This window comes from Marinobacter sp. (assembly GCF_052094685.1).
In the GTDB taxonomy this organism is placed as follows: domain Bacteria; phylum Pseudomonadota; class Gammaproteobacteria; order Pseudomonadales; family Oleiphilaceae; genus Marinobacter.
This window is the reverse complement of sequence record NZ_JBQDKB010000019.1, coordinates 1-44,947: the sequence shown is the minus strand read 5'-3', so window position 1 is coordinate 44,947 and position 44,947 is coordinate 1. Positions and strand designations below refer to the sequence as shown.

The following is a 44,947-nucleotide window of genomic DNA, read 5'->3' as shown; positions in this document are numbered from 1 at the left end:
ACAAGATCACTTTAAACGCTGTCTGTCAGGTGCAAGTCCGACAGGCTGCTAGATGGGCTCAATGAATGTTATCGGTGGCAACAATGTTAACCATGATAACATCACGAAACTGCGAGGCAGTCAATCAGATTCTCGAAGGCTTAAAAAAAACCCAAAAAAAGCCCCGGGCTCAGCTAATGAGTGCCGGGGTCGCAGGTGCTCAGGCTTTTACTTCAACCCCATTTCCTCAATGGAAATTTCACGCATCTTGAATTTCTGGATCTTGCCGGTAACGGTCATCGGGAACTCGTCCACGAATTTGTAGTTCCGGGGAATCTTGAAGTGGGCAATTTTGCCCTTGCAAAAGGCCATCAAGCCGTCTGCATCAACAGGGTCAGCATCTGGGCGTAGCTTCACCCAGGCAACCAGTTCTTCGCCGTATTTGTCATCGGGAACGCCGGTCACTTGAACCTCTTCGATGGAGGGGTGGGTGTAAAGGAACTCTTCGATTTCTTTCGGGTAAATGTTCTCGCCGCCGCGGATCACCATATCCTTGATGCGGCCAACTATTTGCACATAGCCTTCGTCGTCCATGGTGGCCAGATCACCTGTGTGCATCCAGCCGGCAGCGTCGATGGCCTCCCGAGTCTTTTCTTCGTTGTTCCAGTACTTCAGCATCACGCTGTAGCCACGGGTACACAGCTCACCAATTTCGCCACGAGGCAGCACGTTGCCGGTGCCCGGGTCGACAATTTTGGTTTCCAGATGCGGTTGGGTGCGCCCCACGGTGGTTACTTGCTTCTCGAACGGGTCGAGAGAGCTGGTTTGGGTAGACACTGGGCTGGTTTCGGTCATGCCGTAGGCAATTTGAACCTCTTTCATGTTCATCTTGCCATTGACCTGTTTCATCACCTCCGCCGGGCAAATCGAGCCCGCCATAATGCCGGTGCGCAAAGTGGAGAGGTCGTAGGATTCGAACTCCGGCTCGGCCAACTCTGCGATGAACATGGTGGGCACGCCATACAGCGCCGTCGCTTTTTCCTGGTGAACCGCCTGCAAAACGGCCTTGGGTTCAAACCCCTCCCCAGGGTAGATCATGGTAGAACCGTGGGTAATGCAGCCCAAGTTGCCCATTACCATGCCGAAGCAGTGATACAGCGGCACCGGGATAACCAGGCGGTCTTTTTCAGTCAGTACCTGGCTTTCACCTACAAAAAAACCGTTGTTCAGCAGGTTGTGGTGGGTGAGGGTGGCGCCTTTGGGGCTGCCCGTTGTGCCGGAGGTGAATTGAATATTAATGGGGTCGTCGAACTGAAGCTGGCTCTGAATTTTGTCTACTTCGTCCTGACTGACGTCACTCGCAAAACCGGTGAACTCATCCCAGCTCCACATGCCGGCATGTTTTTCAGTATCCAGGTTGATCACCGCACGCAGTTCAGAAAGTCGTTGGGCTTTGAGTTTTCCGGCTGTGCCCGTTTTTATCTCAGGTGCCAAGTCATAGAGAGCTTGACGGTAATTGGATGCCTTAAAACTGTCCGCTGTAACCAACACGCTGATGCCCGACAGGTTCATGGCGTATTCCAGCTCATGCATGCCGTAAGCCGGGTTGATATTGACCAGAATGGCGCCCACTTTAGCAGTGGCAAACTGGGTAACCGTCCACTCATAGCGATTGGGGGCCCATATACCCACCCGGTCACCGCGTTTAACGCCAGTGGCCAGGAAGGCGCGAGCAGCTTCGTTCACCTTGGCGACGAACTCTTTGTACGTCCAGCGAATGTCCTGGTGCAAACACACCAAGGCTTCGGTGTCGGGATACTTACCAGCAGTGTGGTCAAGCATCTCGCCGATGGTCATGCCCAGCAGTGGTACTTTGGAGGTACCGCTGGTGTAGCTTGGCATGGTCTGATTTAAGGCCTGATTCATTGTTTGCCTCCATTTGTTTTTGTGGTCGAGGTCCAACAGGATTAATAATAGTGTTGCAGAGCCTGTTAGCGACTCTGGCTGTGGTACTCAGGATTTGGCCGCATGTCGCTGGCAATCGCCACGCGGTTAGTCATGTTGTAGAAACCGATTACGTTGCTCAGGTCCCAAATGGCGGTATCGCTGAAACCAGCATCTCTAAGCGCCTGAACCTCGTCTTCAGCAACCGTTTGGGGTGAGCGGGTTAGAAGGGAGGCGAAGTCCATCATGGCGCGCTGGCGCTTATCCAGCTTGGCTGTTCGGTAGTTCATCACCAGGTGCTCACCCAACGCTGGATCGCCACTCATTACTCGTACGGCTGCGCCGTGCGCTACCAGGCAGTAAAAGCATTTGTTTTCTGAAGAAACGACCACGGCAATCATTTCACGCTCAAGCTTGCTGAGCTCGCTCTCACCCATCATCAGTTCGTTATAGAAACGGGTAAAGCCGTCCAACTGCTTCAGGTTCTGGCTGAACACAGTGAGCACATTCGGAACCATACCCAGCTTTTCGATACAGATATCAAAGTACTTTTTGACATCCGCAGGCAGGTCTTCCAAATCGGGGATAGGGAGATCCAGAGCGACCACATCTTTGTTGTTCGTCATGTCTGATCCTTAGGAGCGTGTTGTTGGTGTTAGGTGTTTAGTGTCCACCAAGAGCCTGACCCACTTTAGAGCCGTTGTGTCGTTTAAGCTGTCCACTGATCCACCCGCCGGTAGCGACCAATTTGTTTAGATCTACACCTGAGCTGATGCCCAAGCCATTCAATAAATAAAGTACGTCTTCCGTGGCCACGTTGCCAGAGGCACCTTTGGCATATGGGCACCCACCCAGGCCTGCAACCGACGCATCAATAACACCGACGCCTTCTTCCAATACGGCGTAGAGGTTAGCCAGGGCTTGGCCGTAAGTATCGTGAAAGTGTGCGGCCAGGCGCTCCACAGGTACGTGTTTCGCCACGGCTTCCAGCATCCGCTTGGCCTTCAGTGGCGTGCCTACGCCAATGGTGTCGCCCAGTGAGATTTCATAGCAGCCCATATCAGCCAGGTCTTTGGCAACCTTCGCCACTTGTTCGGGGGCAATGTCGCCTTCATAGGGGCAGCCCAGCACGGTCGAAACATAACCGCGCACGGGTATGTTGTGCTTTTTGGCGGCTTCCATCACTGGCAAAAAGCGCTCCAGGCTTTGGGCAATGGAGCAGTTGATGTTCTTTTGGCTGAAAGATTCAGAGGCCGCGCCGAACACCGCTACTTCGTCTACACCCGCGGCCAAGGCGTTTTCGAAGCCTCTTAGATTGGGGGTCAGAACGGAATAGCGCACGCCGGCCTTGCGGCTGATGCCCGCCATCACTTCAGCGGCATCGCCCATTTGCGGCACCCATTTGGGTGACACAAAGCTGGCGGATTCAATGTGGCTGAGGCCGCAATCGGCCAGGCGGTCGATTAGCCTGGTTTTGATGCGCGTGGCAATCACCGGGCCGGCTTCGTTTTGCAGGCCGTCCCGGGGGCTCATTTCAACCAGCCGAGCCTGTTTTGGAAAGGCCATTAGCCTGCCTCCTCGGAGCTGCTTGCTTCCTCAACCTCAATAGCGATCAGTTCTGCGCCATCGGAAACCTGTTCGCCTTCATTGAAGAATATCTCGCTAACCACACCGTCTGCCGGGGCTTTGATGGCGTGTTCCATTTTCATGGCTTCCATGATGACCAGGGTTTGGCCGGCCGTCACGGCATCACCTACCTTGGCTTGTACCGCTACAATCGCACCATTCATTGGCGCGCATAAGCTACCTTGAGGCTCCATGTCTTCAGACACGTAGTTTTCCCGGTACAAGGTGCACTGGAAGGTGTCGCCGTGGTAAAACAGCACCAGGTGGTCGTCGTGCAGGTTGCCGTGAATACTCAACCGGTGGCCATTGATTACGGCCTGCATGTAATCGTCATCCAGCTTTGCCGCGAGGTTGTAAACGCTGCCGTTCACAAACACTTGATAACGGTCATCCTGCTCCAGCACTTTCAATTCGTGAATCTCGTCGCCCACTTGCAGCTGTAATGGTTGAGCGTATTCAGAGTTCAGGCGCCAGCTGTTGCTGCGGCCGAACGGCGACCAAGGGTCTGTGCTTACGGACTCACGGGATTTTCGCTGTTCCAACACAAAGCCAGCGGCCAGTACCAGCGCCTTGTGGGTGTCCAGCTTCGATTTGGTGAACAGCAAATCCCGGTGATCTTCGATAAAGCCGGTTGTGAGATCGGCTTCCCGGAAGGGCTGTGCATCGGCCAGAGCATGGAGGAAACGGATGTTGGTTTTTACACCCGCAATCCGGTAATGCTCCAAGGCCTGAACCATGCGGTTGATGGCCTGATCGCGGGTTTCGTCCCAGACAATCAGTTTGGCAATCATCGGGTCGTAGTGAATACTGATGTCGTCGCCTTCAACAACGCCGGTATCCACTCGCACGTGGGCGCTTTCATCGGGTGTACTCAGGTAACGCAGGTTGCCGGTGGCGGGCAGGAAATCCTGATCCGGGTCTTCGGCGTAAATGCGGGCTTCCAGGGCATGGCCGCGGGTTTTTACCTGAGACTGCTCCAGTGGTAGCGGCTCGCCCCAGGCGACTTTTAATTGCCACTCCACCAAATCCTGGCCAGTTACCATTTCGGTTACCGGGTGCTCTACCTGCAGGCGGGTGTTCATTTCCATAAAGAAGAATGAACCGTCTACATCGTAGAGAAACTCTACGGTGCCGGCGCCCACATAGTTAATGGCTTGGGCTGCTTTAACTGCGGTTTCACCCATGGCTTTGCGGGTTTCTTCGCTTAGGCCCGGTGCAGGGGCTTCTTCCAAAACTTTTTGGTGACGACGCTGAACCGAGCAATCACGTTCAGCCAAGTACACACCATGACCGCTTTGGTCGCAGAACACCTGAATTTCAACGTGGCGCGGTTGGGTCAGGTAGCGTTCAATCAGCATGTCCGGGTTGCCGAACGAATTCTTGGCTTCGCGTTTGGCTGCTGCGAGGGCTTCATCAAATTCGCCGATGTTCTCCACCACGCGCATGCCTTTGCCACCACCACCGGCCACGGCTTTCAGTAGCAATGGGAAACCGCACTTTTCAGCTTCGGTGCGCAGGGTTTCTGGTGACTGGTCGTCGCCGTGGTAACCGGGCACCAAGGGTACGCCGGCCTTTTCCATAATAATTTTGGCGGCAGACTTCGAGCCCATGGCGGCAATGGCAGAGGAGGGCGGCCCGATGAATACCAGGTTGTTGGCTTCGCACGCCTCGGCAAAATCGGTGTTTTCAGAAAGAAAACCATAGCCTGGGTGAATGGCCTGGGCACCGCTCTGCTTGGCGATTTCGATGATTTTTTCGCTGCGCAGGTAGCTTTCGGAGCTGGGCGCAGGGCCAATGCGAAAGGCTTCGTCGGCCAAGGCCACGTGGTGGGCGTTGGCGTCGGCATCGGAATACACAGCCACACAGCGAATGCCCATGCGTTGTGCAGTCTGGATAATGCGGCAGGCGATTTCGCCCCGGTTTGCAATCAGGATTTTATTGAACATATTATTTGCTCTCCGGAATCCAGTTGGCGCTGCGTTTGTTAAGGAAGGCGCTTAGGCCTTCCTGACCTTCTTCGCCTACGCGGATGTCAGCGATGCGGTGGGCGGTGTCGTCAATCACAACGCTATCAATCGGCTTGTGGCTGACCGCAAATACCAGGTTTTTGGCGGCTTCCATAGCTTCAGGGCCGTTCTGGGCAAGCTGTTTCAGCATCTCGTCGCAGCGCGTGTTCATGGCTTCTACATCGTCGCAGACGATATGCACAAGGCCGAAGCGTTCGGCATCCCGAGCACCGAATACTTCTGCAGACAGGAAGTAGCGACGGGCCTGGCGTTCGCCAATGGCGCGCACCACGTAGGGGCTGATGACCGCCGGAATCAGCCCAAGCTTTACTTCACTCAAGCAGAAACTGGTTTTTTCTGTGGCTATCACTATGTCGCAGCATGCGGCCAAGCCAACGGCGCCGCCGAAGGCTGCGCCCTGAACAAGACCAATGACGGGCTTTTTGAGCTCGTTCAAGCATTCCATCATGCGGGCAAGCTGGCGGGAGTCATCCAGGTTTTCCTGGCGGCTGTTGTCTGCCATACGGCGCATCCAGCCAAGATCTGCCCCGGCAGAGAAGTGTTTGCCTTCGGAGCGCAGAATGACCACTTTGGTGTCATTATCGTTGTGCGCATCTGTGAAGGCGCTGATCAATTGTTGGATGATCACGTCGTCAAATGCGTTGCGCTTTTCTGGGCGGTTCAGCACGATCTCGGTCACGCCGTTAGCAAGGCGTTTAGTCAGAACCGCAGATTCCTGATCTGACGCTGTGTTGGTATCTGTCATGGTCATTCTCCCCTATTACATCCGGAACACGCCGAAGCGCGTAGGCTTCGCCGGCCGGTTGAGGGTGGCGGAGAGGCTGAGGGCAACCACTTCCCGGGTTTGGGCCGGGTCAATGACGCCGTCGTCCCACAACCGCGCGCTGGCGTAGTAGGGGTGGCCCTGTTCCTCGTAGGTGTCGGTAATGGGCTTTTTGAAGGCGGCTTCTTCTTCCTCGCTCCATTCCTGACCTTTGCGCTCCATGCCTTCACGGCGAACTTGCGCCAATACGCCGGCCGCCTGTTCGCCACCCATGACGGAGATGCGGGCATTTGGCCACATCCAAAGGAAATCGGGGCTGTAGGCGCGGCCGCACATGCCGTAGTTGCCGGCGCCATAGCTGCCACCAATCAATACGGTAATCTTGGGTACGTTGGCGCAGGCAACAGCCATCACCATTTTGGCGCCGTGCTTGGCGATGCCTTCGGCTTCGTATTTCTGGCCAACCATAAAGCCGGTGATGTTCTGCAGGAATAGCAGCGGGATATTGCGCTGGCAGCACAGCTCAACAAAGTGCGCGCCTTTCTGGGCCGACTCGCTGAACAGTATGCCGTTGTTGGCAATGATGCCCACCGGGTAGCCGTGTATGTGGGCAAAGCCGGTAACCAGGGTTTGGCCGTAGAAGCGTTTGAATTCGTCGAATTCTGAGCCGTCTACCGTGCGGGCGATCACGTCGCGCACGTCGAATTGTTTGCGCAGATCGGTGCCAACGATGCCGTAGATTTCGCTTGGGTCGTACAGGGGCGCTTTGGGTTTGCGAATCTCTACGTCGACCGGTTTGCGGCGATTGAGGTGGGAAATGCAGCGCCGGGCTATGTCCAGGGCGTGGGCGTCGTTTTCGGCGTAATGGTCGGCAACACCAGAGGTTTTGCAGTGTACGTCTGCACCGCCCAGGTCTTCGGCTGTGACGACTTCGCCGGTGGCGGCTTTAACCAGCGGCGGGCCGGCCAGGAAGATGGTGCCCTGGTTGCGCACGATGATGGACTCGTCGGCCATGGCGGGTACGTAAGCTCCGCCGGCGGTGCACAGGCCCATTACGACGGCGATCTGGGGAATGTCGTCGGCGGACATACGGGCCTGGTTGTAGAAGATGCGGCCAAAGTGGTCACGGTCTGGGAAGACTTCGTCTTGCCTTGGCAGGTTGGCGCCGCCGGAATCGACCAGGTAGATGCAGGGCAGGCGGTTTTCCAGGGCGATTTCCTGGGCGCGTAGGTGTTTTTTGACGGACAGTGGGTAGTAGCTGCCGCCTTTTACGGTGGCGTCGTTGGCGATGATCATACATTCGGTGCCAGAGACGCGGCCTACGCCTGCAATTACGCCGGCTGCGGGTACGTTTTCGCCGTAGACATTGTAGGCCGCAAACTGGCCGATTTCCAGGAAGGCTGAGCCGTCATCCAGGAGGCGGTTGATGCGTTCTCTGGGCAGGAGTTTGCCGCGGGCGATATGGCGCTCCTGGTAAGAGGGGCCGCCACCTTGCTGAATGGTGGATACTTTGTCCCGCAGGTCTGCAACGGCTTCTGCCATGGAGGCCTGGTTGGCCTGAAACTCTTCAGACCTTGGGTTTATTTTGCTTTGGAGTATCGTCATTTTCCTAGCCTCGAGTGTCGGGGCGGCGGGGCTGGCGAGGTGTCTTTCCGGGAACCGCTACGAGCACATCCATGTGCGCTTGGCTGTGGCCATCCTTGGCCACAGACATTCCCGGAAAGACACCCCACCAGCCCCTCGTCATACTTTGGGTGCCGGCCTATTAAAGCCGATGATTTGAAACTACGGCTTAGTTGTTCAGGAACAGTTCCCGACCGATCAGCATGCGGCGGATTTCAGATGTGCCCGCACCGATTTCATACAGCTTGGCATCGCGCAGCAGGCGGCCAGTGGCGTATTCGTTGATGTAACCGTTACCGCCAAGAAGCTGAATGGAGTCCAGGGCCAGTTTGGTGGCCATTTCGGCGGAGTATAGGATCGCGCCAGCAGAGTCTTTGCGGGTGGTTTCACCGCGATCGGCGGATTGGGCCACCATGTAAACGTAGGATTTGGCAGTGTTCATAAAGGTGTACATGTCGGCAACCTTGCCCTGCACCAATTGAAATTCGCCAATCGCTTGTTCAAATTGTTTCCGTTCGCGAATGTAGGGAACCACAATGTCCATGGCTGCCTGCATGATGCCCAGCGGGCCACCGGACAGTACCAGGCGTTCGTAATCGAGGCCGCTCATGAGTACTTTTGCGCCTTTGCCTACATCACCTAGTACGTTTTCTTTGGGTACTTTGCAGTCTTGGAAGACCAGTTCGCAGGTGTTGGAGCCGCGCATGCCGAGTTTGTCGAGTTTCTGGTGTCGGCTAAAGCCTTCGGAGTCGCGGTCTACGATGAAGGCGGTGATGCCTTTGGAGCCGGCTTTTACGTCGGTTTTGGCGTAGATCACGTATACGTTGGCGTCTGGGCCGTTGGTGATCCACATCTTGTTGCCGTTCAGCACGTAGTGGTCGCCGGCGTCTTTGGCGCTCAGTTTCATGGAGATAACGTCGGAGCCGGCGTTGGGCTCAGACATGGCCAAGGCGCCGATATGGTCGCCGCTGACGAGTTTGGGCAGGTATTTCTGCTTTTGTTCTTCGGTGCCGTTGCGGTGAATCTGGTTTACACACAGGTTGGAGTGGGCGCCGTAAGACAGCCCAACAGAGGCGGAGGCGCGGCTGATTTCTTCCATGGCAATTACGTGGGCTATGTAGCCCATGCCTGAACCGCCATAGGCTTCGTCTACGGTAATGCCCAGCAGACCCATATCGCCGAACTTTTTCCACAGGTCGTTGGGGAATTCGTTGTTGCGGTCGATCTCCTCGGCACGGGGTGCGATCTCAGTGGCTGCGAAATTGTTGACCTGCTCGCGCAACATATCGAGGGTTTCGCCAAGGCCGAAATTGAGTTCTGAGTATTGTGATTTCATGCTAATTTGCCTTTTGTTCTGCCAGAGATATGTTTTGAAACCGAGATCGGGCTGCTCGTTGTGTGCTGTTAGTGTTGTTCCGTGACGCTTTCGGTTTCGTCGTTGGCCGGGGACTGTTGTTTTTTCCGTTTCTGCAACTCAGTCAGTGCTTCCCTACACCGGGACTCTGCCGTGTCGATTTCCATTTCTGCCATGGCTATGTCATTTTTTTGCTGTTCCATGTGGGCTCGTTTGTTGCCTAAAATAGTCAGCATCTTCAATAGTTGTTTTTCGTTACCGGTCAGGGTCTCATCCCACAGATCGAAAAGTTCTTTCGTCTCAGCAAGTGAAAAACCCATGCGCTTGCCACGTAGGATCAGCTTCAGGCGCACTTTGTCTTTGGTGCTGAAGATTCGTGTTTGCCCGCGCCGTGCCGGCTTCAGCAGACCTTGGTCTTCGTAAAAGCGGATGCTACGGGTGGTAACATCGAACTCGTTGGAGAGCTCGCTGATACTGAACGTTCTCTTTTCGATCATGGCGATATCCTTTTTGAGTAAGGTTAGATGAAGCTTACGTAAACGTAAAGCTGTTTCCGACGTTAAATCGCTGGTGTTCAGTACCAGAAAATAATTAAGTCAGTCTGTTCGTTAGGTTACGATGGATTGTAGCAGAAGGTGTTTAGAGACTGGATAGCGCCAGGGCGTTGGGGTGGTGACGCCCAGTTGCCCGGCTTGTCCGCAAAATAGCGGGAATGAGCCGGGCAATAAGCAGGATTTTAAGCCAGGTTTTCTCTGAGCTTGCGCTTCAGAAGTTTGCCTGCAGTGTTTTTGGGCAGTTGTTGTTCAAAGAGAATCTGCTTGGGCACCTTGAAACTGGCCAGTCTGGCTCGGGCGTGGCCCATCAGCACTTCTGCATCCTCCGGGTAGCCTTCTTTAACGACCACGACGGCGCAAATTGCCTCGATCCATTTTTCATCCGGTACTCCAATAACCGCAACTTCAGCAACGGATTCGTGTTCGTAAAGTGCTTCTTCCACGTCGCGGCTGGCCACTAGCACGCCGCCGGTGTTCACTACATCTTTGATGCGGTCGACGATGAATATATAACCCTCTTCGTCTTGGTAGCCCAGATCGCCGGAGTGAAACCAGCCATGTTTAAAGGCTTCTTCGGTTGCCTCCGGTTTGGCCCAGTAGCCCACCATCAGCTGCGGCGATTGGTGCACCAGTTCGCCCTGTTCTCCCGGTTTGCAATCTTTGCCGGTAATCGGATCCACAATGCGGGTTCTAACGGTTTGCATGGGGCGGCCAGCCGAAGACGGTCGGTCGGCGTGTTCTTCTGGCAACAGAACGGTTGCCAGCGGTGCGATTTCGCTTTGGCCGTAACAGTTGTATAAGCCAGCGCCCGGTAGTTTCTCTCCAAGCTCTTTCACTACTTGGACGGGCATGATGGATGCGCCGTAGTAGAGTTTATCCATGTGCTGCAGCTTATCTGGATTGAACTCAGGGTGGCGCAATAGCGAGATCCAGACGGTAGGTGGTGCAAAAAAAGCGTTAAGCTGCTCGCTCGCTAGCAGCCCAAGGATAGCGTCTGGTGTTGGTGTGTTGATCATTCGGCTGTAACCGCCGCTCAGTAGCATGGGCATGGTGAACACATGCATTTGTGCCGAGTGATACAACGGCAACGCAGCCAGGGATCGGTCGGCGGGCCGGATCTCCAGATGATATTGGCAGGCGCCATAGTGCGTCATGAGCGAGCGGTGCGTATGCATGGCACCTTTGGGGTCGGAGGTGGTGCCAGAGGTGTAGAGAATCTGTACCACGTCGGTGTCGGCGAGCACCAGCTCGGGTACTGTGTCTTTGCCAGCCTCAAGCGCTAATTGCAGTGCGTCCAGTTTGCTACCGCCGTGAAAACTGCCGTTAATGCCCACCTCGGTTTTGTCTGCAACAGCGTTGATCTGGGGCTGTAGGTCCAGGTCGGCAAATAAAGCTTTGCAGCCAGACTGGTTGAGTACGTAGGTAAGCTCATTTTCAACCAGAGCATAGTTGATGGGCACGTGAATCAGGCCAGCTTTTGCGCAAGCCAGCCAGAGCAGAACGTAGGCATCTGAGTTTTTACCATAGGCACCCACACGGTCGCCTTGTTCCAGCCCCAATTCGATTAATCGATGGGCGAGCCGGTTTGAGGCTGCGTGAATCTCTGAGAACGTCCAGATACGGTCGTCGAACGCCAGCGCAGTGCGGTTTCCGTGGGTGCTCGCGGAACGGGCAATGGCGTCTCCGATGGTGTTGCGCAGAGCCCGATGGATATCCGCCGATACGGAGGAAGAAGCGGATGTACGGGAATTTTTCATGCAGTTACCCCTTAGCTGTTGTTATTTATTGCGTGTCGGCATTAACTCAGAGGAATGGAGTCTCCGTGAATGACCCGTTAGGTCGAAAAAATTGACCCAATTAGACGCCTTTGAGTATTTTACCTGCCAACTACCCTGGCCACTGAGAGGGGGATTTGCCAGTCCAGCGTTTGAATGCCCTGCAAAACGATGCGGTTTCTGAAAAGCCCACCCGCTCACTGATGTCGGCAACGCTGAGATTTTCGGTACTCATCAGCTTGGTTGCATACTCCCGCCGCAAAGACGTTTTGATAGTGCGCAGGGAGGTGCCTTCTTCTTGCAGTTTTCGCCCGATACTTCTGGGTGTCATGTGCAGGTGTTGGGCAATCTGATCCAGGCTTGGCATGTCTTTGAGGCTTTGTTGGGCCAGCAGGGTGCGAACTCGATTGCGCAGGCTGTCGTCATGATCCGGGCGGTGCAGAATATAAGCCGGCGCTTCTTTTAGAAAAACGTCGAGCTCAGCTTCACTGCGGGCAATGGGCAGTTGCAGGTATCGTTCGTGCAAATAAAACCCACACACAGATTGATCAAACTGCAACTCGCTGGGGTACATGGCCCGGTATTCTGCAACATGGGGCGGTGATGGGTAGCTGAACTGGGTTGTGGCAAACGGAATTTGCTGATCCACCAGCCAGCACGCGAATCTTTGCCACATAAGCGTCAAGAACTCCTGCAGCAGGTGGTCTGTATCCTGGCTGGCATCTTCAAGGCTCAGGCAGAAAAACACCAATTTGTTGCGATTACTTTGGCCCAGGCCGATCTCGATGTTGTCACAGGCTATGTTGAAAAAACGCGCGCTTTTTCGCAGCACAGCACCAAGCGTGGCAGAGTCAAGACAATAGTCGGTCATCAACGCAAACGTACCGTTTTTACAGCGGCGGGTAGACAGCCCCATAAACTCGTCTCGGGTTGCTCGCCATACACTCTTGATAAGCCGGGTAAGTTGCTCTTCGGTGATCAGTTGATCAGGCTTGTTAAGCCAGGCTGTTGGTATGCTCGCGCTTTCCAAAAGTGCTTCAGGTTGAACCCCGTGTCGCTCTGCCCCTCTAATAGTGGCCTGCAGATAATGGTTTGCAATATGGGGTTTGAGCTGGGAGTTGGGCATGTCTATGGTGATTCGGTTGCGTAATGAGTCAATTTTTTCGGCTTATACGGCCATTCTCGGTGCACAGGATAACCCTTTAAATGGTCGCCTGCTGATTAATCAGGTTAACAATGGGGTTGTGTATGTCGGAACACGAAGAAGATAGTGAGCTCTTTCATTCTATGATCAACCGGGTACTCGACAAAGAAGTCGCACCCTTTTACGACCAATGGGAAGAGCAATTCGCCATTCCGCGTAACCTATGGAATACCCTGGGGCAGGCTGGCATGCTGGGTATCGACATGCCCGAGGAGTATGGCGGCGCGCAGGCGAGTTTTGAAATCTCGCAGTTGGCCATTGAGGAAATGGCCCGCAAAGGTTTCGCTGGCCTGGCTGGCGGCTATAACATTCACGCCAACATTGTGATGCCTTATATTCTGCACCTCGGTACGGATGCTCAAAAGCAACGGTATCTGCCAGGCATGATTAGCGGCGATGTGCTTAGTGCAATTGCAATGACCGAGCCGGGTGCCGGTAGCGATCTGGCCGCTATGCGCACTACAGCACAGCGCACCGATGAAGGCTATGTAATTAACGGTGCCAAGGTGTTTATTACAAACGGTTTGCAGGCTGAATTGGTGATTGTGTGTGCTAAAACCAACCCTGCGGCAGGTTCTAAGGGCGTATCTTTGTTTTTGGTAGATACCAATTTGCCGGGCTTCTCCCGGGGCAAGGGTATTCGTAAAATTGGTCAGCACGCCAGTGATACTGCCGAATTGTTCTTTTCAGACCTTGTGGTTCCACACGATGCGCTGCTAGGTGAAGAGGGCAAAGGGTTTGCCTATCTGATGCAGGAGTTGCCACGTGAGCGCTTGGGTGTTGGTGCGCAAGCGGTAGGGGCAACAGAAGGCGTGCTGTCGATTACCTTGGAATACGTGCAGCAACGCCAGGCGTTTGGTCAGCGAGTGGCGGATTTCCAGAATACCCGGTTTAAGCTTGCAGAGGCCCGGGCAAGGCTGGAGATGGCAAAAGCCTACCTGAAACAGTGCATTGCGAATTACCACAAGGGCGAAATGGGCCCAACAGAAGCGGCCATTCTGAAATTGATGCTCACTGAAATGCAGTGCGATATAGCTAACGACTGCCTGCAGCTCTTTGGTGGTTACGGGTATACCCTGGAGTATCCTGTATCGCGATTCTTTGTAGATGCCCGGGTGCAGACCATTTATGCCGGGACATCTGAAATCATGAAAGAAGTCATTGCTCGCTCCATGCTGGGTAAATAGATTACCGAGTTTCCAGATTCATACTGAACTGAACATTAAAGGGAAAAAACCATGAAATTAACCGATGTTGTGATTCTTGACGGCGCACGTACTGCCATTGGCGGCTTCGGCGGCAGCCTGAGCTCGCTAAGCCCGGCTGACCTGGGCACCTGTGCCGCAAAAGAAGCCATCACGCGCTCGGGCGTGTCGGCTGAAGACATCGACCACTCTGTGTTTGGCCACATTATTCCAACCGGCCCGGCAGATGCCTACGTGGCTCGCCACATTGGCCTGAACTCTGGCCTGCAGAAAGGCTCTGCGGCGTTTAACGTGAACCGTTTGTGCGGTTCTGGTGTGCAGTCGGTTATCAGTGCTGCGCAAATGATTGTCATGGGCGACAGCCAAATTGCTCTGGCCGGTGGTGCCGAGAGCATGAGCCAGGGCGCCTATGTGCTGCCCAACGTTCGCAAGGGCCTGCGGATGGGTGATGGCAAAATGATTGATATGACCATGGGCACCCTCAGCGATCCATTTGGCAGTGGCCACATGGGTATGACAGCTGAGCGGATTGCGGAAAAGTACGGCCTTACCCGCGAAGACCTGGATGCGTTCTCTGCAGAAAGTCATCGTCGTGCCAGCCAAGCCATCGAAAGTGGCTATTTTAAAGAGCAGATTGTGCCGGTAACGGTAAAACAGGGCCGCAAGGAGTTCACTTTCGATCAGGATGAGCATGTGCGCGCTGGCACCACTGCGGAAAGCCTTGCAGGCTTGAAGCCGGCCTTTACCAAGGATGGCATAGTCACACCCGGCAACGCCTCCGGCATTAACGATGGTGCGGCAGCCATGGTGCTCACCAGCGCCGAAGAAGCCGAAAAGCGCGGCCTTAAAGCGCGCGCAAGAATTGTCGGCTATGCCTTTGCAGGGGTAGATCCGAGTGTGATGGGCTTGGGCCCGATTCCGGCGGTGCGCCGGGTGCTGGAGCAGACTGGCCTGAATGTGACAGATCTGGATGTGATCGAATCCAACGAGGCCTTTGCGGCTCAGGCGTTGGCTGTCAGCAAGGAGCTTGGCCTGCCTGCCGACAAAGTGAACCCGAACGGCGGTGCAGTGGCGATGGGCCACCCGGTAGGCGCGACGGGCTCTATCCTGATTATTAAAGCCCTAGCTGAGCTTGAACGTACAGGCGGGCGCTATGGCCTGATTACTATGTGCATTGGCGGCGGCCAGGGCATTGCGTTGATTGTTGAGAGCATCCGCTAAGCTGACATGTAGATTTCTTTTTAGGGCTGAATTGGATAAAGTTGACGTTAACGTAAAGATTTTTCTATTTCCAATTCAGTCAACAACATTTGATGCGAAGGGAGAAAACGATGGAATTCAATAATGTCCCCGCCATTGTTACAGGTGGTGCATCCGGGCTTGGCGAAGGCGCAGCCCGGGCACTGGCCGCAGCCGGCTGTAAAGTCGCCATCCTTGATCTGCAAAAAGAGCAGGGCGAGAAGGTCGCTGCAGAGATTGGCGGCATCTTCGTACATTGCGATGTGAGCTCATCCGAAAGCGCCGAAGCAGCGTTGGCCACCGCTCGTGAAGCCCATGGTTTTTGCGGAGTTGCCGTTAGCTGTGCCGGTATTGGCCCGGCGGCCAAGATTCTGGGCCGCGACGGTGTTATGCCACTGGAAAGTTTCAGCAAGGTGATACAGGTGAACCTGATCGGAACCTTCAATATTCTAAGGCTTGCAGCTGCCGATATGGCGCAACGTGAACCCAATGCCGACGGCGAGCGTGGTGTCATTATCAACACCGCTTCGGTAGCCGCATACGAGGGTCAAATTGGGCAGGCAGCGTACAGCGCATCCAAAGGCGGCGTGGTTGCTCTGACCATTCAGTCGGCTCGGGAATTGGCCCGTGAAGGCATTCGCGTGAACACCATCGCACCTGGGCTGTTTATGACGCCAATGATGTCTGGCATGCCGCAAGAAGTGCAGGACAGCTTGGCTGCCACGCTGCCGTTCCCCAAACGCCTGGGTAAGCCCGAGGAGTTTGGCATGATGGTAGATCAAATGGTTCGCAACCCGGTTCTGAACGGCGAAACGATACGGCTCGACAGTGCCTTGCGTATGGCGCCCAAGTGAATTCAATTGTAGGTAGGAGATAGCAATGGAGAGCGCAATGACCAATTCAGTGGATCAAGAAGAGCTCGCACTGTTCCGGGCGTCTGTCATCAAGGCTCTGGAAACGGAAGTTGCGCCGCATTACGAGGCCTGGGAGAAGTCCGGGGTTGTACCCCGTGAGCTTTGGAACACGCTCGGCGATGCCGGCATGCTATGTGTGGATATTCCTGAAGATTGCGGTGGGTGTGAGGCGCCGTTCCAGTACTCTGTGGTTGTCGGTGAAGAGCTGGCTCGCATGGGGTTTGGTGCCCTTTCAACCAACGTAATGGTGCATTCGGACATCGTGGCTCCCTACATAAGTCACTTGGGTAATGAGGCTCAGAAGCAGCAGTGGCTGCCCAAAATGGTGTCGGGTGAAGTAGTTGGCGCTATCGCCATGACCGAACCGGGCGCCGGCAGTGACTTGCAGGCCATGCGCACCAGTGCGGTGCGAGACGGCGACCACTATATTCTGAACGGCTCAAAAACCTTCATCACCAACGGCCAACATGCCGGTATGGTGATTGTTGCGGCAAAAACCGATCCCTCGGCTGGCGCCAAAGGCATCAGTCTGTTTTTGGTGGATACCACCTTGCCGGGTTATAGCAAAGGGCGGAATCTCGATAAGATAGGCCAGCACAGCGGCGATACCTCCGAGCTGTTCTTTTCAGATATGCGTGTACCGGCAACTGCGCTGGTGGGCGAGGAAGGAAAAGGCTTTGCTTACCTAATGCAGGAGTTGCCACGTGAGCGGCTGGTTATCGGCGCCTTGGGCGTGGCAGCGGCCAGAGGCGCACTGGATCTGACCATAGCCTACACCCACGAGAGAGAGCTGTTTGGCCAGAAGCTGGCGCAGATTCAGAACACCCGTTTCGAAATTGCCCGTATGGAAACCGAGTACCAGGTTAACAGGGCATTCGTGTCCCAGTGCATAAGCCAGTATGAAACCGGTGAACTGGATGCTCCTACGGCATCCATGGCCAAGTACAGTGCCACCGAAATGCAGTGCCGAGTGGCAGATGGCTGTTTGCAGCTATTTGGCGGTTATGGCTACACCACGGAATACCCCATTTCCCGCGCGTTTACGGATGCTCGTGTTCAGCGCATTTATGGCGGCACGTCGGAAGTCATGAAAGAAATCATTGCCCGCTCTGTTCTGGGTAGAGTTTGAAATCAGTGAGGTTTGATATGAGCGATAACAGCGTTGTGATTGCGGGTTCTGCCCGCACCCCCATGGGCAGCATGATGGGTTCCCTGAGTTCAGTGCGCTCTCCGGATTTGGGTGCCGCGTCCATCAAAGCCGCTATTGAGCGCAGCGGTTTGAAGCCCGTGGACATTCAGGAAGTGATCATGGGCTGTGTGTTGCCCGCAGGACTTGGCCAAGCGCCAGCCCGCCAAGCCTCCCGAGCTTCTGGTATTCCCGACAGCTCAGGCTGCACCACTGTGAACAAGATGTGTGGTTCTGGCATGCAAGCTGTGATCATGGCTCACGACCAGATTAAGGCAGGCACCAACAACATCATGATTGCCGGCGGCATGGAAAACATGAGCCAGGCGCCTTACCTGTTGCCTAAAGCTCGCGGCGGCATGCGCATGGGCCACGGTCAGGTGATGGACAGCATGTTCCTCGACGGCCTGGAGGATGCCTACGAAGGCGGCCTTATGGGTGTGTTTGCTCAGCGCACGGCCGATAAGTACAAGGTTACCAGACAAGCGATGGACGAGTTCGCCATCGGCTCACTGAATAAAGCGCAGGCGGCGATAGAGAACGGTTGGTTTGAGCCCGAAATTGCGGCAGTGACTGTTCCCGGCCGTGGTGGTGAAACCCAGGTGAGTACGGACGAACAGCCAGGCAATGCCAAACCGGAGAAAATTCCCACGCTTAAGCCTGCGTTTGCGAAAGATGGCACGGTAACGGCCGCTAACGCTAGCTCCATAAGCGATGGCGCGTCTGCACTGGTGTTGGTTTCAGCGGCTGAAGCTGAAGCCCGTGGTTTAGCGCCGCAGGCCCGTATTGTGGCCCATGCGACCTACGCCGGGCTACCAGCCGACTTCTCTGAGGCGCCCATAAGTGCCATCGGGAAAGTGCTGGAGAAGGCCGGCTGGAGCAAGGACGACGTGGATCTGTTCGAGATCAACGAAGCCTTTGCGGTTGTCAGCCTGCTGGCCATCAATGAGCTGAAGCTGCCCGCAGATAAGGTCAACGTGTATGGCGGTGCCTGTGCTCTGGGTCATCCGATTGGCTCATCAGGCTCTCGGATACTGGTCACACTTATCAACGCTCTGAAACAAAAAGGGTTGAAGCGAGGCGTGGCTTCTCTGTGTATTGGTGGTGGCGAGGCGACAGCGGTCGCTATCGAACTTATCTGATACAGATGAGCGTCGGCCTTAGCCTTTCTGGCTATTGAGCCGGCGCATCGACCAGAGCCCCAGAATTGGGCCGGGTAACAACCAGAGTGTTACCCATACGCCCTGAGTCTCCCAGAGATTACTGGTAATCCAGATGGCCGGTATGGTCAGCGCAAAACCTATAGCATTCATTACTGCCAGTGACGCACCTACGAATTCCCTGGGCGCGGTGGCCGCCGCCAGTGCAGAAAACTGGGGGGAATCGGCAATCACCGTAACCCCCCAGAGCATTAGCAGTACCAGTAGAGCGCCCGGTGGTGCCCAAACAAGAACAGGGTAGGCCAGGCAGATTGCCCCCGAAATGGCCAGCGCCTGATTCGCGACCCGTTGGCTACCAAACCGTCGGCTGAGCCTGCCACCACCTACACAACCGACAAATCCCACACCAATCACCATGAATGAAAGCAGAGGAATCAGCGCCGGTTCGGCTTGCATGCGCAGCACTTCCCGTGTGATCAATAGTGGGGTTAGTGTCCAGAAGGCATAAAGCTCCCAGCAGTGGCCGAAGTAGCCGCCTGCTACAGCACGGAATCTGGGCGATTTGAGCCCGGAAAGCCCTCTACGCAACCGGGTTCTTGCAGCGGTCAGTGGCAGGTGAGGGCCATCCCCCAAAAGCAGAATCATCAGGCCACCCAAAAGAGCCAGCGCCGAAGAACCCAGTAACGGCCACTGCCAGGGCAGCCCCGGTGTTACTCCGCGCAGCAAGTGAGGCATAGCGGTGCCAAGGGTGAGCATGGCAACCAACCAAGCCAGTGCGGCCCCTGTATGTTTGGGCGTCCAGCCAATGACCAGCTTCATGCCCAGAGGGTAAATGCCGGCTAAACAAAGGCCGGTCAGAAAGCGCATAGCCAGATCAAACGGCGGGGATGCTGCGGTGAGTACGAAGCCGGCGTTCATCAGTGCGCCAAACAAGCTGGAGCAGACAAAAATATAACTGGCCCGGTACCGGTCGGCCAGGCCTGTAACGGCAATGCCTAAGGTGCCAATGATGAAGCCTGCCTGCACAGAGAGTGTCAGGCTTCCCACATCTGATTCGGATAGCCCCAGTTCGCGGGAAAGGGATATCCAGACACCGTTGATGCTGAACCAGAGAGAGGTTCCACAAAGCTGCGCCAAGACAATGACAAACAGAGGATAACGCTGCAAAGTGTTGCGGAGCATCACGGATTTTACCTGTTGTCGTGTTGGCCTGTCAGGCTGTGTGGCTTACTGCAGGCGCTATGGCTGGAGTGGTCAATATGACCTCCGCTACAGTGTGCAGCTTTTCCAGCTGTGATTGAAGCATGGCCACCGAACGAGCGCCGTGAATCGTCAAGGCGATATCCAGCGCCTCGTCTGTTCCTTCCAAAACATTTTCTACTGCCATTTTTGCAATCCGAAAGCCGCGGATACGTATCACTTGGCACAGGCGTTCGAGGGCAGCCGATTCATGGCTCATACGGCAAGTAAGGGTATAACTTGGTGTTTTGTGGGGGTGGCTTTCAGTGTTCATGCAACCTTCTCCTTTTTGTCTGTTGAAGCGCGACGGGTTTCGTCAACCATGTCTGCGTTACTTCCACCAGGCTTAACAATTGGCCAAACGTTTTCTTCCCGAGCGATGGCTACGTGCAACAGCATGGGGCCGTTGTAGGCCAGTATAGTTTCAATGCCCCGGCGAACCTGGTCCGTGCGCTCAATTTTTAGGGCCGGAATGTCGAACGCCCGGGCCACGGCGACAAAATCCGGGTTGTCGTTCAGATCAATCTGGCTTTCCCGGTTGTTGTAAAATAGCTCCTGTTGCTGGCGCACCATACCCAGGCATTGGTTGTCCATGATGATCAGCTTCACGGGTAAGTTATAGCGGCGAATGGTGGCCAGCTCCTGTGCGTTCATCATGAAGGAGCCGTCGCCAGCAACATTGATAATCGTGCTTTGGCGGTTGGCAAACTGAGCGCCAATCGCTGCTGGCAAACCAAAGCCCATGGTGCCGAGGCCGCCGCTGGTGAGGTGATGGCGGGGACGATCAAACTGGTAATGTTGAGCCACCCACATCTGATGCTGGCCAACGTCACAGGCGATAACCGTGTCTTCTGGAGTAACGCGGGATAGCTGGCGGATGAACGCCGGGCCGGTAATGGGTGCTAGTGGCTCTTCATTATCTGCTGCAGGGAACCCACCGGTTGTGCGCCAGGTTTGGCACTGCTTCTGCCACTCACTGATTGCCAAAGGCGCTTCCTGAAGCGCGTCACTCAAGCCGCTTAGAATGACGTTTAAATCACCGCGCAACGCGAGATCGGCATTGCGCAGTTTGTTGAATTCTGCAGCATCTGCATCAATATGGATGGTTCGGGCATTGGGCGCAAAGCCGTCCAGCTTGCCGGTTGCTCTGTCGTCCAAACGTGCGCCTATAACCAAAAGAAGGTCGCATTCGTCAACCGCCCGGTTGGCGGCTCGGGAACCGTGCATGCCCAGCATGCCGAGGTTGTTAGCACTGTGTTTGCCAGCGTTCCCGATTCCCTTGAGGGTGACTACCGCAGGCAGGGCTGAGCACGCGGCAAACTCACGAAAGTTCTCTTCCGCATGGGCCAGGCTGATGCCACCGCCACTGTAAAGCAGCGGTTTACGGGCTGTGCGCAACATGGCTAGCGCGTCTGACAGATTGGGGCAGGAGTGGTCCTGCGGCGCCGATTGGCGAATGGGTGCGGGTGTGGTATCTAACAGCAATACATCCTTGGGGATATCAATCCACACCGGCCCGGGCCGGCCGCTTTGAGCCAGTGCCATGGCTTCTTCCAGGATAGCAGGCAGTTCGTCTGCACTCTCAATCAGGTAGCTGTGCTTTACGATTCCCAGGGTCATGCCAAGAACATCGGTTTCCTGAAAGGCATCGGTGCCAATCAGCCCGGAGGGAACCTGACCGGTAATGACCAACATGGGGATGGAATCCCTGTGTGCATTGGCAACTCCGGTAATCAAATTGGTGGCGCCTGGGCCGGAGGTGGCAATGCAAACGCCCAGCATGCCACTGGCCCTCGCGTAGCCGTCTGCGGCCAGTGCACAGGCTTGTTCGTGGCGGCACAACACATGCTCCACACGCACATCATCCACCAGGGCATCGTATAGCGGCATGATGCAGCCACCCGGGTAACCAAAAACCGTTTGGATATTGTGGCGGTGAAACGTGTCAAGAATGTGCTGTGCGCCGTTCATTGTCGTATTTCCTGTTTTTTTCTTCCGCAAAAAAGAAACCCCCGGGACCTTGCGGTGCCGGGGGTTTCTGGTGTTTTTGTCAGGTTTGTCTCTATCTCACCTGCTATCCACGCAAAAGCCCCCGGACGGTACCACGACCACCAGAATTAGCTTTGCTAGGACGACAACTTGGTTGAGATTCATAAAACGGACAATCTGCTCTGAATTCGTAAAAGGATTCTGTGTAGAATCTACCCCACGCTTTAAACCAGTTGCAACTGTTTCGACGAAGTTTTTTCTGGCAGCGTCGTTTTTAGGGTTGTCATCCACCTAGTTCAAGCCGTGTAGGTACTTAATGAGCAAAGTAAAATGGAGTTCGCTGGGTCTGTCGGTGATCGTTGTGATTGTTCTGGTAATTTGGATGGCGATGGGCGATATCAAGGTCGCTAGCACCGAGCCACCCGCACAGCAGAGCGCGGCACCACAAGAGCCAACACGAGTTCAGGTTACCATCCTAAATACACAGCTATATGAGCCGGGCCTTTTGCTCCAAGGCCAGCTGGAACCATGGAGTGCTGTAACCGTAAGCGCTAGGGTTGCGGGTACGGTTGAAGCGGTTAAGGCAAATCTCGGCGACTCGGTAAAAAGCGGAGATGTGCTTTTAACTTTGTCTGAAGATGGGCGCGGTGCCGGAGTCAAACGCTGGGAGGCAAGGGTTAAAAAGCTTGAGGCTGATTTGGCGGGCGCCCGTAAACTGCGATCTAAAAATCTGGCGTCTCAGTCAGAAATTCTTAGCATCGACAGTGATCTTGCAGCCGCTCGGGCGGAGTTGAAGGGTGCTCAGCTAGCGGTTTCACACCTCAGGCCAGAGGCGCCGATTGATGGTGTGATCAACAACAAAAGCGTTGAAACGGGAAGTTTGGTGCAAGTGGGATCTGCTTTGTATGAGGTGGTGCGCACAGATAGGCTTAAAGCCACAGGGCAGGTGCCCCAGCAATCCGTTGCACAGGTTTCGCCCGGGCAAACGGTGCGGGTACAACCGTTAGACGGACAGGCTCTGAATGGCGTTGTCACCTTTGTGGCCAGTGCCGCGAGTGCGGAAACCCGGAGTTTTGCAGTGGAAATTGCCGTTGAAAATCCGGAGCAAAAACGTGTGGCTGGCGGCAGCGCGAACCTGCGCGTTGCTCTACCTGAAGTTAAAGCGGCATTTATCTCCCCGGCATATCTGATCCTGGGAGACGATGGGCGCCCAGGTGTGAAGTATGTTGACGAGCAAAATCTGGTGGTGTTCCGATCGGTTGAATTGCTGAGTGTCTCTACCAAAGGCGCCTGGGTAAAAGGGTTGCCAGATGAGATACAGCTGATTACTCGCGGTGGTGGGTTTGTGAATGAAGGCCAGAAAGTTGAGCCGGTTGATGCCGCCGACGAGCGAGGCTGAACAGAATGCGCGCACTTATTTTTGCTGCCATAGATCGTAGCCGCACCACACTGCTAACCCTGATATTTCTGACTCTGGGCGGCATAGCGGCGTTTCAGGCTATACCCAGGGAAGCAAATCCCGACATCACCATCCCAATGATTTATGTCTCCATGAGCCTGGAGGGTATTAGCCCGGAAGATGCTGAGCGGCTGCTGGTGCGCCCGATGGAACAGGAGCTGCGTTCGCTGGAAGGCATCAAAGAAATGCGTGGCAACGCCTCCGAAGGGCATGCTTCGGTGATGCTTGAGTTTGATGCTGGGTTTGATCCGGATACCGCCCTGCAGGATGTCCGGGAAAAGGTGGATACCGCACGCAATAAACTTCCCCGAGAAGCAGACGAGCCAAGGGTGAACGAAATCAACGTTTCGTTGTTCCCGGTGTTGTCCATAGGCTTGTCTGGACAATTGTCCGAGCGCGAACTGATCACCATTGCCCGAGGGCTGCAGGATGCCATCGAAGCGGTTCCCGACGTTCTGGAAGTTGAAATTGGCGGCGACAGGGAAGACCTTCTTGAAATTGTAGTAGACCCACAGGTGCTGGAAAGCTACGGCATAGACTTCGACCAGCTCAGCTCCTTGGTCAGCCGCAATAACCAGCTAGTAGCCGCCGGCTCTCTGGATACCGGCAACGGCCGCATGACCCTGAAAGTGCCCGGTGTTATCGAGAACATTGAAGATGTTATGTCCATGCCGATCAAGGTGGATGGCGACACGGTGGTGACCTTTGGCGACGTTGCCATGCTGCAGCGCACGTTCAAAGACCCAAGGGGGTTCGCCCGCATTAACGGCGAAACGGCGGTGGTATTGGAGGTATCCAAACGCACGGGCGCTAACATTATTGAAACCGTGGGGCAGGTGCGCGAGCTGATCGCCCAGGCGCAACCGCAATTGCCAGATGCCCTAGAAGTCCGTTACATCATGGATCAGTCCGACGAAGTCCAAGACATACTGAGCGACCTGCTCAATAACGTATTAACCGCCATTGTGCTGGTTCTTATCGTTATCATCGCCGCCATGGGGTTGCGCTCGGCTTTGTTGGTAGGGCTGACGATTCCCGGAGCGTTTCTTGCGGGCATTCTGGTGATCTGGTTGATGGGCTTTACCCTCAACATTGTTGTGTTGTTCAGCCTGATACTGGTAGCAGGCATGTTGGTAGACGGTGCCATTGTGGTGTCTGAGCTGGCAGACCGAAACCTGTCTGAAGGGCAAACAGTAAAAGGGGCCTGGGCAGAAGCAGCAAGCCGTATGGCCTGGCCAATCATTGCCTCTACCGCAACCACACTGGCGGTGTTTGTGCCCCTGCTGTTTTGGCCCGGAGTGGTGGGTGAGTTCATGAAGTTTCTGCCGATTACGGTGATTATCTGCTTGGTTGCCTCCCTGGCAATGGCGCTTGTGTTTCTGCCGGTGTTGGGCGGTGTGAGTGGGGGCCGTAGAGCCCGCTCTGCCAATGAAAGCGGGCGAATGATGCAGCGTTATCGTGGCCTGCTTTCCAGCCTGCTGTCTTATCCCGGTTTTACCCTGCTAGGCGTGCTGGCGCTGGTTTTGGTGGTCTATGTCGCCTATGGCAAGTTCAATTATGGCATTGAGTTTTTCCCAAGCGTGGAGCCGGATTCGGCCCAAGTGCAGATTCGCGCACGGGGAGACCTGTCGGTACTGGAGCGCGATGCCATCGTGCAGCAAGTAGAGGGCCGTTTGCAGGGAATGCCTGAAGTAAAAGCCCTGTATGCGCGTTCCATGCTAAGCACCAATACACAGCTGGCGCCAGATGTGATCGGCGTGCTTCAGTTCCAGTTTACCGACTGGTTTACCCGCCGCCCGGCTAGCGCCATTCTTGATGATTTTCTGGCTCGCACTGATGACATTCCGGGCATTGAACTGGAGTTTCGAAAGCAGGAAAACGGCCCGGCGGGAGGCAAACCCATTGAGCTGCAGGTCAGTAGTCTTGATAGCAGTAAGCTTAGTGGGTTTGTGGACCAGATTGAAAACCAAATGCGCGCCCAGGGCGGCTTTGTGGATATTGAAGACGACCGCAGCCTGCCGGGAATCGAGTGGCGGCTGGAAGTAGATCGAGAAGCCGCCGCCCGTTTCGGCACGGATGTGCTCAGCATTGGCAGTGCCGTTCGCCTCGTGACCAACGGCCTGGTTCTGGCAACGTATCGTCCAGAAGATGTGCGCGATGAAGTGGACATTGCCGTGCGGGTGCCAAACAACTGGCGAGAGCTGGATCAGCTGCAACGCCAAACCATTAACACGGCCCGCGGGCAGGTTCCGCTGTCGCAGTTTGTGGATCTGCAGCCGGGGGAGAAAACCGGCAGCATTGTTCGGGTGGACGGCCACAGAACCGTAACCATCAAATCTGATATACAGCCGGGCGAGCGAGTAGATGCGCTGCTGAAAGCCCTTCAGGCAGAACTTCCAGAGGTGCCAGAGGGCGTGTCGGTTAAGTTTGCCGGCGAAAATGAAGACCAACAGCAGGCCTCCACGTTTCTTGCTACCGCGTTTCTAGTGGCTCTTGGCATGATGCTGATTATTCTGGTGACCCAATTCAACTCGCTGTATCAGAGTTTTCTGATTCTATCGGCGATTGTTCTGTCCACGGCGGGGGTTCTTCTGGGGTTGTTACTGAACGGGCAATCGTTCGGAATCGTGATGGTGGGCATGGGCATTATTGCGCTGGCGGGCATTGTGGTGAACAACAACATCATTTTGATTGATACCTACAATCAGATGAAGAAAGACGGAATGGCGGCTTATGAGGCGGCGCTGGAAACCAGTTGCCTGCGTTTGCGACCGGTGCTGCTGACCGCCGTGACCACCGTGTTGGGGCTGATGCCGATGGTGTTGGGGGTTAACGTGAATCTCCTAACCCCATCCCTCGGGTTGGGCGCGCCATCAACTCAGTGGTGGGAACAGTTGTCCAGTGCCATTGCGGGAGGTCTTGCGTTTGCCACTGTGCTGACACTCTTGCTGACACCCGCGATGTTGGTGCTCGGCGATAAAGTCAGTCAGAAGCTGAGAGCTGCCAAACAGCGCCTGAGCCGAAGTTAAAGCTCAGGCACAGAGTAAACCGGAAATGGTAAGTTGGGGTGCTAAGCCCTATCGCAGAGCAACGGCCAGGGATTGTCTGCCTCAAGAGCGTAGGCAATCTCCAGCAGCGTGCGCTCGTCGCCATGGCGACCCATGATCTGCACTGAAACGGGGAGGTTCTCCGGCGTCTGAGCCATGGGCAACGACAGCGCGGGCGCACCGGTCACGTTGGCCAGAGGCGTAAAATTCGCATACCGAGTGAGACGATCAAATAACATCTCAAACGGCACCTCGGGGCTGAGATGCCCAAGCTTTGGGGTGGTATGCCCCAGTACCGGTGTTAGTACCGCATCGAAGCCTGTCATTGCCTTGGCATAGTCGAACCTGGCGCGACGCAGGCGCCACAAAATCGCCGGCAGTCGCCAGGCCCCACGCAGGAACATCCGGCTCATGCCTTCGGTAAGACCATCGACCCGCCGTTTATCAAAATCTGGATGAGTCATCTTGTGGCCGTTGAGCTTCATGCCAAAGGCCAGCAATCCCCAATACATAGCAAAATCATCAGGAAACGAAGACTTCACCGGTATGGGGACAGGTTCTATACGGTGCCCTTGTGCCTCAAGCAGCCGCGCAGTGGCTTCGACGGTTTCCCGGGTAACGTTATCCGTTGCGTGGCCGTTGATGGAGTCTATCACTATGCCAATTTTCAGTGGTCGGCTCGAAGGGCCTTCCACTTTACCCATCGCCTGCATTTTAGGGTTGCGGAAATACTGCTCGGCCTGGTGGAAAAAGTTGGCGGTATCTCGCACCGAACGGGTTACTACACCGTCACTCACAATATTGATGGGTAGGGATTTGGCGGCATCGTTGTCGATAACACGACCACGGGTGGGTTTAAGCCCCACAAGCCCGCAGCAGGCCGCTGGGATGCGTATGGAGCCGCCACCGTCGTTGGCGTGGGCAATGGGCACTGCGCCACTGGCAACCAGTGCGGCTGAACCGCCAGAAGAGGCGCCAGTGGAATAGGCCAGGTTCCACGGGTTGCGGCTGGGTGCATCATGGAGTGGCTCGGTGCTGGCATTAAACCCGAATTCGGGGAGTGTGCTTTTGCCAAGGCAGAGAAAGCCCTGGGCCAGCATTTGCTGTGCGAAGAGGCTGGTCTTGTTTACAGGATGGCCGGCAGGCACGGCGGCTGAGCCATGGCGGGTAGCCATTCCGGCCACGTCTGTGTTGTCTTTGATAAAGGTAGGCACACCGGCAAAAAAAGGAGCATCCTCTAGGCTCTTTTCTTTGTCTAGCTTGGCCGCTGCCGTCAACATCTGATCATAACGCTCGGCGATCACACCATGGACCAGAGGTTCTGCCTTGTTCAGCCGATTAATAGCGGCCTGGGTCAGTTCGGCAACCGATACGTCTTTGCGGCGAATACGATCTGCCAATGCGGTGGCATCATCATTGCCCAAGGCGTCATTAGTGAAGGCATTGGCGGTTTGCGGGGAATCAGCGGCTGACATCCGGGAAGTACTCCGTCATTATTTTCAGCGGCTCTTTTGATGGGAGCTGCTTTGTTGGCAGCTACTCTACTCGAACGCAAAACGGGGTGACATGTCATTTCAGGTATGAGTTCACACGCCCGATATGTTAACCAGGCGTGCACGGGGAGAGGGGGTCAGGCGCTGTTTTTGCGGGATTCTTTGATTATATCGTAAGCGTGGGTAATTTCCTGTGTACGCTCTTCTGCCATTTCGCGCATGCTTTCAGGAAGGCCGCGCCCTGCAAGTTTATCCGGGTGATTCTCGCTCATTAACTTGCGATACACCTTTTTGAGCTCGGCATCACTAATTGAGGGCGAAACTCCCAGAACCTTGTAAGCATCGTCGTTTTGTTGAGCGGTAGATCGCTGGCTGCCGGATTGGCCCGCATGCGCGCCTCTCAGCATGGCCTCCAGTTGGTCAACCTGGCTTTCAGGTAGGCCTAAACGGCGGGCAATGCGCATCAGCATTTCCCGTTCTGCCGGATGTACTACACCATCCGCTGCAACCGCAGAAAACTGCACTTGAAGAAACATTTGCAGGAACGCCGGCTGCCGCCCACTGATCCGCAGGAAATGATCCAGCTCTGCATCCAGGTCGAAGCCAGGCTCTTTGCCGCGGCTGAATGCAGCCTTGGCTGTCGCTCTTTGCGCGTCGTTCAAACGAAAGCGCACAAACATGGCCTCGGCCATCTCTATTTCGTCTTTTGAGACCACGCCATCGGCTTTGCACAGTGCGCCCATAACTGCAAAAACAGAGTCAACAAAGCCTGACTGAATGTTATGGAGTTTGCCTATCAAACGGCTTTTAGCGCGGTTAAGCAAAAATGCGCCAATGGCTGCCCCGATAAGAAAGCCGGGGAACTTGCCAAAGGCGTAACCAATCAAACCACCAATGATTATTGCAAACAGCATTAAAACGTCCTTACCGGAGAATGAATCAGACCACAGAATATACGTGTTTTTTAGTGGATCTTCATGAACAGGCTTTCATTAGGTTCATTTGCTTTATTCTGAGTGCGTGAGCTGCCATATTTTTCATGTTAACAGTGCAAGTTATGACTCTTGATTTGTTTGCTAGCCAACCGGTTGAAATGAATACTGAGACTGTCTCGGAGAATGAGCGCGACTTCTCTCAGCCGATTGTATCTGTGTCTCTTGGGTTGCCTCAGGTGTTCCAATTTTGCGGACTAACACGGGGCGAGCGGCCTTTAAACCTCCCACTGGGTCATGGCGATGTGGCCGTCTGGGGCGGGCCTTCACGATTACGCTACCATGGTGTGCTCACGCTCAAGGCTGGAACGCACCCGCTGACGGGCCCTTGTCGATACAACCTGACCTTTCGTTGCGCTCGATCGCGCAGCTAGTCGCTCTTACGCCAGCACCCGCATTTTGATAGAATTCGCGCCCTTTATTTTGCCGCGATTTTTTTCTGGCAGCCCTATTTTTATTAAACAGTGTAGCCACCTGGATACCTAAGACTATGGTAAATACTTTGAAAGCCACTTGGTTTTCCAACACCAAAGGCGACCTGCTCGCCGGAATTGTGGTAGCCCTCGCGTTGATTCCAGAAGCGATTGCTTTCTCTATCATCGCTGGTGTGGATCCCAAGGTGGGGCTTTACGCCTCATTTTGCATCGCTGTTATCATCGCATTTGTAGGCGGTCGCCCAGGCATGATCTCTGCAGCGACCGGCGCCATGGCGCTGCTGATGGTCACGCTGGTAAAGGAGCACGGCCTGGAATACCTGTTGGCCGCCACCTTGTTAACCGGGGTGATCCAGATTTTGGCTGGTTGGCTGAAACTGGGGAGCCTGATGCGTTTTGTTTCGCGATCGGTGGTGACGGGCTTCGTGAACGCCCTCGCTATTCTGATTTTCATGGCTCAGTTGCCGGAGCTTACCAACGTAACCTGGCACGTCTACGCCATGACAGCAGCCGGGCTGGGAATCATTTACTTGTTTCCTTTTGTACCGGTGCTGGGCAAGGTTCTGCCATCGCCGCTGATCTGCATCGTGGCGCTGACCATTGTGGCGGTGCTGTTCAATATTGATGTGCGTACCGTAGGCGATATGGGCGAGTTGCCCGATACTTTGCCGATCTTCCTGTGGCCGGATGTGCCACTGAACCTGGAAACCCTGATGATTGTTCTGCCGTATTCCATTCCGCTGGCGGTGGTCGGCCTACTGGAATCCATGATGACAGCCACCATTGTGGACGATCTGACCGATACAGAAAGTGACCGTAACCGCGAGTGCCGGGGGCAGGGCATTGCTAATATTGGGTCTGGTTTACTTGGTGGTATGGCTGGTTGCGCAATGATTGGTCAGTCGGTTATCAACATCAAATCCGGTGGTCGCACCAGGCTGTCCACGCTTACCGCCGGTGTGTTCCTGATGGTGATGATACTGGTGCTGGACGACATATTGGTGCAGATTCCCATGGCCGCTCTGGTGGCTGTGATGATCATGGTGTCTATCGGCACCTTCTCTTGGGAATCTATCCGCAACCTGAAAACCCATCCGCTTTCTACCAACATTGTGATGTTAGTAACCGTGTGCGTGGTGGTTGCAACCCACAACCTGGCGCTGGGTGTGTTTGCCGGGGTGTTGCTTGCGGCACTGTTCTTTGCCAACAAGATCGGGCACTTTATGGAAGTGCAAACGACTCTGGATGAATCGACAGGTATCCGCAGTTATAACGTGATGGGGCAGGTGTTTTTCAGTTCCTCAGAAAAATTTGTTGCTGCGTTTGATTTCCGCGAGGTGGTAGATAAAGTGGTGATAGACGTTAGCCGCGCCCACTTCTGGGACATTACTGCGGTGGGTGCGCTGGATAAGGTGGTTATCAAGTTCCGCCGTGATGGCGCGGAGGTGGAAGTGATCGGCATGAACCAGGCCAGCGCTACCATTGTTGACCGCTTTGGAGTGCACGACAAGCCGGAAGGCGTTGACCAGTTGATGGGCCATTAATATGCAAGATACGATAGGTAACCCTCAAGCGACCCCGCAGGATACATTGCATGTTGTAGCGTGTGTCGACGGTTCCCGTGCGGCACCGGCGGTGTGTGATTATGCTGCTTGGGCCAGTAAATATATGGGCTCACCATTGATCCTGTTGCACGTGCTCGACCAAGAGCGCTATCCCGCGGAGCCAGATTTGGCCGGTAACATTGGCCTGGGTAGCCGCGAGCACCTTTTGGATGAATTGGCGTTGCTGGATCGCAAGCGGGCCAAACTGGCTTTGGAGCATGGCAACCACATGCTCGACGAAGCCGCCTACAGGTTACGGGATGCCGGCCTTGGCGAGATCAAAAAACGCCAGCGCCATGGTGACTTGACCGAATCACTGTTGGCCATGCAGGAGCATACGCGCCTGCTGGTAATGGGGCTGCACGGCGAAAGTAGCTCAGAACGGGATCAGCGTATTGGCAGCCAGCTGGAAACCGTTATCCGCAGTATGAGCCGGCCTATTCTGTTAGTGCCGAATGAATATTCTGCGCCAAAAAGCGCCATGTTGGCCTTTGATGGCAGCGCCACGGCTTTTCGTGGGGTTGAGCATCTAGCTGCCAGTCCGGTACTCAAAGGGTTGCCTATGCACCTGGTGATGGTGGGTGATGAAACACCCGAAGCCATGGCTCAGCTTCGTAAGGCCGAGACCATGCTGGCGCCATTGGAGTCTGAAATCACCCTGGCTGTTCGTAGCGGTGAAGTAGAGCCTGCGCTGCACAGTTATCAGGAAGAGTTCGACATCGATATTCTGGTGATGGGCGCTTACGGCCACTCGAAAATCCGTCGTTTTTTGTTGGGCAGCACAACAACCAACATGTTGAACTCTGCTAAAACACCGCTGGTGATTTTGCGTTAAGTTTTCCCGTAGAACCTTAAGCAATAAAAAAGGCAAAGCCACATAATGGCTTCGCCTTTTTTATAACGAAAATCGGAGCTTACAGGCCCAGCTTCTCTGCCACGTAGTTTGCGTCTTTGTCGCCACGACAACGCATTCAGGCATTCGTCGTCTGTGGCGCTGGCGTATTCCACTCGGCCTAGATCTTTCAGGTAACTGTGTTGCGGGCCGCTGCCCGGGCTTGCCCAGTGTCATTGTCGCGCCTGTATCCAAACCCTCACCAGCCGGCTCTACACCCACCAGTTTGACGTTTTCATCGTTCAGAAAGGCTGTGAACATACCGATGGCGTTAGAGCCGCCGCCTATGCAGGCTGTTACGTAATCCGGCAGTGTGTTGTAGCGCTCTGTTCAGGATCTCCCCCCGATCCGACGCAATGGGGTGCCCGGGCAGAGTGTCCGGATAATAGAAGTTGGTCAATGATCAAACAGTCATGCCTGCAACTGAGCGGTCATGACGGTAATCGGCCCAGTCTGCGAGACTTGCTAGTTGGTTATGGGGAATCCGGGCTAGTCGTAGCGAGTACCCGGGAACGAAGGTAATAATCCATCAATCGATGATATTCCTCTGGCCACCCAGCATCGAATGGCCGGTTCTCTTCCGGCTGTTGCTGGTTGAGCAGCGGGTCATCTTTATTCCAAGGATAATACAGTCCGGACCTGTCATTACTGAACGCTCCATGCTCATTGATACTGCGCTTCAGGTTGAACCCCACGTTACTGACCCCATCCGTGCCCAGCAGGTTTTCACCGCCGAGGGTAATATAGTCCTGGTCTGACAGGCTGAAATGATACAGTGTCGGGAAAATATCCCGGTGCGACCCGATGCGCATTGGGTCATATTTGTGTGGCGTGTTTTCAAGGATCGGGTCCGGCACGTGTAGGAAGAACGGCACCGCATAGGTAAGACCATATTCCGTGGGCTCATCTGTACTCAGGTTCCGCACGCGGTGATCGCCGGTTACCGCAATAATGGTGTTGTCGCGCAGAGTCGCGGACTGCTTGATACGCTTCATGAATTGACCTAGCGCATCAGAGGCGTACTGAAAAGTCTCAAGAAGCACCTTGGCCTGCTTGCTCTCATACTCGGCCATGGCGGAAAACCGATCGCTGATTTCCGTCGGCTCGGGCTCATAGTTTTCCGGCACCTTGTACGGCGAATGATTGGTGGTGGTCATAATAAAGAGCAGGGTGGGCTTATCCGCCTCTTCCATTAGCTTGTTGGCAAACTGGAACAAAAAACCATCGGGCACGCCCCAGGTACCTGAATATTCGTCGGCCTCGGGAATCGCCTCAATAATGTCATTTTCACCATAGACATGGTCAAACCCCTGGGCAGGCAAATAGCTAGCCAGGTTACGCCACATGCCATTTCCACCGTACAGGAACGCCACTTCATATCCTGCCTGCTTGTAAGGCAGAACAGCAGAACCTGGTAAGGCGGTATTCCGGGCCGAGGAATGACTGATGGTGGCCACGGGGCTATGAAACAGTGTCATGACAATGCTGTCGATCGTCCCGGAGGTGCCCGCCAAAAAGCGCTGAAAAAGAAAACCGTCTGCGAAATGAGGGCGAAGGCTTCCCAGCAGGTCGTTACCTGGAAGATTGTCTTCCACCATAATATTCATGCCCATACCCTCCATCATGGCCACAACCACATGGGGCGGGTTCTGTTGGAGGTGATTATTTTCTGGCGTGTGATAAACCGGGGTCGGCTGGCCGAGCACTTTCTCCATCTGGGCGCTCAGCGTGGGCTCAGAAACTGGATCAAAACGCCGCTGTTCCTGGTAATCAGTGGTCGCCCAGTCCAGTGCCATAAATACGTTCGGGGTGATCATATTCAGCGGTTTGTACTGGGAAACGCTGGCGTGATAGCGCTTGAGGGGATGACTATCGAGAGTTCCTCGCGCTGTCACAAAGGTGGACAGAAAAATTGTGGCTACCGCCAGTGACGTAACGCTCCAGTGCCAATAGGCTTGCGGGTTTATACGACCCAACGGAGCGTGGAGGAACCACCGGGAGGTCAGGTATGCCAACGCACCGACAATGAACGCCACCAGAAAACCACGTACCACGGGATAGTCTTCCCAGATATTGACAAGCACTGCGGTTGAGTCGTCTTCCCATAGCCCGAAAACAAAAAGGTCAATATGGCTGCCATAGGTTGTGTAGTAATAAAAATTGCATATGCAGCCGACTACATAGAGTGCTGCTACAACCGTATGATAACCGACCGAAAACCTTAACCAGCGCTGGTAAGCGCCATGAAACGCGGCGGCGACAAGGCCGCTCAACAAAAGAGGTGAATAGGCAATTGCCGTTACCTTGGCATCAAAACGCCCGCCAACAAAGAAAGCCCTCCAAGTGTCATCACCAACCCCTGTTGCTGGCAACACATCCTGTATATACATGAAAAACAGGTAGCGCGAAATCAGCAGTATGCTGAAGGAAAATAGAAAGCACTTGAATAAAAATAATGATAGCTGACGAAAGCGGGATTGATATTTCATCTTGGGAAATGGCAACACGTGTAAGGGTCAGGAAATCAATAACTGGCTCAACAACAGTCATCCGCATGGTAACGGGCGTCGAACACCGGGGACGTTATGCATGACAAGCAAGCACGTCTGAGCCAATCCATAGGAAGCAAATATTTTATAGCGGAAAGATGTCGGCTACCACAGCAATATGACAGATCGATGTTTTTTGCCTGCCTCGGTCTAAAATTGTGCGCTAGTGCGTGTCTACTCCTAACAAGAATCTGAGTAGGTAGGGGCCGAACCTACAGCAATAACTGCCCCTCGTCTGCCAGAAAACGCACCCGCCTGAAAATCTGGTTCTCGGAAATGTCCAAAAACAACTACGATTGTCTAAAATCGAATTATTCTAAACAATCAATCAATCAAGCTGCCTGCCCAGCCGCCACGCCCGAAGCCCAGGCCCACTGAAAGTTGTGCCCGCCCAAGTGGCCGGTTACGTCTACAACTTCGCCAATAAAGAACAGGTTTGGGTGATCCAGAGCGGCCATGGTTTTTGATGAAAGCTGGCGGGTATCTACGCCGCCCAGCGTAACTTCCGCCGTTCGATACCCCTCTGTTCCGGCAGGTTTTGCCGTCCACTGGGCCAAAGAGTCTGCAATCTGCTCAAGATCGGTGTTTCTATAGCTTTGAAGTGGACCTTGCCAGCTGTAGAGTTCGTTAAATGCCTGTGCGAAACGTTTTGGCAGGTGCTGGGCGAGGTATTGCGCCACGGTGGACTGTGGCTTTTGTTTGCGTAGGGATGCCAGGTCTTCTTGGATATTGCGTTCCGGGAGCAGGTTGATGGTCAGCGGATCGCCGGGCTGCCAAAAGCTGGAAATTTGCAGCATTGACGGCCCACTCAATCCCCGGTGCGTGACTAGCATAGGTTCACGAAAATGCTGATTGTTGCAGGCTGCTTCTACCGGACAGCTTACGCCAGACAGTGGTGCTAACTGCTGCTTCAACTCCGGGTGGAGAGTGAAAGGCACCAGCCCAGCCCGGGTGGGCAGAACCGTGAGCCCGAATTGTTTGGCGATCTCGTAGCCGAATCCTGTGGCACCCATGGTTGGGATGGACAGGCCGCCGCAGGCGATAACCAGAGATTCACAGGTCAAAGTGCCGGAGCCCGTGTTCACGCGGTAGTGTTCAGCTTCTTTGCCGACGCTCTTAACGTTGGCCTTCATGCGAATCTCAGAGCCCGCCCATTCGCACTCTGTCAGCAGCATGCTAAGGATGTCTTTTGCGCTGTCCTTGCAGAACAATTGCCCTGCAGCTTTCTCTTCGTGCTCTATGCCGTGGCGTTCCACAAGATCCAGGAAATGCTGTGAGGTGTAGCGCTTTAGGGCGGAGATACAAAAATGCGGGTTGTCTGATAAAAAATTGGCTGGGGCGCTGTTGAGATTGGTGAAGTTACAGCGGCCACCACCAGACATGAGAATCTTCTTCCCGGGTTTGTTGGCGTGATCAAGCACCAGTACCTTGCGCCCGCGATAGCCTGCGGTGGCCGCGCACATCAGCCCAGCAGCGCCGGCCCCTATGATGATCAGGTCGTACTGGTTACTGGAACTTGTTGTCATTACTGCCCGCCCTTTGGTTTATATGGCGGGCAGTATATCAGCCTCACGTTAGGTGTACGGTTCCTTCCATATAAAACGTCGCCTGCCCAGCAATGGCAACACGGTCACCTTTCAATTCACAGCGCAATAAACCGCCACGGGATGAAAGTTGCCGGGCTTCAAGCTTTGTTTTGCCTAGTGTCTCCGCCCAGTAGGGCGCCAGAACACTGTGAATAGAGCCGGTAACCGGGTCTTCATCAAGGCCTGCGCCGGGCGCAAAGTACCGACTCACAAAGTCGGCAGTCTCACCCGGTGCGGTGATGATCAACCCGAGATTGTCCAGCTCTTTTAACAGTCGCATATCTGGTTGCGCGGCTTTAACGGCGGCCTCGTTTTCCAGAACAACCATGTAGTTGGCGTCGCTTGGTACGTAGAAGGCTGTGGTGGGCGCGCCTGCAAGGGCTTCGCTGATAAGTGCCGGTGTTTCCCGCTCCTCGATAGGAAGGTTGGGGAAGTCTAAAACCAGCCAGTCGTCTTGGGTTTTGTGAACACCCAAAGGGCCACTTCTGGAGTGAAGGCGAATGTGCTCCGCAGGCCAATTCAACTTATTGAAAATAACCCAGGCACTGGCCAGAGTGGCATGTCCACAAAGCGGCACCTCAATATTTGGAGTGAACCAGCGGATATGGAAATCCGAGTCGTCAACACCAGGCTCGGGTACAAAAAATGCCGTCTCCGACAGATTGTTCTCTGCCGCCAAGGCCTGCAACGTTTCGTCCGGAAGCCATTTTTCCAGCGGCATTACAGCAGCCGGGTTGCCTTTGAAAAGCTCACTGGTAAAGGCATCTACCTGATAAATGGGATAACTCATGATTGGCTCTCCAACAGTAAACGCTTAGCGTAGTGCTGTGCCTTGTGGCTGGCAAACTGAGCCAGTTCCCGCTTACTGTAAAAGTGCAGTTCGGGAAGTGGGGATTGGTGAGTGACTACCCAGTGATCTTGGTCGCGCTGGTCAACCGAAAACCCAAGGTCTTGCAACCACTGATGAGTGATGCCCAAAGACTCGGAATACAGCGGTACGGCACTCGCGTGCAGGCCAAAAAGATTGTTCCGGGTGGCGGATAAGTTGTGGATGTGAGCGATGCCCATGGTGAAACTCCTTCTTCTGATTGCGATGTTATTATTGTCCCTCTTAGCTGACAGCCATAACAGATTCAGATAATCTGTTTTTGAACCGGTACAGGGTGTGTTTTTGATCATCTGTACTGGTGGGTTTTTCTGACATCTGTACTGTTCTGCTCAGGTGTCAATCTGTAGCAGCGAGCGCGAGGCAAGCAAAATGGGTGTTCTATACAGCCAAGTGGCAGACAGGCTTCAGGCATTGATTCAGGAAGGGGTCTATCGAGACGGCGATAGGCTGCCGGGTGTGCGGGTGCTGAGCAAGCAGCTTGGGGTTAGTATCTCAACGGTATTGCAAGCCCACCAAACACTGGAAGCCCGCGGTTATCTTCAGGCGCGGGAGCGCAGCGGCTATTTCGTGCGTTTGCCAGTGGTTGATGCCCCGGAACCTATAATGCACAAACACCGCAATCGCCCAGTTCCGGTCAGTGCCCGTGAGATGGCGCTGGATTTGTGCGCGGATGAGCAAAAGCGCATGGTGCCACTGGCTACGGCTATTCCCCATGCGGATTACCTGCCGTTGCGGCAGATTCAGCAGAGCACACTCTGGGCGGCACGGCGCGGCCTTGAAACATTGGACTATGCCTTTCCGGGCAAAGAGTCGTTTCGTAGGCAGATCGCCCAGCGTATGGCGACCATGGGCGTGCCTATAACCCTGGAAGATGTACTGGTTACCAACGGGGCTCAGGAAGCCATTATTCTTGGCTTGCGCGCCGTTACCCAGCCAGGTGACATAGTGGCGGTTGAGTCACCCTCATTCCCCGGCATTTTGCAGGCGTTAGAAGTCGTTGGGCTGCGGGCCATGGAAATTCCCACACATCCTTCGGATGGTCTAAGCCTTGAAGGCCTGCAGCTGGCTTTGGAGCAGTGGCCGCTGAAGGCCTGTGTGGTGGTGGCCAACCACAGCAACCCTATGGGCGCCAGAATGCCCGATGAACGCAAAAAACAGCTGGTGTCGATGCTTGCTGCAGCTGGAGTGCCGTTGATTGAAGACGATATTTACGGTGATCTGTATCACACCGGCGAAAGGCCCCGGCCCGCGAAAGCTTTTGACCGCACCGACAATGTCATTTACTGCAATTCTTTTTCAAAGACCATTTCTCCGGGCCTAAGGCTGGGCTGGATGCTACCTGGGCGCTACATGGCGAGCGCCCGACAGCAAAAGTATTTTTCTAATCTGGCTACGTCATCTATACCGCAGCTCGCGGTTGCGCATTTTTTGGAGCAGGGCGGTTACGATCGTTACTTGCGTTCTGCACGACAGAATTACCGAGAGGCGGTAGAGCGTATGCGTACTGCGGTGGCACGTTCATTCCCAGCGGGGACGGCAGTAAGTAGGCCCCAGGGCGGCTTTGTGCTTTGGGTACAACTGCCCGCTGGAGTCTCCGGCACCCGGGTGTATCACCGAGCCCGGGCGGAAGGTATCAACGTGGCACCGGGTTTGATGTTCTCGATTTCAGGCAAGTTCGAATCTTGCTTGAGGCTTAACGGCGGCAATCCCTGGAGCGAACGTATCGACCAAGCCATCGCCAGGCTTGGTGCGTTGGCTCATGAAGAGCAGGCTCAAGGTAGTTAGTTGAGTGGCCATTGCCCAGTTCGCTCAGGGCTCAGCGCGCAGGTTCAGCGCGTCCACCAGGCCGGCTGCAATAGCTATGCCAGTCACATCGGGTAGTTTTTCTGCCCCTAAACGCTTCATCACCCGGGCCCGGTATAGGTCAATGGTCTTAACGCTAATGCTCAGCTGGTCGGCAATTTCCCGACTTGTGTAACCTAACGCCATTGGCAGAAACACATCCCGTTCTCGGCGCGTAAGGGTCGCGATAAGTGCGCCTGTCTTCTCGTCGCCTAATTGCAGATGGTTGGATTGCTGCCTAGCTTCCAATGCCTGCTGCACGCTGTCCAGAAGGAGCTGCTCATTGAACGGTTTTTCAATGAAATCAAAGGCGCCGGATTTAAATGCGCGCACCACGATGGGTACATCCGCATGGCCAGACACAAAGATAATCGGCAGTTCAATGCTTCGCTTTTGTAGTTCTTCTTGTACGTTGAGGCCGCCAAGGCCTGGCATTCGGACATCCAGCACAACACAGCCGCCCCGGCTATCTCCCAAGGCATCAAGAAACTTGCGGCCATCGCTGTACGCCTGCACATTCAAACCGACGGATTCCAGCAACCACTGGGTGGATTCCAGCATGCCTGCGTCGTCGTCTACAATGTAAACGGTGGTGGTATCCGGGGCAGGTTGGTCACTCATTGGGTGAAATCTCCGTGCTTGGTTCAGGTTTGGTCGCAAGAGCGGCCGGGAAGCGGCAGATCAGCTTCAAGCCGCCGGTAGAAGCGGGCTGGGCATCCAGAAAGCCACCAAAACCTTCTATAATGGAGCGGCTCATTGACAGCCCTAAGCCCAGCCCTTGAGGCCTGTTGGTATAAAACGGCTGAAACATCTGGCGTATGCCCTGATCATCAAGGCCCGGGCCTTCATCCACGACTTCAATCAGCGTTTCTCCCTTGTTGTTTACAGAGGTTGAAAGAACCAGGCAAGAGCCTGCGCTACCTGCGTGAGAACTGCGCGCCTCCACGTTTGCTTCGATACCGTTGCGGATCAGGTTGATGAGTACCTGTTCCAACAACACCGGATCTGCAGTGATGGTTGGAGCGCAAGTGGTGGATGCACAGATAATCTCCACCTGGTTTTTGTCGGCTTCCCATTGGCATAACTGGGCGACAGTGGTGAGAGTCTGGTTTAGCGAAACTGCTGCCGAGCGCTTCTGGCCCTTGCGGAGGAAGGAGCGCAGGCGTCGGATGACTTCTGAAGCGCGATTGGCATGATGGATAACTTTTTGGAGGCCATCGCCGACACGCTCTAAGTGCTCTGGTTTCTTTGTCGCACTTTTAAGGTAGCGCTGGCTGGCGCTGGCAAAATTGACGATGGTTGCCAGCGGCTGGTTCATTTCGTGGGCAATGCTTGAAGCGAGTTCGCCAAGCGTGGCCAGCCTTGAGGTTCGTGCAAGTTCATCGGCCAGCCTGCGGCTATTTTCTTCCGAGGCCACCCTGGCCGTGATGTCCCTGGATACGCTAACTACCTCAATCACCGCACCTGTGTACGTTTCTCTGATTGCCCGGCTTGCGATCTCAAACCATCGTTTACTGCCATCACGGTGGCTTATATCCAAAGTCATGGTGGCGTAGCCGTCGTCTCTCAGTAAATTATGAGCCTCAATCAACTGCTGGGCGGCGTTATCACTGTGGAAAATATCCTCCAGGCGTTTTCCCCGAAGTTCCTCCGGCCAGTATCCTAGCAGGCGCCATGATGCCGGCGTGGCATCAATAAAGCGCCCATCTGGTGCGTGTCGTGAAATAAGGTCGGTGGTGTTTTCTGTAATCAAGCGATAGAGCCGGTTCGACCGAACAGCCTGCTCGTGTGTCAGTATATGGTGTGTGGCATCCCGGCTACGGGCCAGCACTTGGCCGGTTTGTGGGCAAGGAATAAATGTCCACATGAGTATGACGGTGTTGATTCGAGCTTCCACATCCTCGATGGCCCGGGCCTGATTTAAAGCAGCGTTCACCAGTGCCTTCACATTTGGCGGGAGTAAGCTGGAGGGGCCTTGCAGGTTGTTTGCCATCCACAATGTTTCCGCAGCCTGATTGCTCCGCAGAGGGTGTGCCGAGTTGTCTAGGATCACGCTAGGTTGCGGGTCTGCGTCTGACAAGCTAAAACCCATAGTAGGACAGAATCTTTTGTAAAGTTTGAAGTATAGTAATTATACTATAATACGTTGGTGTAATTTCTAGTCACTTTGCTATTAAATACCATTCCGGTCATATGAAAGCATAGTCACTTTACTCATTTGCTGAATACACCACAAAAACAACAGGCTCACAAGAGGAATACTCAATGACCTCGATCTTCGATCAGGGCCTTGCGCCCGTTGATGCCAATTATGCCGTTCAATCCCCGATTGATTTCATCGAACGTACCGCCAGCGTGTACCCGGATTCCCCCTCCATTATTCATGGGGCCATCCGTTACAACTGGTCGCAAACCTACGACCGGTCACGGCGTCTGGCGTCTGCGCTGAAAGGGCGGGGCATAGGCCGAGGCGATACTGTGGCTGCTATGTTGCCCAATATTCCGGCTATGGTGGAGTGCCATTTCGGTGTGCCGATGATTGGCGCAGTGCTAAATACGCTGAACGTGCGCCTGGATGCAGAAGCCATTGCTTTCATGTTTGAGCATGGCGAAGCCAAGGCAGTGATTGCCGATCGCGAATTCGGCGAGGTGGTTCGCGATGCCGTCAGCCGTATGGAAAACAAGCCACTGGTTATTGATGTGGATGATCCGGAATACGGCGAGGGTGTTCAGGTTAGCGACTTGGACTACGAAGCGTTTCTGAAGGAAGGCGATCCTCAATTCCAGTGGAGTTTCCCGGAAAGTGAATGGGATGCCATATCACTGAACTATACCTCCGGAACCACCGGCAATCCTAAAGGTGTGGTGTATCACCATCGCGGTGCTTATATCAATTCGCTGGGTAACCAAGCCGTTTGGTCGATGGGAATGCATCCGGTGTATCTGTGGACGCTGCCAATGTTCCACTGTAACGGCTGGTGTTTTCCCTGGACGATTACGGCTATGGCGGGCACTCACGTTTGCCTGCGCCGGGTAGATCCGGAGAAAATCTTGCGGTTGATCAAAGAACACCAGGTTACCCACATGTGCGGTGCGCCCATTGTGCTGAACGCGCTGCTGAATGTGCCACCTGAGTCCAAGGCCGGTATTGATCACGAAGTCCGCTCTATGACCGCAGGTGCGGCTCCCCCGGCTCAGGTGATTGGTGCTGTTGAGGAGATGGGCATTAAGGTGACGCACGTATATGGCTTGACGGAAGTTTATGGCCCGGTAACCGTTTGCGCATGGAAATCCGAGTGGGACGAGTTGCCGTTGGATGATCGTGCGAAGATCAAAGCCCGCCAGGGCGTGCGCTACCACACCCTCGCAGGCACCATGGTGGGTGATCCGAATACCATGGAGGCCGTCCCCAAAGATGGCAAAACCATCGGCGAAATCTTCCTGCGTGGCAATACGGTGATGAAGGGGTATCTGAAAAACCCGAAAGCCACCGAAGAAGCTTTCCGTGGCGGCTGGTTCCACACTGGGGATCTGGCGGTGATGCATGAAGATGGCTACATGGAAATCAAAGACCGTCTGAAGGACATCATCATCTCTGGTGGCGAGAACATATCTACTATTGAGGTTGAGGACACGCTTTATCGACATCCTTCCATTCTGGAAGCGGCCGTTGTGGCACGACCTGATGAAAAGTGGGGCGAAACGCCTTGTGCATTTGTAACCCTCAAGCCGGAAGCAGGCGATGTAAGCGAAGAAGATATCATCAGCTTCTGTCGTGAGCATCTGGCTCGATTCAAGGTGCCCAAGACTGTTGTTTTCTCGGAGTTGCCCAAAACCTCCACGGGTAAAATCCAGAAGTTCGTATTAAGGGACCAAGCCAAAGAACTGGACTGATTCCCTGACCGGCAGCACCCGTCCCGGTGCTGCCGAATACCCTCACAAAAACAACATGATTGGCATTCGCCGCTGGCGAGTGCAGGAGACGCTATTATGCAAATATTCCAACGTAAGAACGGGGAAGAGCAGCCTTTCTGGCCAGCTGGTCCTTTTAAGATCCGGCTTCCTTTTGTTCATTACCGCTGGGAATTTGCGGAGATGGTTCAAGGGTTAATCATGTTTGTGGTTAGCCTGGCCATGATTCCGCTATTGGAAACCTATCTGGGTGTGCCTTACGACGTGGCGCTGGCCTATGTGGTGATCTGTGGCATTGGTTTCTTGCTGCCCGCGCTGTTAGGTGTGCCCCTTGTTCCTGGCTGGATTACGCCGGGTATTCCTGTGGTACTGCTGTTTTTGAGTGATTTTGAGCCTGGCCCCGAGGCTATACAGGCGATGTTCGCATTGCAGTTTTTGGTGTTTGTCATTTTCCTTTTACTTGGAGTGACACGTCTTGGAAGCAAGCTGGTAGACGTGATACCGCGATCCATGAAGGGGGGCATTATTATTGGTGCGGGTATTGCAGCGCTGATGGGGGAAATTGAGGCAGGTGGTCGCCTTGCCAATACGCCGATTTCCTTGATTGTCGGCGGCCTGGTTTGTCTGTATCTAATGTTCTCAGTGTCGTTTAAAGGATTTGTCGAGAGTAGCTCCATCGCGCGCAAAATCGCCAATTATGGGATGGTGCCGGGTATGATTGTGGCCATTCTGGTGGGCTTCGCTACCGGCGAATATGACGTGCCAGATGTTCAGTGGGGTATTACTAAGCCTGCTTTTGACGAGTTGTGGAACTATCTTCCGTTTTCTGTGGGTTTTCCGGATGCCGAAGTATTTCTCTACGCTATTCCAACGGCGGTAATCGCCTACGTTATTGCTTTCGGGGATATCGTGGTGGGCCAGTCCCTGATGAATCGCGTGGATCATCTTCGTAAAGACGAAAACATTGATAACAGCATCGATCGTGCGCATTTGGTAACCGCAATCCGGAACGGCGGTCATGCCTTCTTTGCTCCGTACCCTGGCTTGGCCGGTCCGATCTGGACAGCAGTAACCGCTACCATGGCCGAGCGTTATAAGTATGGTCGCAACGCCATGGATTCTATCTATAGCGGAGGTGGTACGTTCTGGGTCACCGGATTCATAGCTCTGTTTGTTTTGCCGCTGGTGAGCTTTTTCCAGCCGGTGTTACCCATTGCACTGTCTCTGACTCTGCTGTTGACCGGTTACATTTGTTTGATGGTTGGTCTGGAGCAGTTGGAGAATAACACCGAGCGGGGCATTGCCGGCACCATGGGTGTGGTGCTGGCAGTTTATGGCGCTGGCTGGGGGTTGGCGACCGGTGTGGTTCTTTATTTGTTGATTGAACGAACGAAGTTGCTTGGCTTTACTGCAGACCCTGAAGCTCCGGGTGCAGAAGAGGCTGACAAGCACTGAATTGATTGTTTCCGGCTTGCCCGGAGGCAATCCACACCCTGTGTGTCCTTGGGAGGCAAAAAGCCTCCCTTTTTTTTGCCAGCCGTTTTCATTCCTCTCTCGACCCACTACTGGCGATATGTCATTTTGTGACAATCTGTCCGTTTTCCTGAGTATTCCCTTCCTTCCCTCTCGTTCTCATGACTAAACTGGCGGTGCTGGTGATTTTTTGTTCGCCGTTCGAAAGCCATAATAAAAACAGGAGGCAGTCATGACCGTTAGCTCCACTCCCCTGGGTGTGTCCGTTAAACCGCGGTCCCTTCGCTTTGATGGCAGCGAAGAGCTGAAAACGCTCTGGCATAGTGATGATGCTTTCCGGACAGCATTCTTCAATGCGCTGTCGCTTCAGTTTCCAGACGGTGAACAGCAATTTATCAATGCGGTTCGGCTATATCAGGATAGGGTTGATGACCCCAAACTAAAAGCCGAAATTCGTGGATTTATCGGGCAAGAAGCGTTGCACAGCCGTGAGCACAAAGCCTACAACGAGGCGCTGAAAGCACGGGGTTATGACGTTGAACGATTGGATCGCCGATTTCGCAAGCATATGGAATGGGTTGGAAAGCTGTCGCCTAGCCGTCAACTGGCCGGCACTTGCGGCGCCGAGCATTACACTGCAGTGCTAGCCAATGCCATTCTGAGCCACCCAGAGTGGCTGGAAGGCGCAACGCCTGTTATGGCAAAGCTCTGGCGCTGGCATGCTATAGAAGAAACCGAGCACAAATCGGTGGCGTTTGATGTGTACCGGGAGTGCGTTGGTAACGAGCGCTTACGGCGGATTATTTTCCTGTTTGTGACCTGGAATTTCTTCAAATACACCTTCTTGAACACCTGCAGTTTGCTGAAAACCGATGGCAAGCTTTGGAGCCTTCGCACCTGGCTTGGAGGCCTCAGTTTCCTGTGGGGTAAACCCGGTATTTTGCGAAGGTGTATGCCTGACTTTCTGGCGTACTTTCGTAAAGGCTTCCACCCG

Annotated in this window: 34 protein-coding genes and 1 pseudogene; 14 read left to right on the top strand and 21 right to left on the bottom strand. The window is 54.5% G+C overall.

The features are described from left to right. Positions 1–207: 207 nt before the first annotated feature. From ACTH3S_RS06240 to ACTH3S_RS06195, 10 genes are all read right to left on the bottom strand, one after another. On the bottom strand, positions 208–1,905 hold the full coding sequence (locus ACTH3S_RS06240) for an AMP-binding protein (RefSeq protein WP_441808158.1): 1,698 nt from the start codon (positions 1,903–1,905) through the stop codon (positions 208–210). Positions 1,906–1,970: 65 nt separating this feature from the next. Beyond that, positions 1,971–2,549: a peroxidase-related enzyme gene (locus ACTH3S_RS06235; RefSeq protein WP_441808157.1), complete on the bottom strand. Its 579-nt coding sequence runs from the start codon at positions 2,547–2,549 to the stop codon at positions 1,971–1,973. A 37-nt stretch (positions 2,550–2,586) separates the two neighbouring features. Further along, a complete protein-coding gene (locus ACTH3S_RS06230; protein WP_441808156.1) occupies positions 2,587–3,489 on the bottom strand; it encodes a hydroxymethylglutaryl-CoA lyase in 903 nt (300 codons plus the stop codon). After that, the gene (locus ACTH3S_RS06225) at positions 3,489–5,495 is read right to left on the bottom strand and encodes an acetyl/propionyl/methylcrotonyl-CoA carboxylase subunit alpha (protein WP_441808155.1); all 2,007 of its coding nucleotides are present in this window, start codon (positions 5,493–5,495) and stop codon (positions 3,489–3,491) included. Before ACTH3S_RS06225 ends, ACTH3S_RS06230 begins: the two co-directional genes overlap by 1 nt. A 1-nt stretch (position 5,496) precedes the next feature. After that, positions 5,497–6,321 carry an enoyl-CoA hydratase-related protein gene (locus ACTH3S_RS06220; RefSeq protein WP_441808154.1) on the bottom strand — a complete coding sequence of 275 codons (825 nt, stop codon included), beginning with the start codon at positions 6,319–6,321 and terminating at the stop codon, positions 5,497–5,499. A 15-nt stretch (positions 6,322–6,336) separates the two neighbouring features. After that, positions 6,337–7,944 (bottom strand): carboxyl transferase domain-containing protein, encoded by a 1,608-nt coding sequence (locus ACTH3S_RS06215; RefSeq protein ID WP_441808153.1) that lies wholly within the window; start codon positions 7,942–7,944, stop codon positions 6,337–6,339. A 187-nt stretch (positions 7,945–8,131) separates the two neighbouring features. Next, the gene (locus tag ACTH3S_RS06210; protein WP_441808152.1) at positions 8,132–9,298 is read right to left on the bottom strand and encodes an isovaleryl-CoA dehydrogenase; all 1,167 of its coding nucleotides are present in this window, start codon (positions 9,296–9,298) and stop codon (positions 8,132–8,134) included. Positions 9,299–9,366: 68 nt separating this feature from the next. Further along, on the bottom strand, positions 9,367–9,813 hold the full coding sequence (locus ACTH3S_RS06205; protein ID WP_441808151.1) for a MerR family transcriptional regulator: 447 nt from the start codon (positions 9,811–9,813) through the stop codon (positions 9,367–9,369). A gap of 239 nt (positions 9,814–10,052) precedes the next feature. Further along, positions 10,053–11,627 carry a fatty acyl-CoA synthetase gene (locus tag ACTH3S_RS06200; RefSeq protein WP_441808150.1) on the bottom strand — a complete coding sequence of 525 codons (1,575 nt, stop codon included), beginning with the start codon at positions 11,625–11,627 and terminating at the stop codon, positions 10,053–10,055. A gap of 130 nt (positions 11,628–11,757) precedes the next feature. Further along, positions 11,758–12,771, bottom strand: a complete 1,014-nt coding sequence (locus ACTH3S_RS06195; RefSeq protein ID WP_441808149.1) for an AraC family transcriptional regulator — start codon at positions 12,769–12,771, stop codon at positions 11,758–11,760. 122 nt (positions 12,772–12,893) lie between these two features. Here ACTH3S_RS06195 and ACTH3S_RS06190 point away from each other — a divergent pair, with 122 nt between their 5' ends. The 5 genes from ACTH3S_RS06190 (at position 12,894) to ACTH3S_RS06170 (ending at position 18,535) form a co-directional block, all read left to right on the top strand. After that, the gene (locus tag ACTH3S_RS06190; protein ID WP_441808148.1) at positions 12,894–14,036 is read left to right on the top strand and encodes an acyl-CoA dehydrogenase family protein; all 1,143 of its coding nucleotides are present in this window, start codon (positions 12,894–12,896) and stop codon (positions 14,034–14,036) included. A gap of 51 nt (positions 14,037–14,087) precedes the next feature. Next, a complete protein-coding gene (gene bktB / locus ACTH3S_RS06185; RefSeq protein ID WP_441808147.1) occupies positions 14,088–15,275 on the top strand; it encodes a beta-ketothiolase BktB in 1,188 nt (395 codons plus the stop codon). Between the two features lie 110 nt (positions 15,276–15,385). Further along, positions 15,386–16,147, top strand: a complete 762-nt coding sequence (locus tag ACTH3S_RS06180) for an SDR family NAD(P)-dependent oxidoreductase (RefSeq protein WP_441808146.1) — start codon at positions 15,386–15,388, stop codon at positions 16,145–16,147. Between the two features lie 37 nt (positions 16,148–16,184). After that, the gene (locus ACTH3S_RS06175) at positions 16,185–17,336 is read left to right on the top strand and encodes an acyl-CoA dehydrogenase family protein (protein WP_441808145.1); all 1,152 of its coding nucleotides are present in this window, start codon (positions 16,185–16,187) and stop codon (positions 17,334–17,336) included. Between the two features lie 17 nt (positions 17,337–17,353). Next, entirely contained in the window at positions 17,354–18,535 is a 1,182-nt protein-coding gene (locus ACTH3S_RS06170) for a thiolase family protein (protein ID WP_441808144.1), read from the top strand. A gap of 18 nt (positions 18,536–18,553) precedes the next feature. Here ACTH3S_RS06170 and ACTH3S_RS06165 read toward each other — a convergent pair whose 3' ends face one another. From ACTH3S_RS06165 to ilvG, 3 genes are read right to left on the bottom strand one after another with little or no spacing between them, the layout of a single operon-like run. Further along, on the bottom strand, positions 18,554–19,735 hold the full coding sequence (locus ACTH3S_RS06165) for an MFS transporter (protein ID WP_441808159.1): 1,182 nt from the start codon (positions 19,733–19,735) through the stop codon (positions 18,554–18,556). Between the two features lie 31 nt (positions 19,736–19,766). Further along, positions 19,767–20,066, bottom strand: coding sequence for an ACT domain-containing protein (locus ACTH3S_RS06160; RefSeq protein WP_441808143.1), 300 nt, complete (start codon positions 20,064–20,066; stop codon positions 19,767–19,769). Then, positions 20,063–21,763: an acetolactate synthase 2 catalytic subunit gene (ilvG, locus tag ACTH3S_RS06155; RefSeq protein WP_441808142.1), complete on the bottom strand. Its 1,701-nt coding sequence runs from the start codon at positions 21,761–21,763 to the stop codon at positions 20,063–20,065. Before ilvG ends, ACTH3S_RS06160 begins: the two co-directional genes overlap by 4 nt. A gap of 334 nt (positions 21,764–22,097) precedes the next feature. On the opposite strand from ilvG, the gene ACTH3S_RS06150 reads away from it, so the two are divergent. Together ACTH3S_RS06150 and ACTH3S_RS06145 are read left to right on the top strand one after the other, a co-directional pair. Further along, on the top strand, positions 22,098–23,180 hold the full coding sequence (locus ACTH3S_RS06150; RefSeq protein WP_441808141.1) for an efflux RND transporter periplasmic adaptor subunit: 1,083 nt from the start codon (positions 22,098–22,100) through the stop codon (positions 23,178–23,180). A 5-nt stretch (positions 23,181–23,185) separates the two neighbouring features. After that, a complete protein-coding gene (locus tag ACTH3S_RS06145; RefSeq protein WP_441808140.1) occupies positions 23,186–26,269 on the top strand; it encodes an efflux RND transporter permease subunit in 3,084 nt (1,027 codons plus the stop codon). A gap of 41 nt (positions 26,270–26,310) precedes the next feature. On the opposite strand, the gene ACTH3S_RS06140 is transcribed toward ACTH3S_RS06145, so the two are convergent. Both ACTH3S_RS06140 and djlA read right to left on the bottom strand, forming a co-directional pair. After that, a complete protein-coding gene (locus tag ACTH3S_RS06140) occupies positions 26,311–27,762 on the bottom strand; it encodes an amidase (RefSeq protein WP_441808139.1) in 1,452 nt (483 codons plus the stop codon). Between the two features lie 155 nt (positions 27,763–27,917). Further along, entirely contained in the window at positions 27,918–28,694 is a 777-nt protein-coding gene (gene djlA, locus ACTH3S_RS06135) for a co-chaperone DjlA (protein ID WP_441808138.1), read from the bottom strand. Between the two features lie 200 nt (positions 28,695–28,894). Between djlA and ACTH3S_RS06130 the strand changes: the two are divergent. The 3 genes and pseudogenes from ACTH3S_RS06130 to ACTH3S_RS06120 form a co-directional block, all read left to right on the top strand. Beyond that, positions 28,895–29,146 (top strand): annotated as a pseudogene (locus ACTH3S_RS06130) (alpha-ketoglutarate-dependent dioxygenase AlkB); the annotation flags it as partial. Positions 29,147–29,262: 116 nt separating this feature from the next. Next, entirely contained in the window at positions 29,263–30,750 is a 1,488-nt protein-coding gene (locus ACTH3S_RS06125) for a SulP family inorganic anion transporter (protein WP_441808137.1), read from the top strand. A gap of 1 nt (position 30,751) precedes the next feature. Beyond that, positions 30,752–31,645 (top strand): universal stress protein, encoded by an 894-nt coding sequence (locus ACTH3S_RS06120; RefSeq protein ID WP_441808136.1) that lies wholly within the window; start codon positions 30,752–30,754, stop codon positions 31,643–31,645. A gap of 530 nt (positions 31,646–32,175) precedes the next feature. On the opposite strand, the gene ACTH3S_RS06115 is transcribed toward ACTH3S_RS06120, so the two are convergent. The 4 genes from ACTH3S_RS06115 to ACTH3S_RS06100 form a co-directional block, all read right to left on the bottom strand. Continuing rightward, complete coding sequence (locus tag ACTH3S_RS06115; protein WP_441808135.1) at positions 32,176–34,092, bottom strand: LTA synthase family protein; 1,917 nt, start codon at positions 34,090–34,092, stop codon at positions 32,176–32,178. Positions 34,093–34,583: 491 nt separating this feature from the next. Continuing rightward, positions 34,584–35,777, bottom strand: a complete 1,194-nt coding sequence (locus ACTH3S_RS06110; protein ID WP_441808134.1) for an NAD(P)/FAD-dependent oxidoreductase — start codon at positions 35,775–35,777, stop codon at positions 34,584–34,586. 43 nt (positions 35,778–35,820) lie between these two features. Beyond that, a complete protein-coding gene (locus tag ACTH3S_RS06105) occupies positions 35,821–36,627 on the bottom strand; it encodes a PhzF family phenazine biosynthesis protein (RefSeq protein WP_441808133.1) in 807 nt (268 codons plus the stop codon). Further along, complete coding sequence (locus tag ACTH3S_RS06100; protein WP_441808132.1) at positions 36,624–36,905, bottom strand: hypothetical protein; 282 nt, start codon at positions 36,903–36,905, stop codon at positions 36,624–36,626. The genes ACTH3S_RS06105 and ACTH3S_RS06100 overlap by 4 nt, the downstream gene beginning before the upstream one ends. A 190-nt stretch (positions 36,906–37,095) precedes the next feature. Here ACTH3S_RS06100 and ACTH3S_RS06095 point away from each other — a divergent pair, with 190 nt between their 5' ends. Then, on the top strand, positions 37,096–38,511 hold the full coding sequence (locus ACTH3S_RS06095; RefSeq protein ID WP_441808131.1) for an aminotransferase-like domain-containing protein: 1,416 nt from the start codon (positions 37,096–37,098) through the stop codon (positions 38,509–38,511). Positions 38,512–38,535: 24 nt separating this feature from the next. Here the strand turns inward: ACTH3S_RS06095 and ACTH3S_RS06090 are convergent, their stop codons facing one another. Beyond that, entirely contained in the window at positions 38,536–39,189 is a 654-nt protein-coding gene (locus ACTH3S_RS06090; protein WP_441808130.1) for a response regulator transcription factor, read from the bottom strand. Further along, on the bottom strand, positions 39,182–40,660 hold the full coding sequence (locus ACTH3S_RS06085; RefSeq protein ID WP_441808129.1) for a PAS domain S-box protein: 1,479 nt from the start codon (positions 40,658–40,660) through the stop codon (positions 39,182–39,184). The genes ACTH3S_RS06090 and ACTH3S_RS06085 overlap by 8 nt, the downstream gene beginning before the upstream one ends. Before the next feature lie 173 nt (positions 40,661–40,833). On the opposite strand from ACTH3S_RS06085, the gene ACTH3S_RS06080 reads away from it, so the two are divergent. The 3 genes from ACTH3S_RS06080 to ACTH3S_RS06070 form a co-directional block, all read left to right on the top strand. Further along, on the top strand, positions 40,834–42,462 hold the full coding sequence (locus ACTH3S_RS06080) for an acyl-CoA synthetase (protein ID WP_441808128.1): 1,629 nt from the start codon (positions 40,834–40,836) through the stop codon (positions 42,460–42,462). A 96-nt stretch (positions 42,463–42,558) separates the two neighbouring features. After that, positions 42,559–43,935: a solute carrier family 23 protein gene (locus ACTH3S_RS06075; RefSeq protein ID WP_441808127.1), complete on the top strand. Its 1,377-nt coding sequence runs from the start codon at positions 42,559–42,561 to the stop codon at positions 43,933–43,935. 250 nt (positions 43,936–44,185) lie between these two features. Next, positions 44,186–44,947: metal-dependent hydrolase (locus tag ACTH3S_RS06070; protein ID WP_441808126.1), on the top strand; the 762-nt coding region annotated here is incomplete at its 3' end.

What these genes read in the sequence shown, in the direction of transcription:
- ACTH3S_RS06095 (WP_441808131.1), top strand. Translation starts at nt 37,096, where the DNA reads ATGGGTGTTCTATACAGCCAAGTGGCAGACAGGCTTCAGGCATTGATT.
- ACTH3S_RS06205 (WP_441808151.1), bottom strand. Translation starts at nt 9,813, where the DNA reads ATGATCGAAAAGAGAACGTTCAGTATCAGCGAGCTCTCCAACGAGTTC.
- ACTH3S_RS06100 (WP_441808132.1), bottom strand. Translation starts at nt 36,905, where the DNA reads ATGGGCATCGCTCACATCCACAACTTATCCGCCACCCGGAACAATCTT.
- ACTH3S_RS06090 (WP_441808130.1), bottom strand. Translation starts at nt 39,189, where the DNA reads ATGAGTGACCAACCTGCCCCGGATACCACCACCGTTTACATTGTAGAC.
- ACTH3S_RS06190 (WP_441808148.1), top strand. Translation starts at nt 12,894, where the DNA reads ATGTCGGAACACGAAGAAGATAGTGAGCTCTTTCATTCTATGATCAAC.
- ACTH3S_RS06110 (WP_441808134.1), bottom strand. Translation starts at nt 35,777, where the DNA reads ATGACAACAAGTTCCAGTAACCAGTACGACCTGATCATCATAGGGGCC.
- ACTH3S_RS06170 (WP_441808144.1), top strand. Translation starts at nt 17,354, where the DNA reads ATGAGCGATAACAGCGTTGTGATTGCGGGTTCTGCCCGCACCCCCATG.
- ACTH3S_RS06225 (WP_441808155.1), bottom strand. Translation starts at nt 5,495, where the DNA reads ATGTTCAATAAAATCCTGATTGCAAACCGGGGCGAAATCGCCTGCCGC.
- ACTH3S_RS06195 (WP_441808149.1), bottom strand. Translation starts at nt 12,771, where the DNA reads ATGCCCAACTCCCAGCTCAAACCCCATATTGCAAACCATTATCTGCAG.
- ACTH3S_RS06220 (WP_441808154.1), bottom strand. Translation starts at nt 6,321, where the DNA reads ATGACAGATACCAACACAGCGTCAGATCAGGAATCTGCGGTTCTGACT.
- ACTH3S_RS06150 (WP_441808141.1), top strand. Translation starts at nt 22,098, where the DNA reads ATGAGCAAAGTAAAATGGAGTTCGCTGGGTCTGTCGGTGATCGTTGTG.
- ACTH3S_RS06145 (WP_441808140.1), top strand. Translation starts at nt 23,186, where the DNA reads ATGCGCGCACTTATTTTTGCTGCCATAGATCGTAGCCGCACCACACTG.
- ACTH3S_RS06240 (WP_441808158.1), bottom strand. Translation starts at nt 1,905, where the DNA reads ATGAATCAGGCCTTAAATCAGACCATGCCAAGCTACACCAGCGGTACC.
- djlA (WP_441808138.1), bottom strand. Translation starts at nt 28,694, where the DNA reads ATGCTGTTTGCAATAATCATTGGTGGTTTGATTGGTTACGCCTTTGGC.
- ACTH3S_RS06140 (WP_441808139.1), bottom strand. Translation starts at nt 27,762, where the DNA reads ATGTCAGCCGCTGATTCCCCGCAAACCGCCAATGCCTTCACTAATGAC.
- ACTH3S_RS06200 (WP_441808150.1), bottom strand. Translation starts at nt 11,627, where the DNA reads ATGAAAAATTCCCGTACATCCGCTTCTTCCTCCGTATCGGCGGATATC.
- ACTH3S_RS06085 (WP_441808129.1), bottom strand. Translation starts at nt 40,660, where the DNA reads ATGGGTTTTAGCTTGTCAGACGCAGACCCGCAACCTAGCGTGATCCTA.
- bktB (WP_441808147.1), top strand. Translation starts at nt 14,088, where the DNA reads ATGAAATTAACCGATGTTGTGATTCTTGACGGCGCACGTACTGCCATT.
- ACTH3S_RS06175 (WP_441808145.1), top strand. Translation starts at nt 16,185, where the DNA reads ATGACCAATTCAGTGGATCAAGAAGAGCTCGCACTGTTCCGGGCGTCT.
- ACTH3S_RS06230 (WP_441808156.1), bottom strand. Translation starts at nt 3,489, where the DNA reads ATGGCCTTTCCAAAACAGGCTCGGCTGGTTGAAATGAGCCCCCGGGAC.
- ACTH3S_RS06120 (WP_441808136.1), top strand. Translation starts at nt 30,752, where the DNA reads ATGCAAGATACGATAGGTAACCCTCAAGCGACCCCGCAGGATACATTG.
- ACTH3S_RS06075 (WP_441808127.1), top strand. Translation starts at nt 42,559, where the DNA reads ATGCAAATATTCCAACGTAAGAACGGGGAAGAGCAGCCTTTCTGGCCA.
- ACTH3S_RS06235 (WP_441808157.1), bottom strand. Translation starts at nt 2,549, where the DNA reads ATGACGAACAACAAAGATGTGGTCGCTCTGGATCTCCCTATCCCCGAT.
- ACTH3S_RS06215 (WP_441808153.1), bottom strand. Translation starts at nt 7,944, where the DNA reads ATGACGATACTCCAAAGCAAAATAAACCCAAGGTCTGAAGAGTTTCAG.
- ilvG (WP_441808142.1), bottom strand. Translation starts at nt 21,763, where the DNA reads ATGAACGGCGCACAGCACATTCTTGACACGTTTCACCGCCACAATATC.
- ACTH3S_RS06210 (WP_441808152.1), bottom strand. Translation starts at nt 9,298, where the DNA reads ATGAAATCACAATACTCAGAACTCAATTTCGGCCTTGGCGAAACCCTC.
- ACTH3S_RS06115 (WP_441808135.1), bottom strand. Translation starts at nt 34,092, where the DNA reads ATGTATATACAGGATGTGTTGCCAGCAACAGGGGTTGGTGATGACACT.
- ACTH3S_RS06160 (WP_441808143.1), bottom strand. Translation starts at nt 20,066, where the DNA reads ATGAACACTGAAAGCCACCCCCACAAAACACCAAGTTATACCCTTACT.
- ACTH3S_RS06105 (WP_441808133.1), bottom strand. Translation starts at nt 36,627, where the DNA reads ATGAGTTATCCCATTTATCAGGTAGATGCCTTTACCAGTGAGCTTTTC.
- ACTH3S_RS06125 (WP_441808137.1), top strand. Translation starts at nt 29,263, where the DNA reads ATGGTAAATACTTTGAAAGCCACTTGGTTTTCCAACACCAAAGGCGAC.
- ACTH3S_RS06080 (WP_441808128.1), top strand. Translation starts at nt 40,834, where the DNA reads ATGACCTCGATCTTCGATCAGGGCCTTGCGCCCGTTGATGCCAATTAT.
- ACTH3S_RS06180 (WP_441808146.1), top strand. Translation starts at nt 15,386, where the DNA reads ATGGAATTCAATAATGTCCCCGCCATTGTTACAGGTGGTGCATCCGGG.
- ACTH3S_RS06165 (WP_441808159.1), bottom strand. Translation starts at nt 19,735, where the DNA reads ATGCTCCGCAACACTTTGCAGCGTTATCCTCTGTTTGTCATTGTCTTG.